Origin of the sequence: Alteromonas sp. 76-1 (genome assembly GCF_900654235.1) — a bacterium.
Taxonomy (GTDB): Bacteria; Pseudomonadota; Gammaproteobacteria; order Enterobacterales; family Alteromonadaceae; genus Alteromonas; species Alteromonas naphthalenivorans.
Window position 1 is genome coordinate 2,882,996 of record NZ_LR136958.1, and the last position, 57,671, is coordinate 2,940,666.

Below are 57,671 nucleotides of genomic sequence, written 5' to 3' on the forward strand. Positions count from 1 at the left end.
TGATTTGTCTTTTTGCATCGCCGATTTACGCTCTTCACGGTCAAAAACCCAGTTTATCAACAAAGCGGGATTTGCTGAGCTCACTGAATGGATAACCACACTTACCACACCTGGGGTATTGGTCATTCCACAGGTTTTAGTCACCCAAAAAAATAATCTAGAACGCAACTTGCTAAGCTTTAAAAAACAATACACCGCGCTTTTAAATGCCCTTGCTACTGCCAGCCATGACATTGTTGTACTGTCGGGCGACGTGCACTTTGGCCGTATATGCTCAGTAGATATTGGTACACAAGGCGTTAAACTTATTGAAGTTGTGGCATCACCAACATCGAACCTTACTGGCGTGAACTCTGTTGCCTCATCTAAACCAAGTTATTGCCCCGAAAAATTTCCCGACCCGAAAGCCAAGCTGGATGTAGATTGGCCAGAAAGTAACGTTAACTATTATGATGAGCCATACCAGCTCACCACAACGAAAGGCAGATGGTTTTCTTCATACTGGCAAGACAGAACGAATGAACACATGATGACAATTGGTTTTAACAAAATAGACGGCAAAGTGAACATGATTGTTCAAGCGTGGTTAATTAGGAAAACGGATGCAGATGGAAAGCCAAAACCCCAATTTAAAGTACCTTTTACGATTGCCTTAAATTGAACAAAAAACGTTATTACTACTGGCTATTGCTTGCTTCAATAGTGTAACTTTTCATTACGCCCCTAATTATCTTTGTAAGGCACCAGCAATGAAGTACGTTGCATTTGCATTAATACTGACGGCACTTTCAGTAAACAGCTACGCTTTTGACCCGAAGCAAGCGCGACAATCACACAAGATTGTAGTGGAATGCAATGATATCGCTTGGTCAGACATTCAAACTCTTGTACAGCCCTATTTATCTGACGATTTAAATGCAGCCCTGGTTATGCAGGGGCAAAATGCCAATTACAAAGTGTCGTTAGCGGCCGAACAAGTTATCGGAGAACCCCTTCCGGATGTTATTATCACTATACTTGAATCTATCATAGCAGCAGATTGTTAACCTTATAGAGCCGTCAAAGAACAAAGAGTAAGTAAACTTCCCCACCCGCTTCTGATTTTATTCTTTCACCTGCGTAATCATTTCTAAACTCTTTCATGCATTGTACCGTAAAAATATAAAGCCCATAGTCGAGCGACTATGGTTGCAACGGAAACTGGCTTTATGCAAAGCCCAAAAGGATATTTACAATGGCTAAAAAACCCGAATTAACAACATCAGCTGGCGCCCCAGTTGCGAGTAACGAAACAACTAAAACGGCAGGACCACGTGGCCCCGCTCTTCTTCAAGATTATCAATTGCTAGAAAAACTAGCTCACCAAAACCGAGAGCGTATTCCAGAGCGCGTTGTTCACGCTAAAGGCTGGGGAGCTCAAGGTACTTTCACGGTTACTCATGATATTACCGACTATTCTTGCGCTGATATTTTTTCACAGGTAGGCAAGCAAACTGAAGTGCTAAGCAGGTGGTCAACCGTAGCAGGCGAATCTGGCGCGGCTGACACCGAGCGCGATGTGCGTGGTTTCAGTCTGAAGTTTTATACCGAACAAGGCAACTGGGATATGGTAGGTAACAATACCCCAGTGTTCTTCGTTCGTGATGGCTACAAATTCCCTGATTTTATTCGCACCCAAAAACGCCACCCTAAAACCAACCTTCGTTCACCAGAAGCCATGTTCGACTTCTGGGCAGGCCAGCCAGAAAGTGTACACCAAGTGACTATTCTGATGTCTGATAGAGGTATACCCGTATCGCCTATGCATATGAATGGTTATGGAAGCCATACTTTCAGCATGTGGAACAAAGACGGCAAACGTCATTGGGTGAAGTTTCACTTCAAGACCCAGCAAGGCATTAAGAACTACACCAATGAAACGTCTGAGAAGATTATTGGTAGTACGCGAGAAAAGTATCAAGAAGAACTGTATAACGCCATAGATGAAGGGAACTTCCCGAAATGGACTATGTACATTCAGGCTATGCCGGAAGAAGATGCTGGTAAGCAAGCTTTTAACCCTTTCGACTTAACAAAAGTATGGCCGCATGATGATTACCCGCTTATTCAAGTAGGCGAGCTGGAAATGAATCAAAACCCTGAAAACTATTTCCAAATGATTGAAAATGCGGCATTCAGCCCATCCAACGTTGTACCTGGCATTGGTTTCAGCCCTGACAAAATGTTGCAGGCACGAATCTTTTCGTATGCTGATGCACACAGATACCGTTTAGGCACGCATTATGAAGCGCTACCCGCTAATGCGCCTAAAAACAGTAAGGTAAACCACTATCATAAAGACGGTGCAATGCGCTTCTTTACCAACGATTTTGGCAATCCTGATGCGTACTACGAGCCAAACCAACACGAAGGTCCTGTGGCAGATTTCTCGGTAAAAGAGCCGCCACTTCGCATTGACGGCGATGCAGACAGATATTATCAAGAAGATGCGGATGTTGATTACGTTCAACCTCGTAAACTTTATGAGATGTTTGATGACGCACAAAAAGAGCGTATGTATAAGAACTACGCGGCGGCCATGGGCCCATGCTCAGATAGCGTGAAAGAGCGCTGGTATGCCGTGTTAGAAAAAGTACATCCAGATTATGCAGCAGGTGTGAAACACGCGGTAGAAACCTTGGATACCGACGTTAACACAGTACCTATTACTGAAAACACGCCGATTGAAGATAACTAAATCTAATTGTGTCTAGCCGGTAACGTTGTGAATTAGCGTTACTTTACATAGCTACACAAAAGCCCCAAACACGATGTGTTTGGGGCTTTTTATTGATAGTCGAAGTAGACTAGTACAAATCTTAAAGATGCGTGGGAATTGAACTACACATTGCTTTATATTTTATGGCTATGACACCCACTTTTATAGCGAGGCTTTAAACGGGCTATTTCTTGTCGGAACGTTCCGCTCTTTTCTTTTTCTTGCGCTCGTTCTTGTCGGTTACAATCTTAATCGCTTCTTCTTGCGTTAAGTTAGGGTGTTTAGTAATTATCTCTTTAACTCTGTCATCAAATTTCGTCATTTATAAATCTCATATTTTGTATGTTCAATATTACAGCGGTTCTAGCTTTCAACGTGAATAGATGTGTAGCGGTTCAACTTCCTGCACCGTTCAAAAATGATGGCAAGATTAGAAATAAGCGCACCCTTTATACTTAGATATATTCAGATGCCTTCGCACAAATAAACTAGAACAACAGCTCATGCGTGATAACCGTATTTTACACCAAACTCGAAAATAAAGATGTGGAAATCGAGTTAAAATTTGAGAGAGGCTTTGTGGACACCCACAGTAATTTTAAGGGTATCTAACTTTATGAGCACCCACTCTGCGAGCTACAAGTAAATTGGAGGTTTTGTGGATACCCACTGCCAGTATTTGACGGGAGGGAAAGCGTGAAGGAGGAAAACGGAAAGGTGATAAGAGGATCAGAGTACTTTGAAATGGTGAATTAACTCTGACCCTTTTTTGTGTTTGTTACACCGGCTGAACGTGTAGAACGCCTACTTCCACTTTCACCACTTCTGCCGTTGCGCCCTTTTTTATGGCCGATGAAGATTTAACTGTCCATACCACGCCAGAAAATCGCGCGGTACCGGGCGCCCCAGGAGCCACGTCACTTTCTAAATCGAACTGTGTTCCGATCCAGTCTGACTTTACCTCTTTAGGAGCGCGATCTTTTTGAAGTAGCTTCAATGGACGCCAAAGCACTAATGTAAGGATTGCATCAATAATCGCGATGGCAATAAACGCATCTAACAATGCCTCATTGAGTATTCCAATATACATAAGGCCAGACACCAGCATCATTGCAATGCCCAACGTCAACAGAAGTATTGTGGTGAAACCCATTAATACTTCGATAATTAGCAATAATAAACCTATGCCAATTAAAAAGTGCGGTAAGTTGGTAAACATATTATCCATGGCTACGCCTTCTTACCTATTGTGTTCGCAATTGTCATTGCTTGCGCCACAACATTACCTATTTCTGTTCCACTATCAGGCAGCAATACAATGGAAGACTCTTTTGCAATTTTCTCTTTTGCCTGAATAGCGCCTTTCGCCAGCTCAAGCTGCACAGCTTTTTGCCCTTCTTGGGTTGCGGCCGCTTTACCCACCGTTTCAATGGCTTCTGCATCTGCTTGAGCAACACGAATAATCGCTTGCGCTTCACCGTCGGCTTTTAGTATTTGCTCTTCTCTATCGGCTTCAGCGGCAAGAACGATGGCTTGCTTATCACCTTCGGCGCGGTTAATCGCTGCTTGACGATCACCTTCAGATTCTAAAATCTGGGCGCGTTTTAATCGTTCCGCCTTCATTTGCTGTTCCATCGCATCTAGCACTGAGTTCGGCGGATTAATATCTTTTAGCTCGTAACGCAATACCTGAACGCCCCATGGCGCAGCGGCTTCGTTAAGCGCAGACACAATATTAGTATTCAATAAGTCTCGCTCTTCGAAGGTTTTGTCTAATTCCATTTTTCCAAGTTCAGAGCGCATGGTGGTTTGCGCCAACTGCGTTACCGCAAACGTATAATCTTCTACACCGTAGGTGGCTTTGTAAGGGTCTACCACTTTGAAATACAACACACCATCAACACTTAGAGTGATGTTGTCTTTAGTGATGGCAGATTGCTCTGGAACGTCGCCCGCCTGCTCTTTTAAAGAGCGGTTTGCAGCAACCTTATCAATAAACGGAACAATAAAGTTAAGACCGGCTTCCAAGGTGGTGTTGTATTTACCAAAGCGCTCAATAATGTACGCACGGTTTTGAGGTACAAATTTTATTGACGATTTAAGGGTAATAACAATAAGCACAAGTAAGATGATTTGATACGAAAAAACGTATCCCAGCAAGGTGTCTAATTCCATTTACGTACTCCTGAACGATTAATACAATGGCTTTAATTAGTGTTTATATCACAATAAGTAAACACTAAAAGCAGTTAAATTGTGAGGGAACGTTTCAATTGACTAGTGAGCGCGGTAATTATTGGACACCCATCGTAATTGGTTCAAAGCAATCATTGGACACCCACCACTAGCGGGTAATCAAATACATACTTACTTACTTAACACTGCTATTTTCTCCTGCGTTTTAGTAGCTTAGCTCCCGCTCAAAAAATAACCATTGCAATACATAGAAGTGTTATGTAAGTTTTACATAACACTTCTATGCAAAGAGACGCTATGGCTTCGATAATTGCAAAAGACTTAGTCGCGGCTTCGGCAACGCCGTTAATACTCTCTATTTTGAAGAATGGTGACAGTTATGGTTACGAAATTATTCAGCAGGTAAAAGAGCATTCAAACGGTTTGCTTGAATGGGCTGATGGAATGCTATATCCCATTTTACATCGCATGGAGAAAAACGACTTCATTGAATCCTATTGGGGTAAGGCCGACACGGGTAGAAAGCGAAAGTATTACACCTTGCAGGATGAAGGCCGCAAAGAATTACTCAAGATGCAAGAACAGTGGCATCAGCTATACACTTTACTTATGTCTTTCAAAGGAGAATAACGCATGTTTGATCTCGATAACGCTGTTGAGAATTGGTGTAATAAGGTTGTCTCTCACAATATCTGGGATGCAGATAAAATTGATGAGTTGAAAGACCACTTATATTGCATTATCGAACAAGATGTAAATTCAGGTACCAATGAACAGCTCGCTTTCGAAAAAGCGACCAGTGAATTGGGCTACCCCGAAGCAGAGATGAAGGCGTCTTCTGGCCGAGCCAAAATTATCCAAAGAATATGCCGAGTATTAAATAAAATTGAAGGCAATTCCTCGTCAGATTCACCATTAGTGCTCGGTCACGCGATAATATGGGCCAGCGTAATGCTTGCTATGGCTTTAGTTGTTGATGATAAAGACACGAATGGAGCTGTACTGATGATTTTAACACTAGGTTGGTTTGCCAGCTTCATGGCTCTTGATGGCACTAAGGCTTCAGCAAAAAAAGAATGGACTTGTTTAAAGCGCTTCGTTGAACGAAAACTGTCTTAAGTATTAAGAGTAATTAGTGTTGGCGTGGAACTGAGATAGTTTTGGAATGTTTAAATAAATAGATATGATTTGGTCTTGTGTACTGCGGGGAGCAGATAAGTTGGTCGGTGTGAGAGGATTTGAACCTCCGACCCCTGACACCCCATTTGTTGTAGCGGACATTGAGCTAACCCTATAAATAAACATTAAATCAATAACTTAAACGCAGAATCAAACTAAAATAACAACTCAAAATTCGTAAAACCTCAAAGAACACCAAACATCGCAAAAACAGCAACTTACAATAAAAAAACACTGTATTTTGTGACACTTATTTCTTGCAATTATGGACATAAAAAAACCGCCGTTTCGGCGGTTTTTAGTATTAAAGCGTAATCGTGGATGGAGGAACTCGTTTAAATTTTTCATGGCCTTCCTTGTAGTGCTGAGTCATCCCTAAGTCTGAGTGCGCTGCCCGATTCATCGTAATTTCTTCGTCCCCAGCCTGCTTGTCATGAAGATAAATTGCAAGAGAGCGAACGCCGTGAAACCCTGGACGCTCTCTTCTATCTTCAATTCCCAAATACAACTGTAACGAATCCCGTAATTTCGAAAACTCTTTGCTCAAATAGCTAGGCTTCAGTTGCCATGGGTGGTTAAAATCACCCGAGTAATTAACTTTGTGGTAACGCTTTTTACGGTGAACAATGTATGAACAGCTTGGCTCCCTACCCTTAACAAAAGCCTCGCCTAAATCTTGCGCAGATTCCTCAATCGTAATCATCATTTCGTTAGTAATCGGAATCTCAACTCTTGAAGCAGTAGTATGTTGGTTCTTCTCCCGAGAAATCCACATCATGCCATGGACTAAAAATTCTTGAGGAGTATCTTCGCTTGGCTCTAAATAGGTTTCTGTTTCAGTGCAATACAACTTAGGACTAGAAAAATAGTGACAGTCTGAATATTTCAGGTTCACAATCTCGTTAACTGCATGACACGTTTGAAGTGAGAGCATTATTGCTGTTTTTAGAAAAGGTTCAGCCTTGTCAGCCATCATCATGAGTGCATACTTTGAGATACGAATTGGCGTTCTTGATTTAGCTTTTTTAGACTTTTTCTTAATTTTTTTGTCGTTCGCATAATTTCGTTCCATATAGCTCAAGTCTGTAAACTCAGCAAACACGGTTCTTAGAAAATGAATTTTTCTGTTGCGGACGTTAAAAGAGGCATCAGCATGATACTCATCTAAATACTTATTAATATCTTCTAGCTTAATCTCTTTCGTGTAGTAATCTGCGAAGAAAGCGACAAAGCGAGCACTATCTCTTTCAAACGTTTCCAGTGTACTTTTAGATTTGCCCTCATTCTCTTCGTCAAGGTTTTGCTTTATCTTGGGCCACACTTTATAAACGCGTACGTTGTAATTATCTACGCGATGCTTCAAAGACACAGTGCTATTTCGATTTTCTTTATTAAAGTCAATAACAGACTGCTTAATATCAGAAAGTTTAAATCCGACCGGAAAGTAAGCATCTTTGCCCCTCGAGTTACGATAAAAGTAACGCGTTTGCCCCCTCAATGGCCGCGAGTAAAGTCCCAATGGCAAATCAGTGTTTTCAATTTTTCGTTTACGTCCCATTTGTACTGAATCCAATTAGTTTGCCCCCTTCAGGATGTTGAAGCACTCTTCTCTGGGGGTTTGATACGTCATTGATTCACGAATATCATCAACGTGGACTCGCCAGATACCGCCCATTTTTGCACCTTTCAGTTCACCGCTTTTAATCCAGTTGATCACGGTTTGAGACGAAACAGGATCGTCAGACAAGTATTCATTGATGTACTTAGCAACGCGAATTTTTCTCATTTAGAACATTACCTCGTTTGTTGAACTGAGCTTATGTTACTAAAAAAAGTAGATTTTCCTATGCCGTTTTCGAGATTTCTGTGAACGAAAAGGCACTAGTGTTACACATAGTGTTGACTTTCCTTAGAAAATAAATTTGAAAAAAAGTAGTAACTCCAAAAAACTATGATGTGGCGAAATTTGCTTTAAAAATGCTTTTAAACCTGAATAAAACATCATCATTTTTATTGTAATATAATGAAAAATATGGCATTTTCAATTTCATTGACTGCATAGTCAGCAACAATGTAATTGTTTCATCCTAAAATTACGCTTAGTTTGAAATACAGCGTCCTTTGTTGTTTTTTTATTCACAAACGAAAAAAACAAAATCTCCTCATGTCCACTTCCCCTGAACTGAGACAGACATAATTAGAGTTTTCTGTAATTATTAATGCAGGAGACGACTATGAAAAAATCACGATATACAGAATCTCAGATCATCGGAGTATTAAAAGAAGTCGATGCGGGAAGTGGACACTCAAACATTGTATTCTTGTTTTTTGTGTACAGAACAACGTCAATTTGCGAAATTTTGCGCGATTCACTATTTGACCTAGGTTTTGTAACAAGGCGACAGGCTAATAGATATGGGATTTAAAGGTTAAACTGGCATTTTGAAGCCAAATGAGGCTTCGTTGCTGATGAGTGCTGATGTGTTATTTTCAGCGGAATGTAGCGTTTTAGACATCGTTTTCATCACTCAACATTACTCTTTATTACTTAACTTTTGGCCCCTATTTGACCCCAACATATCAAGTGAGTCGGAGCGCAAGGATATCAAAACTTTCTACATGTTATGGGACTTTAACAAAATGAGGCCTGGAGTCGGCAAGTCTAGCACTCTAAAAATTTCTCTTGTTTTTCTTTCAAAAAAACTAATCTTTTCACTTCAGCTCGTTTACTTCCGAATTCCAAGTCGCTTACTTCATAATACTCTACAATGCTTTTATGAATCAACTTCAAGAACCGAGCCTCATGTTCAATAGAGAAGAGACTTTTGGGTTTATCGTAGCCTAAGCGCTCGAGCAAAAAAATTCCTAACCTTCTAAATGAGTATGGCTCCCAGCTAGCGAAGGATTTTACCCAATAATCTATGTCCAAGCGTGATAAAGCTTCGACTTTCCAGTCTTCAATTTGTAGCGCTTCGTACCGCCAGCCTTCAGCGACTTCCTCACATAAATGTTCAAAGTGCGCCTCTCTTTTATACTTCTGCCAAGTTGCGTAATACTCATCTCCCAACTCTGATAAACGAGCATTCTTTACTTCAACAATTCTTCCTCGCTCCTCTGATATGGTAAATGACTTACTTTGAAAAAGGTTTTCCACCTCATCTAAATAACTACTTTCACTTACTTCAATGTATTCAAATATAATCAATGTAATGTAAGCTGAACAAGCCTCTAGCCATCTATTAAGATCCGGACTCTTCTCGTTGTAGATGTAATTTTTTAAAACATCGACATTTTGATCTAGAAAATCTTTGGTAAGGATCTCGCCGATCATAGTGCTTTTGTATATGGCTTCATCAACTGGGTCACCTTTCGAGAACAACCTGACCACTTTAAATAGATCGTTTAAATGGAAATCATTCCCACTGAAGATTGAGATGGCCCCCTCAAGAGGCATGGATGAACCACCAATTTTTTGCCTATATTGCTTGTCTAGCTCGTCGTCTTCAGCAAACCCATACGCTGCACTATAAAACGCTTTTATCTCACTTTCTGACTTACCTACCTGAGCGAGAAATATAATTGAAAAAGCGTCGTTTATTAAACCTTCTAAGGTTCTCTTTTCGTTCACCTCATATTGTCGCAAAACAGCAGAATAAATAAACTTGATACGCTTACTCATTCGTATCATTACTCGAAGGTTGTCCACTTCGAGTCGTGTGAGATTACTTTCAAGAAGAAGATGGTGGTGTTTATAGATTTCATCACTAAAAGCAATCTTTATAAGATCGTCAACTGTCGGTTGATAAGCTACAACATCGTTAAAGAATTTTTCTTTAAACTCTTTTTCAGCACTTAACTTTTCAAAATCAGTGGCAAACAGAAACTTTGTACCATTCTGCTCAGCTAAGTTGTAACATAACTCTATAACTTGCTTTGCAAAGGATATTTCAGAGAGGCGCTCGATATCATCAACGACGATTAAACGCTCGCCGATTTGGTTCAGCATTGTTTCTTTAGCAATTCCAGCCACTCCACTGAAAAAAGCCAATAATCCCTTATCAGTTTTATCTAGCGCCTTATCCAGAGCAACCGAAGTTGTTTTTAAACTTTTAGCTAGAAAGTTAGCTCCTTCTCCGTTTACGTTGTTTAAAGCCCCCAAAAGATGGTTTATAAAGTCATCCCTCGTTCTTAAACCTGCAACCGAAACATAAGCTGCATTCTCAACTTTGGGGATAAACTCAGTCTTAATATAGACAGTCTTGCCTATTCCCCACTTCCCGTTCAAGACAACCAATGAAGGAAATGAGTCATCCTCAAATAAATGTAGAATCTTTTCTTTAATATCTAATTTCGATTTCATGACTTCCTTCTCACACGCCTATTAAATTAATAATTCAACCTGACAAATTATATGGATACATTTGGTCAAATTGTGGACTAGTGGTTCCTTCCTGAATTAGATTGGCAAGAAATAGCTTATCCAATCGTATTATAAGCTTTTTCGTTTTACAGCCTTAAGAAATTAGCCAAAACTTATTTGACCTGTTTAACGAAGGCATGTGAAATATTGACTTTAACTTTTTGTTGTGCCTGAAACTTGCACTTAAGATTATCACAAAGCGCAAGCAACTCATGGACTCTGGTGACAATCCTTTTTTGCTCTATAACTTTAGGCAAAGGGAATACTAGTTGTCTTAACAAACCGAGATTGAGAACATTCATTGTCGAACCGTGGCTCTTGTCGAATAACTCTTCTTGTATCAGTCGGCTACCAAGCACAATACGTATATATTCTCTACTAACATCATCGTGCAGGCTTAGTTTAACTAAACGAGGGTTGATAATTCCTTGCTTAGCCTCTTGTGACAAAATGAGAACCTTTCCAATCGTACCAACCAAGCTTATCAGCATATCTCCTGGCTGAACTTTACATGAAATCAGAGATTCAAATTTTTCCTGATTAATATAGTAATCACCTATATTTTCATCACCAGAAATGACCTGTTCTTGACCATAAATTTTGTATCCATCTTCGACGTAAAAACTTTTTTTCAGTGCGGAGCCGAATGGCCCAGCTTTTAAGGCATTTTTCTCATTTTTGGCTATGTGGTCGAACTTTACCCACTTCCACCCATCAGGGAGGTCAAATGGCTTTTCTTCATCGGATATGGGCGGCAACGGCTTTTGTTTTTTGATTTTCTTATCTTTGATTAGCTGCTCTTTTTCTGCATCAATGCGTTCGAGCAGTCTTGATGCGGGTTCGTCGTTGAGGTCTTGTTTTACCAGTTTGCCCATTACTGCGAGTTGCAGGATGGTTTGTTTTAGCTGGTCGATACTATCTTCTGTGGTGAATAGCACATCGAAGTGCTCGCTGATGCGCTGCCAGCTTTCGTTTAGTTCGTCTGCATCTTTTGCATTGGTAAGCGTTTCTAATAGAGATTTTAAGAGTGTTTGATGTGCCTTGATACTGGCTTCGGTTTGTGACTCTAGTTGGTCACAGAGACCCATCAATTCATCAATCTTTTGGGTAATTCTAACTTGCTCTTTAATCGGTGGAACCACAATTAACATTTCACCGAGTTTGCCTAAATAAATTCCTTTTTGAGCAGTACCTTTTGCGTTTTTATCATAATAATCGAGGCACAAGGGTGAAACTAACTGCCAACTCAAAAAATGTGAATCTAGCTGGCTATCTAATACAGCCACACTTCGCTGAAGAACGAATTTGGGAGCGTTTTCTGGGACAACTGCTGAACGACCAATAGAAGCGACAATGTTTAATAAAACATCATTCGGTTTAGCTTGAGTCCTTAAATGCTCTTTCTGAAAATTTTCTTCATTTACGAAACGAGATGGGTTTGCAAAGTCTATCCGTCCAAAATTAACATTTTGACTGCTTAACATAGGATAGCCGGAACCAGAATCTGAGGGAGGATTATGAGAACCATCCGTTAGCTTTTTACAAACCCTCCCTAGGAAAGTCCAAGACCAACCTTCCGGCATCTCAAATGGCTTATTTATAGCTTGTAAGTCGGGTAGAGCCTTTGGTTTTCTTATTTTTTTATCTAGAATTAACCTTTGTTTCTCTTCATCTATACTTGCGAGAAGTATATCAGCAGGCTCATCGTTACAATCTTGAGGAACTAATTTACCTTTAAAAGCTAAATCTAGAATAAGCTCTCTAAGCTTATTAATTCCATATAACTCAAGCTTTTTGGAGCTTCCCCGTCCTGAAGGTGATTTGGTTTTGATTGCCGATGTCCAAATATCCAGGTTTTCAGTAATGATATTTTCTACTGGCATTAGGCTTTACCCTCAGAGCCTGATGACAGAGCTTCCGCTAGAATACCTTTTAGCTGACCGCGCAATGCCTGAATTTCTTGTTGTTGTGTTTCGTATTGTTGAAGTAATTCATCGGGATCGTGATTTTCTACTTCTCCTACATGAGGGTTTTTAATATCTAGGTTGAAGTTGCGTTCGATGACCTCTTCAATTGAAACTTTCCAGGCTTGTTCGGTCTCTACACGGCTGACATAACCATCTTCTTCCGTACCCCACCATTCCTGCTCTGTTTTAAATTCTTCAAACTTCATTGGCTTGGTTTTGGAGTAGTTTTTCACGCCGTCTGGGTAAGGGTGTTCGTAAAACCAAATCTCTTTGGTTGGCTTCCCTTTAGTGAAAAAGAGCAGGTTGGTCTTAATGCCTGTGTAAGGGTTAAATACGCCTTTGGGTAGTCTTACTATGGTGTGCAGATTACATTCTTCTGTGAGCAGCTTTTTGATTTTGGTTTTAATACCTTCACCAAAAAGAGTGCCGTCTGGCAATACTACTGCGGCACGTCCACCATCTTTCAATACCTCGATGATTAGCTGTAAGAACAAGTCTGCGGTTTCTCGCGTTTGCATATCTGAGGGGAAGTTTTTTTCGATACCATCTTCTTCCGTTCCACCAAAAGGTGGGTTGGTGATGATAACATCGAACTCGCTGTCCCAATTTGAAAGTGAGCGATTGAGTGTGTTGTCGTGCCTAATTTGTACAGGTACTTCAATACCGTGAAGCATCATATTTGTAGTCGCTAACAGGTGCGGCAACTGTTTCTTCTCGACGCCGTGGATTTGGTTTTGCAGCGTTTTGTGGTCGGCTACGGTTTTTACGTATTTTGATTTTACGTGGTCAACGGAACAGGCTAGAAACCCGCCAGTGCCACAGGCCGGATCGAATACTTTATCACCTAATTTAGGGTCTACTCTGTCTACAATAAAACGGGTTACTGCACGGGGCGTATAGAATTCACCTGCGTTACCCGCACTTTGTAAGTCGCGTAAAATTTGCTCGTAGATATCACCGAATAAGTGGCGTTCTTTAGAGTCGGTGAAGTCTACTTCATTGAGCTTATTGATAACCTGACGTAGCAACGTGCCGTTCTTCATATAGTTGAAAGCATCGGAAAACGCTTCACGCACGATAAAGCCACGAGGGTTCTTATCAATTGGCGCTGTAAGGTTTTTGAGCGCAGGGAACAAGTCATCATTCACGAACTCCATTAACTCATCGCCCGTAATGCCTTCATCATCAGCTGCCCAGTTGCGCCAGAGATACTGCGATGGAATTGGCTCACGATAATCATCCATTTCAAATTCTAGCTCTTCTTCTTGGGCATCGAATATTTTTAAGAAGAGTAACCATGACATCTGGCCTAAACGCTGAGCATCACCATCAACGCCTGCGTCTTTTCTCATAATGTCCTGGATAGATTTAATAACGGTACTGACTGACATATTTTCTTATTCTCTGATTATTTATCGTTCGGCCTGAGCGCTGTTCAGGCTGATTTGTTTGGTGTGGAGTCGTAGATGGCTTTTTCCAGCTCAGCGATAGCGGCTTCGTATCCTTTTTTACCACCAAAACCTTTTTTGGCAATTTCGATAGGGCGGCCAAACTCTACAACTTTGCCTGTTTTAAGAGCGTCTTTGCTTTCCAACGCTTCTACGCCCTCACTACTGTATTTATTCAACAGTTCATTTAAAACGGCCTGTGCCATTTCGCTGTACTTAGTGAAGTAGTTACGCTTTTTGACATTGTTTGCGCGTTCTTTGCGCGTTAGCGGAGGCTGGTCGAAAACAACGTGGCATATCATATCAAAAGGGTCTAACTCTTTCCCGATTTCTGCTTCCAACACTTCCCAAATAACTCCTTCAGAAGCTAATTCATCGATGATTGCTTGTTTGCGCTCTGCACTGTTCCAACGCTTGATGAAATCATCAAGGGACGCAAAAGATTTAGTCAGGGTTTTCTTGGTGTAGTCTTTAAATGATTCGGTAACGAGTTTGCCGTCTTCATCGTAATATTGAACTCGCTCTCCCACTTTCTTAACCGCTACACCATTAACGTGATACTTAGTAACAGTGGTTTCTTCGCCTTCATCCCAACCTGTTTGAGGTGTATCATCACCTTCTGGAAAATCGAACTCGCCATCATTATCAGGGCTATCTATCGTGCCTTCTGAATATTCCGCTGAGTCTTGCCCTTCTAAGATGTCGTCGAAGTCGGATTCCTCATCATTGATATCACTAGGTTTAGCGCTGATAACTTTTTCAGGAATACCGTCGAAGCGCTCATCAGCAAATAGTTCGGTAGCTTTTTTGAAATCCAGAATGGTAAACCATAGCTTGCCAAATTTATCATCGATGCGCGTACCTCTACCGATGATCTGTTTGAACTTGGTCATACTCTGAATGTTCTGATCAAGAACGACCAGCTTACAGGTTTTCGCATCAACCCCTGTTGTCATAAGCTCGGATGTAGTAGCGATAACAGGATAAGTGCGCTTTGGGTTAATGAAGTTGTCCAACTGAGCTTTTCCGATGGCATCATCACCTGTGATCTTCATCACGTACCTATCGTTTTTGGCATACTGTTCTGGGTTGCAGTTGATCAAGGCTCTTCGCATGCGTTCGGCATGGTCGATGTCGTTACAGAACACAATCGTCTTCGCCAACGGGTCGGTTCGCTTCAGGTAATTGGTAATCGTTTCTGCTACTAGTTGTGTGCGTTCATCGATGACTAAAGTGCGGTCGAAGTCTTTTTGGTTATAGATGCGATCATCAACTTCATTTCCATGCTTATCAACCTGCCCTTTTGTCGGTCGCCAGCCTTGCAAGTCGATATCTAAATCAACGCGAACCACCTTGTAAGGGGCGAGAAAGCCGTCTTCAATTCCTTCCTTTAGTGAGTACATATAAACTGGCTCACCAAAGTAATCGATATTAGACACTTCATCAGTTTCTTTAGGTGTGGCAGTTAAACCAATTTGAGTCGCAGAACCAAAATATTCAAGAATCTCACGCCAGGCACTTTCCTCTGATGCACTACCTCTATGGCACTCATCAATTACGATAAGATCAAAGAAGTCAGGATCGACCTGCTTATAGGCCTTTTGACTTTCATCGGGGCCAGTTAATGCCTGATAAAGCGCTAAGTGAACTTCGTAGGCTGGGTCGACTTTTCTGCCTGTAATTTTAGTCATTGCCTGACCGAAAGGTTGGAAGTCGTTTATACGAGTTTGGTCTACTAGCACATTTCGATCTGCCAGAAATAAAACACGCTTTTTGGCTTTGGCTTTCCACAAGCGCCAAATGATTTGAAAGGCGGTATAGGTTTTACCTGTACCTGTTGCCATTACAAGTAGAATGCGGTCCTGTCCTGCGGAGACAGCTTCAACTGTTTTGTTTATAGCTTGCAACTGATAATAGCGTGGTGATTTTCCCGAGCCATCATCATGGTAATCTTGAGTGATTATAGGTAACTGAGAATCTGTATACCCTTTATAAGCACAGTATTTGGCCCATAGCTGAGCAGGTGTAGGAAAGTCTTCTAACTTGATTTCTGTTTCAAGTTGATGTGGATTGGTTTTGTCGTGAAAAATAAAACCGTCACCATTACTAGCGAAAATAAAAGGTACATCGAGTAACTTGGCGTAATCCAGCCCTTGCTGCATCCCTTTTCCAACTTCATGCTTATTGGCTTTAGCTTCTATAACAGCCAAGGGCATTGAGGGTTTGTGATAAAGAACGATATCAGCGGATTTTACTTTTTTACGGGCAGCAACCATTCCGCGAACGACGACTTTACCATCGCGCAATTTCACTTCTTGCCGGATTTGCGTCATATCATCCCACCCTGCCTGCTTTACAGCAGGCATGATGTACTTAGATATGATATCTGTTTCTGATAGTGCTTTTTTGTTCACTGAACTCATGGTTACCTCGATGCTACTCATACCAAGGACTGGTTCAGACTTATCTAAACTGGGGGAGCACGTGTCCTTTGCGTATGAACTATCAATCCTTTGTTTATTGTTCTTTTATCGAGCCTGGTCGCGGCGTTAGTTCAGTTGTAAAAGTACCAGAATGTTAAGTAGATGTCATTTTAAAAGGCTAAAGACGTCTGCACCGGCGTTGTCAATTCCGAAAGTTAACCGGCAGTTTTTTAGTGCATTGTTTGACGTACTTAGCTCACAACTTATGACCATCGGCGATATTCTGTTTATGATTTTTGTTGAGCAGCTGCTAACCGAGTTCGAACTTGCAGAGAGTTATCCGTTTACCCGAGTAAGAGGCTATATGCTAATTTTACTGTTCTATTTATTATCACTTACCTTTCATTGGCAAAGTGTCTGGTTTAGTAAACAATAGAGTGGCTTTTGAGCACCCACTGGGTGCTCTTTTTCTTATCGATGAAAGAAAAATCCAGCCCTAATGAATCATGTGAGAGTTTAGTCCATATTAGAATTCAATAGGCCTCGGTTTAAAATCTTCTAGTGCTTTTTTTACTCTTTTAACTTTAGTTGACTCTCCCTCTGAAATAAGCTCGCTAGACAGGTCTTTCAGACATTTTTGGATACTTTCAAAATTGCTAACCTTATCCCAACGGGAAATGAAGAATGAACATGGGCTTTCAAATTTTTCTCCTGCACTTCCAAATAGCTCGAATACCCATGCCAAAGTTCGCTCGCCAACCTCGGTGGTCATACTAAAGGCATAAGTTGCTACAACAGGAACAAGCTTATGGAAGATATCATTTTGCTTTTTTAGTGGCGGAGAGAGTGATTCATAATACTTCAAAAAAGAGATACGGCTTTCTAATCCAGAATCCAAGTGGGCAAAATATTCTCTAAACACTTCTCTTTCCATCTTTGAGTAATCGATAACTTGAGGAAAGTCTTCGGGACGTATCAACTCAAAAAGACTTGGACAGCTCTTGAACATAAAACGAAAATGTTCTCTTAAAAAAGCCGAAAAAGGATTATCTACCCCCTCTTTTAACTCCCTAATTTTAGGCATTATTGATGTTTGGGAATCACCGAAAAACTTTTTATAGAAATTCTGAGCGATTTCGAAGTCACTTGGATTCTGCTTTTTCCATATTGAAAAAAGCCCTCCCAAAACGTATTCTTGCGACCTAGGCCTGAGCCTTAGGCTTAGCCAATCCCAACATGATAATTGCTCATCACCAGTTACAAAAAACTGATGTTCATGCTCATTCAGCGATTTTTCCAAACACTTATCAGCATCATGAGTTAAGTAGCAATTCATTTGAGGTAGCCTATCAGGAAAGTCATTAACGACCTTTATTATCTCATGGAGAGTTAAACTCCACTTTTTCCGCTCAGCGTTAAAAAGCTTCTGCGAGGCGTCGGATGAAAACATAGCCTGCACTTCAAACCTCTCAGGTTCATCCAAATCCCCAACCGCTACCTCATAAGCGATTCCATCTCTAACTGAATCACTATATGCTTGTTCAAACTCCTCAAAGTGATTCGAACCTGCATTTTTCCTTCGAAGAACTTTATATGTCTCTAACAGGTCAAAATACTCTCGTTTAAGCGAGCTTAGTTGCTCCTTTAGGCTCAGAATTCTTGGCTCAAAAACAACTTTCTTCTGAAAGGTGGACTTGATAAGTATGTTTTCACGCTGCTTTTCCAAGTCTGCATTTCTCTTATTCAGGAGAAGTAATCTCTTGTTCCTGCGGGTTGGAGAAATATAGCGCTGTAGATTTTCCGGCACGTTGGCTCTGAAAAACTCGCAACAATAGTGGTCTGTTTCCTCTGGAGAGAGCTTTAATGCATCTATCATAGGAATGATATCCCGCATAGGAATTGGACGCTTGCCGCTGAACATATCAGAAATGCGGGACTTCGACTCCCAGACACGGCCTGTTCTTTTTTCTGCCTCTGCGTGCCAATCATTTCGTTTTATTCCAGCTCTTTTCATCAAGAGCTTAAGCATTTCGCCCTGATTTAGCTCTTTACCTGACAAATAATCTAAAACTTTTCTATCTTCTCTAGCTATTGCCACACCCGCTCTCCTTTATCAATCGTTTTACATTATAGCCTGAAATAATACCTCTACTAGACTCAATCTGCCGACTCACACCAAACGAAAAAAGTCGGCAATTTGAGACTTCAAAAAAGCCTAAATGTAAGCTTAAATAATTGAGCAATGAACGTGAAAAGGAGTATATATGTATACACAGCACGCTTTAACAAGGGGGCAGCAAAGGGGAATAAAGCTCGATGTCATAGAGGCTGTGATTGATTACGGCCACGAATTTTATAGGAGAGGAGGACATGTTTATTTGTGCAAAAAGAAAACCGTTGCAGCTATGGAGCGAAACGGATTAAAACCGCAATTCACTGAAAGATGTAAAGGCATTTACGTTGTCGTGGAAGATGGTGTAGTCAAAACGGTTGCTCACAAAACAACCAGCTTTAAATTTTAGCATCCCTGTAATAGACAAAATGAAGAAAACGTTATGACATACAACGGCAGTAATTCACCAAATAAGCGCTACCTTAGCGCGGTCACCTCACGTACCACTGAAGACAATAGCAAGAACTTTCGATGTGATAATAGTCAGGTGTTCAAAGAATATCCTGACCGAGAAAAATTAAGACGCCTAATAAAAGACTTCCAGAGTTTCCAGCACAAGACACCACCTGAAAGGATAGAAATTGCTGGAAAAATTAAATACCTGCTTAATGTAGGCTCTGTCGGCAGCTTTTTATCAGTCACTAGCAACGATAAGTTGATAAAAGATGCCGAGGCAATAGTAGAAGAATTTAATGTTCAAAGGTGGCAACCCAAAACATCAAACTGCGGAAGATGCAATGGCTTTGGTATGCCTCAACACTCACATGTTTTGAATGGTAGGTGCTTCAATTGCGGCACACTTCCAAGGGATATGCAATTTTTAGATAGCGAAGCAGCTAATCACAAAGTCGGTACGACTTTGTAAAAGAGCTTGAGCAACGCTCAACAACGATTGCGCAGATAATAGTTTTGTGAAACAGAACCATTATCGGAGCCGGAGGCAGCATCGCAGATTTAGGCAGATTCCATTTTGCTTAAGCAAAATTGCTTGAAATTACAGAGTAATTGCAGGCAACTGAAACACCAACGGTGTGAACTCTACGAGGGGGCATTCAAAGCAACGCTTTCCCAGAGTAGATCCTGGTGGAATATGGCTAAATCAGCGGTAGCTGACTCCGAGCAACGCTTCTGTCGAATTCGCGCAGCAATGAGTGCGTGAGCAGCGACGAGTCGCGTCCGCTCTCGCTTGCAGAAGGGTTGCTACAACGAAGTTGTGTGTGTTTTTCGATAGAAAAACGCTGGCATTACGCAGTATGCTAGGCCTAGAGAAGCTATGGCAGGATGCAAAGCAAACTGCTCTACCCTGCTTATTCCCCTTCGGCTGTTTCTATGTATTTGTGAATTCAAAAAAGGAGAAGAAATGAATTACATAGAAAGAGCAATTGAAACTTCAATGCGTCACGTCTGTATATCTGCCCCTAGTGATCCGGCGGCACGGGGGTTGACGAGAGAGAATGCTGTTATTGCAATCACTGGAGCTTTCGGTGTATCTAGCAAAACGATTATTCAACGTCACTTGGGTCTCAATCGAGAGGGCGTCAACAAACTCATTAATAGATTGAAGAAAAAAGGGGTCATTTCAGTACACCCGACTTTTGCTAATACTGACCGCAGCTTCATCATCCTCACGTCTTTCGGAATTAGAGAAGCAGAACTTCTTTTAAATCGGGAACTGAATTTACGCTCAGACGTGAGTAGAGTAAACGAACGGAACCTCATTCATGATCTTTCAGTTCAGCTAATTGTTTTAAAGCTTGCAAAAGAGAACAAAATCTCTGGATTCGCAACCGAACGTGACCTCGCATTACAACTCGAACAAAGAGGAAATGATCCGAGACTCGTAGATGCACTTGTGGTCGACGCTAATACGGGCGCTAAAATAGCAATTGAAATGGAAGCATCAAACTCAAAAAATAAAAACAACGGAGACATACGACGTAGAATACTCGTTAAGTATTTTGAGGAGCTGGAATCGAACGATGGACTTTACGAGTTTGTGCATATGTACAGTCATCGACAGCGGTTTCTAACACAGATAGAGAAAGCCCACACCCGAATCTTTGATAGCCGTAGCTCTACTTTTTCTTCCGGCCAACAACGACTGCTGCTCGATAGTATAAAATTCAAATCATCTGAATGTAGTCTGATCTATGAGCTTATGTTTAATAGTAAGCGTCAATTGAGTGATGAGAACGGTGCAGCGACAAATAAGATTAACTACCTTGAACAATTAGCGGAATTAGAAAAACTTGCAAAAAATACTCAGGACAGGGTTATTGACATCAGACTGGAGGGATTTCGTGACGCTGGAAGAGTGTTAGGCATTTTAGAATAAGCCCTTGGAGTGGCCTCTGGGAGCCTTAAAGGCTCCTCTTTTTTTATGGCTTCAAGCTTCAATATGCATCGAGTATCGCAATGATAAACAATACATATTTAACGTACATACCTCTATGTGCGTCGAGTCAGCAGCAGGAAAGCACTGTTGAGGTTTACGGTGCGATCAATAGTGTGCTCGCCGAAGCTCATGAAACTCTAGCGATTATGGGTAAAGAGTTGTCTGACTCAGCTACTATTAAATAGTCACTTATCACGCAAACTTTTCGTATTGGCACGGCAACAACGTTAAATAGTCAATAATATTCTGTGCCAACAGTTACTAGATAGTCGGCATCAAGTTAACTGAAGTAATCGAGCGAAGGCATAACATACTAGGAAACACTGCTGTGTCTCCATAGCTCTCTCAATGAGGCTGTAACGACCTATCTTCGTATTGGCGTCCCTACCCATTTATGTGTTCAAATTCGTTCTGCGAATCAAATAATATTCAAACAGGCAACATTAAATTCAAGCGCTACCTAAAAATCCCCCCACTCCATACTTAGTTAATTAGGAGGACATTAACTAAGAGAAAAAATATGAAAATAAACTATGAGAGCCTTTTTAACCGTTGTTCACGCTTTAGCCGAAAATGGATGGTACTGAGCAATTCATTAATAGCAATTGCTGCACTAAATTCATTTTTTAATACGGCTTTTGTCATATTCGGACATTTCGACTATATCGAGTACCAAGCGCTTACAGATAGATTGTTACTTTTATCGTTTGGCTGCATCGGAGTAGCAGTGCTACTAATATTAGTTTCTTTATATGCTGCGCATAAGCTAAGAAGCGAATGATATTGAGCACCCCATTAGGGGTGCTTTTTTTAAGCAAAATATATCTTGTGGTCAAAAGCGTTGATTAGTTTTGGCTTCATTTGGCAGACAGCTACTAGCGGTAAAGCGGAAAATCGCAATAGGTAAGAAAAACTATCTTCTTAAAACAAACAATCGACGTTCAATTTACAAAAAAGTAGTGTCACTGTGCACGACCTGGGTGATAAACCAAAGATAGTTTTTAAGGTTTATTTTTCAGAACATCAATATCGCAGTTAGGGTAGATCCCTTTTACATTGTAAGCGGTGAAATTGGATTACTGAGGATTAATATAAGTTGTGTTGTTAACAGGGTAAGAACGTTTTCATTTGTTAGAAAAAGCTGCCTGCCTAACCAAACCGCTTTTGCTACAAATGCCAGCGCGATTTTCTTCAGTATTATCGAAACCTACTAAATCCAAGGCGATAGCGCATTCAAGTGTATAACATACAGCACCGAGCCATTAAGTTAGCCTAACGGCGATGATCAGAACCTTCTACTATGAAATTTTTTAAGCGATTAGACATAAACGGACAAATTTGGTTTTAAGCACATTCAAATTATCGTTTTTTGTAAACTTGACGTGCACTACGAAATCACCTGTAACTGACCAGTCAGTAACAAGGGTTAATCGGTGTTGTATTCAAAAAACACGAAAAAGTATCACGAGATGTCTAACGAGTTATTGCTAAACTTGAAGTGGATTTATCATAAACAAAAGATTGATTGCACCTATTCGCTAATGAGATAGGTGCAGCCAAAATTGAATTACTTTCCCCCTGCTATCTACTTTCTTTAATCAATCATATGTGGTTTTCTCCAGTCAAAAAGGTTGACACAAGTGCCTAGTAATTCGCTCATTTACAGTAGTCAGCAAGGGGAGGCTGAAATTTTTGCATTAGGCTCGAAAAATACAGAGTTGTTAGTAATAGACTCTTCGCCAAACGCAGAGTTAATGTAGCAAACAAATTCTTTTCCAATAAAAGTAAATTATGCTTTAACCATACTTACTCTCATTAATATTGAAGCTTGAGTCTAGGCAAATAGCACTTTATTAAAAAATTTGATGTGCTGTAATTATTATTGAGAACAGATAATTGACCCATGGATAAGGTGTGGCGAGCCGCTTACGCGATAAGAATATGATTTATCTTGGAATGTTCGTTTAGCGACAAAATGCAAAGTCCAATGATACAAACCTTTGCCATTGCCCTCAAAAACTAGAGACTAAAGTAACTTCAGCTAATTCCCCACCTCCATAATCTCCCTGAAAAAATATCGTAGTTATAAAGGCTAAATAAGCAATCAATCGACAGTAATTTCTCAAGAGTATTGTGGTAATGGGTCTTGCGAGTCTTTTCGTTATTTTCAATTACAGGCTTTTGGCTATCGTCACTCAACACGATAACACTAATCAGCAGAGACTATTTATACGTCCGCTCATTCTTAAAAGCCGATATGCATTAGGGTGGCAACGTTTAACGTAGAGCAGGCGATTTACGAATCTTCACTAGCAGTCCATTTTAGACAAACAGCAGACCTTCAACAGTCCAATAATGGACTATTAATAGCTTGCTAAAATGTGAACCGAATTGGAACCGAGCAAACTACTTGCAGTTCCTACTTAATTGGCTTGTTATAGGGAGACCATTCCAGTCCTCTAACTTTATTTTTGTACAAGTATTTATTAGCTCTGTTGAAAGGCTTTCCGCAGATTGGGCTATTTGTTGTAACTCTTCAAAAGTAATAGTTACTCCATTTTTTGTATTTGAAATAATAACCTCTTTAAAGTCACCATCAAACAAATCTAGCATTAATGGATTATGAGCAACTATGTTTCGTTTTTCTGCTAGTTTCTTAGCTTTCTTCAACCCTCGAATTAAATCTAATTTGTTCTGCTCAACAAATTCTAATGTACCTAAAAGATCAATTATGACGTCAACACGTTGTGAGAATCTCATCTTACTTATATGAGCATAAGTGGGATCTTTTAGCCAATCTATTAGGCAGTTATGAGTTGTTCTTTCAATCGTGCCAAATGCAATAAATAACCTGCCAATAAGAACAGCCCACTTGTCATTTAGATCAACAATTTTCACCAAATCTATTACTCCCTATAACACTTCAGTAAGGGGCAGCGATGCGAGTGCAAAACGCAGAGCAACTTTAATGCCACAGCCCAAGCTTGCTTGGGCGACTTGACTAACTTTTTATATAACTACTTGCTTGCCCAGTCATCTGGTTTTGCAGTAAAAAATTCTTCTCTTTCCATTGCTTCAATTTCAGCTTGTATGATTGCTTCTTGCTCAAGCGTATTTTCCAAAATTGATTTAGTGCCAACAATTTCGTTTGGGTCATATTTTTTGTAACCCTCAATAAGTAATTCTCTATATTGTTTGCGAAGATCGTCAATAGTTTTTACAACTACAACTTCTACGAATTCATCGTAGATATATGTCGTGATGGTCAAATTTTTTGGTGAAAATTCAATCTTTGTCCCTGCTATTTCTAAAAAATAACTCATAGTCTGACCTTTCGATAGGCATATAACGGCTGATTACTGAGTCTTCATAGTAACACCCGTTTCCCATGAAAAACCATATTCTGTCTTTTCATAGGAATAATATGAAATGTCCGCTTTACGTACTCAGAAGTCCATTGGCAAATTTTTGGCAGGCAATAGCATTTTGGTTCGGCCGCTACCATAATGTACTATAGTCCATATACCTTTCCCTCTGATTCTGCGAATAAAATTAAAAAGTGTGGCAACCGTTTGACTACTTAAGTGTTCGCTGAAAAAATCATAAACTTGAATTTTTTGTCGTATAAATGTGTTTAGAATGAATGCTAGTATAAAAATTGAGATTCAGTATGCCTAAAGACGTACATAGACAGCGAATAGAGAAATATCTAAATGCGCATGGAGTTTCGATCGAAGAATATGCACTGATGTATCTTACGCGTCAGCTGTCGGACAAATCACCGCAGGACGCTAGAGAAAGATTAAAAACTATTATCATTAAAAAGAAAAATACAGGTATTTTGCAAACTGATGATATTAAGGGTGAGTTTGCCCATCCTAAAGCCACGCAGCCAGTCGCTTTAACGCCAGCGCCCCATCTCGACAGGCTCCCCTCATCTGGGAAAAGTGATATTACTGCTGAAGTAAACGATGAACCAAAAAGAGAAGAACGAGACAATAAGATTATTAAATATTATTTATCAGCTCTTCTGTTTTTATGCCTCATTGTGGCTTTTTTTTATGGCGTATCCCATGAAAACCTTTAATTCAACCGTAGTTAAACGACAGTTTTTTTGATTTCAGTGATTAGCTGCTTGAATAGCATTTTGCGACTAGGTTGTAATCCACATCAGACGAGGCGCAGAAAGCAAGTATGCATCGACCAAACTTCTCTAGACACTTAATTAATTCTACTTCCGGTTTACTTACATTTCGGACGAGTTTACTCGCAGAATAACGATGACAGAATCGACAAAAAATACATAGTGGACAGCGAGGTGCTAATCAGTCATCGTAGTTTGCTCTACTGATTATAAATAAAGAGCCTACGACTAAAACTATCAATGGTAGTAAAAACCATAATTCCTGCATAATAAAGTTCCTTGTTAAACCTTTCTTATTATAGATTAAAAAACAAACCGCATTACAAGGTTTGAAGTCAATTGCGGCTCCATTACTTTAGTTCATATCTTGTTTAAAAGAATCGTAATAACGCGTGCAACATTAATTCACGTCCATTTTTTCTACACGATTTATCATCGTAGTATCTTTGCATACCCCGCAGAACTTTGCTTATAAGTAGGATATTAGCCAATGCAAAAATCGGATTCAAAGTTATGAAAAACGACGTAAGGCAAACCCCGCTAATAGTACCTAGCACCAAACAAATGGTCTGGTGAGCTTCTAACTCACTCACAAATAGCTCCGACTTCCATTGAATATTCCTTTAAGTTTGCATCCTTATTTGAAAATTTAATGAATTTTTGACGATTTGCAAATTCTTTACTGCGAGGCTTAGCAGCACGAACCTGTTTGATGGGTGATTTCTAACCTACAAGAATCAGCTTACACTAGGTAATAAAAAAGGGCTGCAAAGCAGCCCTTAAAGTGATTCAACCTGCTCAGTCCACTCATCAATTGCTTCGGCTGAAAAGTAACGATGCTTCGTTACACCGAAAACATTCTCAAACTCTGCATCATCAACGTTATCTGAATTTATAAAATCGACGATTTGAAGCTCGAATAATAAGAACAATAAGCATCGCTCAGATGGCTCGAAATATCTCTTCCTGAACTCTTCTGGAAGCTGATTTGCAAGACCGTCTGATATTACAAAACCATTCGTGACAAATTGCTCGTTCTTATGTTCGTAAACATAATCCAGTGTTTCTGGATTGAAATACCAACATAAACGAAATTTGTCAGGCCAAGCTGTTCTTGTTGCTCTTTTGAACTGATGGATGAACGTGATTTGCAAGTCACGCGTCTGGGTCTTCTTTGTCATAGCTATGTCCTGTTTGGTAAACCTCAGGATTAACTAGGCACAGATGGAGGGGGATTGTTTAGGTTATAAGATAAATTAACCTTCAGTGTATTTTTTTTGGAGCTAACCTATTCAATTTTTTAAATATTAACTTCAATTCTGTTTTTCGATTTTTCTCTTTAATTGAGTCTCTTCTTATAACCCACTTCAACACTAACCAACTAAAATTCTCATAGAATGTTACTTGCCTCTTTTGTGATGAGCTTATAAATTCACGAAAATATAGACCAAAATCAACTACCATTGATTTGTAAGCTTCATATAAATACAATTCGTCATACAAATCATGCCTTATTGCATTTGATGCCTGCTCCCAAGTATTCAATACATATCTTATCGATATAGTATATTTATTATTTCTTTGTTCTGGTTGTGCTAACTCAGCGAAATCAAGCTCATTTCTTTTCGCAATAGCTTCGCCAACCTTTCTAACGTGTTTTATGTATTCGTCATTATCTTGTAGTCTTTTTTGAAACTCCAAAGAATTCGCCTCTCTAGCTGTTTGACGTGAGTATGCTAGATTTAAAAGTGCAGCTGATAGAGCAAGTGTTGCTGAAAGCAAAATTGCTGTCGCAGATATTAGTTTTTCATCTACACGATGAATCAAAAATATCCCTCCTATAGAGATTATCACTACAACTCCTACAAGAATGTAATTTAACTTGGTTCTCTTCTTCAAAACTCACCCACAAAAAAAGAGCCACCAGGCTCTTTTTATAATTTTGATTACATATTTGGTTAGGCAGGTATGCCAAATCCCCAGTCTTCTTCTCTATACATAGGAAACTCCATATTTATAACCACGTATTCCCAAAACTATAGTCTCGATATGTTACAGATGTCAACATTAAAAACAAAAATCTATAAACAAAAGAAAAAACTCTTTAAAATCAGAACTTTAAATAAAAAGAATTACTGGGCAATCGTGTTAAGCTTTTGCTTTGCAAAAGCTTAACACGATTGCCCATGAATCTCAATACTTTCCTATTTATATACTACAAGAGTCACAAATTAAAAGCAACTTAGAAGCACAACCTAACATTAGGGTGAATTCTTATCCCTCAAACGTGGTGTAAAGCAGCAAGAAGAACTTCAGATACTGTATAATGTGGCAATTATGGGACAGTTTTGGGGCGCTCATTTTGCGAGCAATCAATGAGCGGGGTAAGTCATTGAAAAATAAAAGAAGTTGGTCGGTGTGAGAGGATTTGAACCTCCGACCCCTGACACCCCATGACAGTGCGCTACCAAGCTGCGCCACACACCGACCGAAAGAGCCGATAAGTCTACTTATTTTTAGTCACAATGCAACGACAATTGTACAAATCCTTGGTTAAGCGCTTAATTGCTAATCAGTTTGTAAAATAATACTGCAAATTTTGGTGCACAACGCCGTTTTTATAACGTTAAATAACACACACCGGTTACCACTAAGGCAACAATTACGTTAAGCACTATGCCCTCTCGTGCCATGGTTTTTATATCAAACTTCTCGGTGGAATAAGCAATTGCGTTTGGCGCGGTAGCTACTGGCAGCATAAACGCACAACTAGCGCTAATAGCGGCGGGTATCATTAGTAGTTTAGGATCTACACCTACCGCAAAGCCTGCTGCCGCTAATATAGGCATAAGTAGAGTGGCTGTGGCGGTATTCGATGTAATTTCGGTTAAGAAGGTTACAAATAAACAGATACCCAGAATAAGGAAAATTACCGGTAGGGTTGAAAGCCCGGTAAGCCACTCCCCCATTAGCACGCTCAAGCCCGATGATTTAAACGCTTTAGCAATACAAATGCCACCAGCGAACAATAACAACATGCCCCAAGGAATATTATTGGCGGTTTTCCAGTCGAGTAATTTGTCGTGTTGGCCTTTGCGCGTTTCAGTGGCAGGCGTTGTTTCACCGTTATTGGTCATAAACATGGCCACAACACCGGCTACCGCAATGGTGCTATCGCTAATAGTGGTAATACCTAACCACGCACTCCAAAACGGCCTGAATACCCATGCCATGGCGACGGTGCCGAATATCGCCAAAACGCGCTTTTCGGCCACTGTCCATTTGCCTGGTTGAGGTAAAGCAATGTTACCCACTTGCGTTAACCCCCGTGCCAACCACAACGCCATTAGCGGAATAGAGACCAGTACAATGGGCACCCCAGTTTTCATCCACTCAATAAAGCTGTATTCATGCCCTTGAGTTTCTTCATAAACGCTCATAAAAATAATATTGGGCGGCGTGCCAATGGGCGTGCCCACGCCGCCTAGACTTGCGGCATAAGCAATACCTAAAATAAGGGCTACACCAAAGCGTGGATTTTCCATCGCATTAATAATAGCCATCGCCATAGGTAGCATCATTAAAATGGTGGCTGTGTTACTTATCCACATGCTTAAAATAGCGGTGGTCAGCATAAAACTTAATATTAGCTTTAGCGGGCTTCCCGCCCCTGTGACTCGTAGCATATAAATAGCGAACCGTTGATGCAGGTTAGCTTTCTCTAACCCTTTGGATAGCATGAACGCCGCCATTAGCAAGATAATAACGTGGCTACCTAGCGACGAAGCCGCTTCGGCATGGGTCAATACGCCGGCAAGAGGAAATAGTGCAAATGGGATAAGTGAGGTGGCTGGTATGGGCAGTGCTTCCGTTATCCATAATATAGCCACAAACAAGGTTATGCCTGCGGTAAGGGCAATATCAGCACTTAGATCTGAAAAGTATATTCCTGAGCCAAGCGCTAGCGAAGTAAGAAGGGAAATAAGAATAATAAACGAGCTTTTGTCGAACGGCTTATCGGCACTCATTGCGCATCCTTTTTATACTTTACTTCATGTTTTGTTACATGCTTTGCTTTATAGAGTTTAATCGCTGTAGAGCTTATGCGCTGCCTTTATCATCAGAGGATATACGGCTGGCTACTGCGCCGTCTTGCCCTTTGTATTTTGCATCTACGCGGGCATTGTATGGCTTTTCGGCGGGGTTCGATAACACTTCAAAGCTTAACGCACCAATTTTCATTTTTGGGCGAAGGGCTAAAGGCAGTTTTCCGCTGTTGTAGAATTCCAGCACAATATTGCCAGACCAACCAGGATCGATTCTGTGTGCGGTTACATGCACCATCAGGCCTAATCGAGCTAGCGATGAACGCCCATCTAACCAACCTACAATATAATCTGGCAACGTCACCGATTCATGAGTGATTGCTAGTGCAAGCTCGCCTGGGTGCAAGAAAAATGCTTTACCTTCAGGTAATTCAATTTCGTCGCTCATTACATGGTCTAGCGCTTCTTGTACCTGCGCTTTAGGGCCACTTAAATCGATGTAAGGTGCTTGATGATCTTCAAATACGCGAAACTTATTTCCTAGGCGAATATCTACCGTCACCCCACTAATTTCTTCGTAGTCGGGGGTTGGGTCTATTTTTATTTTCCCAGCTTTTAAATGTTCGTATATATCGCGATCGCAAAGGCGCATAAGCGGTAAGTCCTTACTATAAAGTGTGCGGTATTATGCGTATGTAGCTCACACCAATCAACTGGCTATAAGCGACTATTTACATAAATAACAAAATTAGTCACTTAAACGGATAAAACTGATTAATTTCCGTTAAAATTTGTCATTTAAAGCTTACTGTTAACGCCAATGGGGTCGCCTTTAATATGCTTGCTTTGCTGCGTTCTGGGCACAACGGTTAATGCTAATTGCATCGACAACGCTCTAGCGGCTTCGCGGTAGCTTTCACTTAATGGGCTCTCAGGTGCACTTACCAGCAGTGGCGTACCTGCATCCGCGTGTTCGCGTACTGTGATATCGAGTGGTAATTGGCCTAGTAGTGGCAAGCCATGTCGCTCAGCTAAGATTTCGCCGCCATCTTTTGAAAACACATAGTCTTTGGTGCCACAGGCACGGCATTGGTAATAACTCATGTTTTCAACCAGCCCTAATACTGGCACACCCACTTTTTCGAACATGCTAATGCCTTTTTGGGCATCGGCTAGCGCTAAGTCTTGGGGTGTGGTTACTACTACCGCAGCAGTTAGCGGCACTTGCTGCGCCATAGTAAGCTGAATGTCACCAGTACCCGGCGGCATGTCTACAATTAAATAATCGAGTACGGGCCACAAGGTTTCATCAATAAGCTGTTTTAATGCCCTACTCGCCATTGGGCCGCGCCATACTGCTGCGTCTTCTTGTGGCACCAAGTAGCCTATAGAGTTTGCCACCAATCCATGGGCGTTTAACGGCTGCATGTGTTTGTTATCAGTGCTATGCGGATGTGCGTCGGTATTGCCCAACATAATAGGCACCGATGGGCCGTAAATGTCAGCGTCTAAAATACCGACTCTTGCCCCTTCTTGCATAAGTGCAAAGGCCAAATTAATACTGGTGGTCGACTTCCCTACCCCGCCTTTGCCCGAGGCCACGGCAATAATATTTTTAATATTATTAACGGCGGTATTTTTAGTTTCACCCGACGCTATGTGTTGGCTAACGATGAGTTGCTGCTCGGAAAGCTCGCCTTTTAGCGCTTCTAGCACGTGGGCTTTGATTATTGCTTGCTGAGTTTTATAACAAAACGGTAAGTTGATGGTGAATGTGTTGGAAGGAGTTTCGTGATCAGCTTTCGTGTTGTCAGCTTTTTCGCTAACAGCTTTTTTGTCACCAATGGCTTGATCTGAATCTAACTTATCTGCGCACCATTGTGCGGTAATGTCGGCTTCAATACTGAAATAGCTGGCTAAAATAGCCGCAACTCTGTCGATGAGTGGCTTAGCTTTACGGGAAAAGAACATAAATTATCCTGTCTACGGGGTATTTTGTGAATTTCGTAATGCAAAAAATGCGGATTTCCGCTAGTATTTGCAGCCATTTTGAAACGCGAAGAATCTATACGTTATTATGTCTGAAAATCGCCGCATTCTGGTAACCAGTGCGTTGCCCTACGCCAATGGCTCTATTCACTTAGGCCACTTGCTTGAACACATTCAAACCGATATCTGGACACGGTTTCAGCGTCTGCGTGGAAACGAATGTTACAGTGTTTGTGCCGATGATGCACACGGTACACCTGTTATGCTTAAAGCGCAGGAACTGGGTATTACACCAGAAGAAATGGTGGCCAGAACTCGTGCAGAGCATCACCAAGACCTGCTCGATTTTCACGTAGAGTACGACAACTACTATGTAACCCATTCGCCTGAAAACAAGGCGTTGTGTGAAGAAATTTACACTCGTTTAGATAACGCCGGTTACATTAGCAAGCGTACGATTAATCAATTGTACGATCCGCAAAAAGAAATGTTTTTGCCAGACCGCTTTGTTAAGGGTACCTGCCCTAGCTGTGGTGCTGAAGATCAAAACGGCGATAGCTGTGATGTGTGCGGCGCAACCTACAGCCCTACTGAGGTTAAAAACCCTCGCAGTGTAGTATCTGGTGCTACGCCGGTATTGAAAGAATCTGAACATTTCTTTTTCGACTTACCTAAGTTCGAAGACATGCTTAAAGGCTGGATCCGCTCGGGTGCCCTGCAAGAAGAAATGGCCAACAAGCTTCAAGAGTGGTTTACCGAAGGTTTGCAGCAGTGGGATATTAGCCGCGACGCCCCTTATTTTGGGTTTGAAATTCCAGGTGCCCCGAATAAGTTTTTCTATGTATGGGTAGATGCTCCCGTTGGTTACATGGCCAGCTTTAAAAACTTCTGCGACCAAAACAATCTGGAATTCGACGATTTTTGGGGCGCAGACTCAGAAGCCGAGCTTTACCACTTCATCGGTAAAGACATTACTTATTTCCACTGCCTATTTTGGCCTGCCATGCTAGAAGGTGCGGGTTACCGTAAGCCTACTGGTGTAAATATTCACGGTTTTGTTACTGTGAATGGGGCGAAAATGTCTAAGTCTCGCGGCACCTTTATTAAAGGGCGCACTTATCTAGACCACTTAAACCCAGAGTACTTACGTTATTACTTTGCGTCTAAGCTTGGCGATAGCGTGACAGATATCGACTTAAACTTTACCGATTTCGCTCAAAAAGTGAATTCAGACCTAGTAGGTAAAGTGGTAAACATTGCTAGCCGATGTGCCAGCTTTATTACTAAGCGTTTTGACGGCAAATTGTCTGACAACGTGTTAGAGCCAGAGCTTATTGCCGAGTTCCAAAATGCAGCCGACACTATTGCCGATTTATTCGAGCGCCGCCGTTACCATCAAGCGATACGTGAAATCATGACATTGGCCGATAAAGCCAACCAGTTCATTGATACCAACGCCCCTTGGGTAACTATTAAAGACGAAACCAAACAGCAGTTCACTCACGATGTATGTTCGTTGGGTATCAATATGTTCCGCTTGTTGGTCATTTACTTAAAACCTGTGCTTCCAGTATTGGCAGAAAAAGCAGAAGGCTTCTTGAACGATGAGTTTACGTGGTCTTCTCTTGAAACCGTGCTAACTGGCCATGCTATCAACAAGTTTAAGCCAATGATGCAACGTGTAGAAATGGAGAAAGTAGACGCCATGGTTGATGATTCAAAAGAAAACCTAGAGCCAACAAAGCCAACGGTTAGCCCAGACAGCCCGTTAGGTAAAGATCCTATCAGCGAGACAATCTCGTTCGACGACTTCGCTAAAGTAGATTTACGTATTGCACGTATCGCCAACGCTGAGCATGTTGAAAAGGCCGATAAACTTCTACGTTTAGAACTAGATTTAGGCGGCGAAACGAAGCAAGTATTTGCAGGTATTAAGTCTGCATACTCGCCTGAAGCGTTAATCGGGAAGCATACCGTGATGGTGGCTAACCTAGCACCACGTAAGATGCGCTTTGGTATGTCTGAAGGCATGGTTTTAGCTGCCGGCCCTGGTGGTGATGAGCTTTATATCTTAGAGCCACACGAAGGTGCATTGCCAGGTATGCGCGTTAAGTAATATTGGGTTGCTGACTTATTAGGTAAGCGAACCGCTAGAAAATTTAAAAGCCGTGTTGATAGTCTCAACGCGGCTTTTTTTGTTTGCGGGAAAATGATGGGGCTTTCTTCTTTCTCTGTCTAGTTTAAAAGTGGACATCCATGTTTTAACGCCCACTAAAAACATGGACACCCACTAATTAAAATCCCAGCTCTAATGTGGACACCCACTTTTAACTAGCTCTAATGTGGACATTCACTTATTAAAATCCCAGTTCTATTGCGGACACCCACTTTCATCTTGCCCAGCCGAATTGTGGGTGTCCATGGTTAGTTAAACTGTGGGTGTCCAACTTTTAATTCCAGCATTCTGCTGTCATGAGCATGGGTGTCTGGTTTTGAATTTACTGATTAAAATTCCAAATTAACGTGGGTGTCCACGTTTAAGCATGGGTGTCCCCGTTTAAGCACCCAGAAATATCGTGGGTGTCCAAGTTTCGGCTCATGGTTAGCTTAACTGTGGGTGTCCAAGTTTCGGCTAAGACCAAAACGGTGGGTGTCTCAGCTTTTGGTTTTATTGTAGGAAGAGGTTCTGGCGCTGGCGGCACCAACAGGAGAGAACTGGCGTTTTAGTTGAAGTTTTGGGCGAATAGCCGTCATGGGCATTACTCGCTTTCTGGCCAATATTACATAAACGGCACTGCACCACGGGAAGTAAGTGGAAAGGTATTGCTGAATGTTTTTCGCGTAATCCCACCGCTGCTCAAAAAACAAAGTAGAAAACATAATTTGGCGCTGTTCTACAATTTCAAAACCCAACAGCTGCAACCAATCTTTAATGCGATATGAGGTAAAAAAACGAGCGTCATGCAGTTTATTGTCGCGCTTGACCGGTAAGTACTTGGCGATGCCGGCTAAACTCAACGGGTTGAACCCGCTAATAATAACGTAACCACTTTGAGTAATAACTCTGTCTACTTCCCGTAAAATTTCGTGAGGGTCTTGCGCAAAGTCCAATTCATTGGCTAGCAAAAAGCCATCTATGCTGTTTTCAGAAAATGGCAGCTGATGTGACTGTCCTACTATTTTGGGGCTTGCTGAACTATCAACGCTTTCTGTCCGCTCACCACTATTATTCGCACTTTCACTTACTTCATCGTGCTCTAAATCCATCGCACTCAATGGCACTTGGCTAATAATGTTGCGTATAGGGCTTTGCTTCAACGGTATTTGCGTACTTAAACTGCCGAGTTTCACGAAGTGATACCCAAAAATGCGTTGAGTGTAGTCGTCGCACACTTGCGTGATGGCTTGCTTAATTTGCTCTCCTGCTGGAAAGTCGGTCCAGTCTTCAGGATAACGGGGGGCTTGGGAATGAAATGCTGATCTCATAGTTGCTAAGCGTGCCTTAAGGTTGCTCTGTGTACAACAAGTTCTTATAGTATCGCATAATTATACCTACACAAGCAGGTGCACCATGACGACTAACGTTCTTCCTCACGGCATTTCAATTTCTCCAATAGAAGCATTTAGCGACAATTACATCTGGTGTATTCACAATAACGACCAAGCGATCGTTGTCGACCCAGGGGATGCAGAGCCCGTACTCTCATTTTTAAAGAGTGAAAACTTACATTTAGCGGCCGTATTAATTACACATCACCATCATGACCACACGGGTGGCATTGCCAAATTAGTCTCAGCAAACCCAGGCCTTCCCGTTATTGGCCCAAGAGGGGGTCATATTCGTGGCATCACTAAATCCGTTTCGCAAGGCGATACCTTACAGCTTCCTGTATTAGATTTAGAATTCCAAGTAATGGAAGTGCCCGGTCATACCCTCGATCATATTGCGTTTTTTGGCCATAACGTTTTGTTTTGTGGCGATACTTTATTTTCAGCAGGTTGCGGCAGGTTGTTCGAAGGTTCGCCTGAACAAATGTTGCATTCACTGAACAAGTTGAAGCGCTTACCCGACGACACACTGGTTTACTGTACTCACGAGTATACTCAGGCGAACGTACGCTTTGCTTTAGAAGTAGAGCCAGAAAATCAAAACCTTCAAAACTATTCATCTTGGGTAGATAAAAAACGTGAAATGGGTATGCCAACCCTGCCCTCAAATTTGGCTGAACAAAAACAAATTAATCCTTTTTTACGTTCTCATGAACTTTCTGTACAAACTGCTGCCGAAGCTTATTGCGAAAAAAACATGGGCGACGATGTTGCAGTATTTGCTGCAGTTCGGCGCTGGAAAGATGAGTTTTAATGCAAAACTAACGCACTGAAGGTAGAATGTGCGGTTTGCAGATATTCGAGAGGTCCCTTCTACATGCAGTTGAAGTTGTTTGTTTTGTCACCCGTTTTATTAGCGTTAGGGCTAAGTGGGTGCCAAATCACCGAAGAACAAATACAAGAAGACGTGGTGAATGTGCAAAATGTTGAAGGCTCAACTGAACCTTGTAACACATTACACGAAACGCCAGAAGCAATCGAAGACTGTGAAATAGCGCGCGAAGGCGTTATTGATGTAGTTCACCCTAAAGATAATCTGCTGTCGGAAGCAGAAGAGCTTATTGACGATCCGTCAGTAGAAACCGAAGCCATTATTACCAACGTGTGGCAGCGAGTAAGTGACGGGCTTAATTTATATATTCCTGATGATCGCCGCGTTGATGTACAAAAAAACTGGTATCTAAAACACCCAGAATACATGAAGCGAGTAGTTACTCGTGCGAAACCCTTTCTCTACTACATTGTTGATGAAATAGAAAAGCGCGATATGCCTATGGAATTGGTGCTATTGCCAATCGTTGAAAGTGCTTTCGACCCTTTTGCCTACTCTCATGGCCGAGCCGCTGGTATGTGGCAATTTATTCCCGGCACGGGCAAACGCTTCGGTATGGATCAAACCTGGTGGTACGACGGCCGTCGTGACGTTATAGCGTCCACCAAAGGTGCCTTAGATTATCTTACCTATTTATCAAACATGTTCGATGGCGACTGGCTGCATGCCCTTGCGGCGTATAACAGTGGCGAAGGCAGAGTTTCAAAAGCCATTCGCGCGAATAAAAAAGCCGGTAAACCTACCGACTTTTGGTCGTTAAACCTACCTCGTGAAACGCGTGCGTATGTACCGAAATTATTAGCGTTGGCAGAAATTTTAAAACACCGCGACAAATATGCCTTTGCGTGGCCTGAAGTTGAAAACGTCGCCGTTATCGAAGTGGTCGATATAGGTTCACAAGTAGATCTAGCCTTTGCCGCCGACCTTGCAGGTATGACGCTCAAAGAATTACACGCGTTAAACCCTGGCTTTAACCGCTGGGCAACTGCACCTGAAGGGCCTCACCGATTAGTGCTACCTTTGACAAAAGCGGCTGATTTTAGTGATGCCCTTGCTAAGATTGATCGCACCGACCGATTAAACTGGGTTCGCCATACAGTGAAGTCAGGCGATAGCTTAGGAAAACTTGCGAATAAATATCACACCACTGTGCAAGTGATTAAGCAGATTAATGAGCTTGATTCAAATATGATCCGTATTGGCCAACCCATTATGGTACCTGTGGCTTTAAAAGCCTTAGACAATTACGATTTATCGCAAGGTCAGCGTTTAGCTAGCGTTCAAAACAAAAAGCATGGTGCATATAAAACTACCCATACAATTCGTTCGGGTGATACGTTATGGGACATCGCCCGTAAATATGGTGTAACCACGAAAAAGCTAGCGAGTTGGAATAACATGGCGCCTGGCGACATGCTCCACCTTGGTAAAAAGCTAGTGGTTTGGCAAAATTCCAATAGCAATACAAAAACCGCAGACGCCACAACTAAGCGTTTGACCTATACGGTAAGAAATGGTGACTCACTATCGCGTATTGCGAATAAGTTTAATGTCAGCATCAGCAATATTGGCAAATGGAACAACATTAATACGTCGCGTTACTTACAGCCGGGCCAGAAGCTAAAGCTGTTTGTAGACGTCACTAGATTAAATAGCACAGGCTAAATAGCAAAGGATAAGAGCAATGCTAAGGATTAACCGGGACAATTTACGTAACAGTCATGAAACGCCCTGGTTAATCTTAGATTTAGTCATGCTGGGTATTTTATTTTTAAACCTAGCATGGCTAATTTTCGATGCCTTGTACGCTACCGATTTTATCTATTCTCAAATAGATACCTTCTTCCCTGCTTTAATTAACGCTTACGACCCCATTCACCACAACTTCTTGTTGGTTGATTTAGTCTTCATTGGCATTTTTCTCACTGAGTTTTGTTTTAGGTGGATTGTGGCCATCGTACGCAAAGAGCACCTGCGCTGGTATTTTTTCCCTTTTCTGCATTGGTACGATTTAGTTGGGCTAATTCCTCTTGGGGCTACGCGGCTGTTCCGCTTCCTACGCATATTTTCAATTTTGCATCGGCTGCACAAATATCAAATTATTGATTTAAACCGCACCGCCATATTTCGGTTCTTCGCCTTTTATTATGATGTATTTGTTGAAGAGCTCAGCGACAGAATTGTGGTAAAAGTATTGAGCGATGCACAAAAAGACATTGCCGCAGGCTCTCCCTTGGTAGATGAGATTACCGAGCAAGTCCTTGCACCACGCCGCCCTGTTATTACCCAATGGATGGCTGGCGTTATAAATCACCTAGGGCAATCGATAAGCAACGATGAACATGGTGAAGTGATACGTGAACATGTTCGTAAAAGTGTAGGCAAAGCGGTGCGCGGAAACTCTCAGGTGTCTACGCTTAATTACTTACCCATAATTGGTAAAACAATTGAGAACACGCTGGAAGAATCGGTAACCGATATTGTCACCATGTCGCTGGTAAATTTACTGTCTGATATAGATGCTGAGCGCATCGACCACTTCATTTCTGTTGGTATGCACGATTACACCCCTACAGCCGATGCATTAGATAAGGAAGTATTACAGGTGGTGAACGAATGCTTAGAATTGGTTAAAGGACACATTGCACAGCAGCGCTGGAAATCAGAGCTCGCTAAAAAAGAATCTACAATGCCAGTAACAGAGCCTTCAAATGAAACAACAGTAGAGAGGAACTTGTAGGTACACCTTTACGCCAACCAAAACTTAATGATAACTATTATTATTTCGATACTCATATGGTAGACTCCTGACCAATACAAATGGTTGTTAGTCTTACATGTTGAGGAAATAAAGAATGTCGAACGGTCGTAAAGGTTGGTTTTACCCTTCCTTAACCGCATTAGCGATAGCGGTAGCTACATCACCAGTTGCACAAGAACAAGACGATGAAAACCTTGAGCACATTGAAGTTAACCCTATGCAGTCGTACAGAAGTACGGCGACTAAGTCGTCTTTGCGCCCTATCGATTCGCCTGTCAGTATTAGTGTTATCGATCAAGAGCTTTTGCAATTGCGCCAAGCGCAAACTGTGTCAGAGGCCCTTCGTTATAGCTCTGGGGTAACCACTGAAAGTCGCCCAACCATTACGATTTTCGACCAGTTCACTATTCGTGGCTTTGATACCTACCAAACTTTCTACGATGGGCTCCCCCTTTTAAGCAACAACAGCTGGAACCTTTATCCTCAAGTAGACTCGTTCGCTACTGAATCATTAGAAATTCTTAAAGGACCAGCATCGTCGCTTTATGGGCTAGTGCCTCCAGGTGGAATGGTAAATCAGGTCGCCAAATATCCCAAAGACGAAGACGAAACTTTGGTTCGTGCAGCGGTAGGTTCAGATAACTTATTCGAACTTGGTGTAGATACTACCGGCCAACTTACCGATAACGCACGATTTCGTATTGTGGCACTAGGTAGAAAACAAGATGGCTTCCAAGACACAACTGAAAACGAGCGTTATACCATTGCGCCTTCAGTTACCATTGATCTTAGCAAGGCAACGGAGCTTACTTTATCTGCCTATTATCAGGACGACCCTGAAATGGTGCCCTCTACCCCACTTCCCGGCGTTGGTACCCTTTATGAAGCACCTTATGGCATGTTAGATGCAAGTGTTTACGCCGGTGATGAAAACTGGAACAGCTATTCGCGCGAAGTACTTATGCTTGGCTATAAACTAAACCATGAATTTAGTGAAAACTGGTCAGTATTACAAAAGTTTCGTTATACAGATGCCGATGCGTTGCAACAAAACTCGTACCACCCATCTAAACCACCAACGGATGGAATTTTCCTTACCCGTTCAGCGTACCTTACCGATGAAGAAATTGATGGTGTAACCGTTGATACGCAGGTGGCTGGGTTTGTTCAAACCGGTGATGTGGCACATAACCTATTATTCGGTGTGGATTATCAAAACTCCGACTCAACCGTAGCGTATCGCGATACATTAACCACAGATACGCCAGTGCTTGATTTAAGCAATATTGATAACGACCTTTTCGATGTAAGTTCGCTTCCACTAGACTTTTATCAAGAAGATCACGTTATCGACATTGAGCAAATTGGCTTTTATCTTCAAGATGAAATACGTATCGATAATTTCACGTTCTTGCTGAACGGTCGATATGATCAATTTGAAAGCACTGATATGGCAGAGAATGTATATGCGGGTTTTGAGTACGGCAGCACCACAGAAATTGACCAGAATGAGTTTTCAGGGCGTGTAGCCGCTATGTACACGTTTGACTCAGGCTGGCGCATGTATGCGAACTACTCTGAATCTTTCGAACCTGTTTCAGGCACCGACTCACTTACTGACGAGGCCTTTAAGCCTACTACGGCAGACCAAATTGAAGTTGGTGCAAAGTACATCAGCGATGATGGCGCTACCACATTTACGGGTGCGTACTTCGTACTGACTAAACAAAACGTAGTGGTCAATACGTCAGACTTTGCGCAATATACGCAAAATGGTGAAGTTGAATCTAAAGGGATTGAGCTAGAACTTAATACCCGCGTGACCAACTCACTATCGGTTCAAGCAAATGCCACTTTCCTTGATATGGAAGTGACCGAAGATACATTAGACCCAGACGTAGTAGGTAAAACACCGGTATGGGTTGCTGAAGAAAGTGCCTCTGTTTGGGCTAACTACTTTTTCGACGATGCATTAGACGGATTAATGCTAGGTGCAGGTGTACGTTACGTGGGTGAAACCCAAGCAGATAAGTACAACACTGACACGGTGCCTTCATATACCTTGGTTGATGCCGTGCTGTCTTATGACATGCCAGAGTACGATTTAAAACTAACCGGAAGTGTAAGTAACTTGACCGACAAAGAGTACGTAGGTTCGTGCTACGACACCAACAACTGTTGGTATGGCGCACAACGTAGATTTGAAATTGGTATTGAAAAGCGTTTTTAAGCGAATGGTTATTTGACGAAAAGGGCTTAGTTGATGAATTCAGCTAAGCCTTTTTTTGTTATTAGAGACTAGTGCCAAATGGCTATTAATTGGGTACTTTTGCAATTTCTAAAATAACAGTCCAACGTTTGTTAGCACGAAGCTTTGGCATAAAAAAGGCCAGCTATCTAGCTGACCTTTCAAGTATCTCGATGTGTTTTCGACTAGCTTATGCGCCTACCCTCTGCGCCAAGTCGTACCTGCAGGCCCATCTTCTAACACTATATTCTTAGCGTTAAGTGCATCTCTCGCAGCATCCGCTGCAGCCCAATCTTTAGCTGCACGCGCATCGTTACGCTGTTTTATCAACGCTTCTATTTCAGCGGCTTCATCGTCGTTTTCGCTGCCGCCTTTAAGATAAGCATCTGGGTCGCTTTGCAACATGCCCAAAATAGCACCTAAACCTTTAAGCACCGCCGCTAATTTACTCGCTTCTTCGGCATTATCTTTATTACGGTTTATTTCACGCGCCACATCAAACAATACTGAAAATGCTTCAGGTACGTTTAAATCGTCATTCATGGCGGTTTCAAAACGCGCTAAATAACCGCCGTAGCTAAGGTCGGTAGATTCATCTACTGTTACACCGCGAAGCGCAGTGTATAAACGCTCTAATGCCGCTTTTGCTTGGGTAATGTTATCTTGCGAGTAACTTAACTGGCTACGGTAATGTGCCGACATTAAGAAGAAGCGCAAGGTTTCAGCATCGTGCTCTTGCAATACGTCACGAAGGGTAAAAAAGTTACCTAACGACTTAGACATTTTCTCATCGTCTACTTGCACCATACCTGCGTGCATCCATACGTTTACGTACGGTGTATCAAATGCGCAGCATGACTGTGCCACTTCATTTTCATGATGCGGAAAAGTAAGGTCTGAACCGCCGCCATGAATATCAAAATGTGCGCCCAAATGCTTTTTGTTCATGGCAGAACATTCAATATGCCAACCAGGGCGGCCTTCACCCCACGGCGATTGCCATGCAGGCTCACCGGCTTTAGCGGGCTTCCATAATACAAAATCTAGCGGGTCATCTTTGTCCGATTTTACTTCAACACGGGATCCAGATTGAAGCTGATCTAAGTCTTGCTTACTCAACTTGCCATATTCAGGGAATTTGCTTACATCAAATAATACATCGCCATTTGAGGCCTGATATGCAAAACCTTTATCCATCAATATCTTAATTATATCGATGATCTCATCCATATGCCCACTAACGGTCGGCTCTACGTCTGGCTCAAGTAAATTGATAGCCGCAAAGTCTTCATGCATCATGCCTATGGTACGCTTAGTTAACGCTTCAAAAGTTTCACCGTTTTCATTAGCACGGGCAATAATTTTGTCGTCAATATCTGTGATATTACGAACGTATTTCACCTCAAAACCCAAATGACGCAGGTATCGAACAAGTATGTCGAAACTAAGGTAAGTGCGAGCATGCCCCATATGGCTTAGGTCGTACACGGTAATACCACACACATACAAGCCCACCTTCCCTTCTTGAAGCGGCACGAATTTAGCCTTGTCACGGGTACGGGTATTGTAAAGGTGTAGCATAAAGTGAATTCCTAAGTATCAAAATGGCCGCAAAGTTTAGCACTGTATGTGGCCAAATGGTAAGATTTTGCGATGCTTTTTAGCATCGCTACTTCCCCGCATGGCTGGTTATGCGGTAATATTACTGGGTATTTACTTATTTAAAGGCAGGACACGAAGAAATGGTTACTCTCAAAACAAACTTTGGTGACATCACCCTAGAATTATTTGAAGACAAAGCCCCTAAAACTGTAGAAAACTTTCTAGCTTATGTTAAAGAAGGTTTTTACGATGACACTATTTTTCACCGTGTGATTGACGGTTTCATGATTCAAGGTGGTGGTTTCACTGCAGATATGGATCAGAAAGACACCAAAGATACTATTGAAAATGAAGCAAACAACGGCGTTGCTAACGAGATTGGTACTATTGCAATGGCACGTACTAATGATCCGCATTCAGCAACTGCGCAGTTCTTCATCAACGTGGGTAACAACAGCTTCCTTAACCACACAAGCGAATCAGTGAATGGTTGGGGCTACTGTGCATTCGGTAAAGTTACCGACGGTATGGACGTAGTTGAGAAAATCAAAAGCGTTAAAACCGGTTCAAGCGGTTATCATCAAGATGTACCTGTAGAGCCAGTTGTTATTGAAAAAGCGGTTGTAGCTTAGTTCTGTTAAGTGAGCATTTAAAACCTTAAATGCTCACTATCGCTACATCTTAAGCAAAGGCCGTACTCATTCAAAGCGGCCTCTTCTTTTCGAAACACCTTTCAAAGTTGTCCATTTCTATGTCATTTACCTACTTCATTGCTGATTTACACCTAAGTGCAGACCGACCTGACATTACAGCGTGCCTAATGCAATTTTTAGAAAGCGATGCAAAGGAAGCCGATGCCTTATATGTGTTGGGCGATTTATTTGAAGTATGGATTGGCGATGATGACGTTACCCCATTTAATACCGCTATTGCAGAGGCATTTAAGACCTTAAGCCAACATGTGCCTATCTATTTCATGCATGGCAATCGCGATTTTGCCATACGCGAAGGCTGGACAAATAAAGCGGGAATGACACTTATCAACGAACCCACCGTTATTGACCTATACGGGACACCCACACTTATCACCCACGGCGACGAGCTTTGCACTAACGATGTGGCCTATCAAAAATTCAGAAAGAAATCTCGCGGTTGGTGGTGGCCTAGGCTAATGCTAGCCTTGCCTTTATGGTACAGGCGCCGCGTTGCAAGAAATGGTCGAGCGGAAAGTAAAGAGAACCAAAAGCACCTTAAGCCAGACATTATGGATGTGACACCTACAGAAGTGGTTAAGGTTATGGAGCAGCATAAGGTCCAACGCTTAATTCATGGACACACACACCGCCCTAACATCCATTCTCTTACCGCCAATGGCAAACCTGCTACCAGAATCGTGTTAGGTGACTGGTATGATCAAGGCAGCACATTGTGTGTGTCACACTCCGATGTTATGTTACAACATCACACTTTTAAGTAGCAATATCTGATACTTAGCTTCCTGTCATACTAAAAATTTCATAAATTTAACTTTATTATTTGTCTTTTAAACATGCTTTTCTAACACCCTAATTTGTAAAGATAATTTACAAATAGTCTTGCCCTCCTTCTCTTAAATCTTGTACCTATTAGTTGCTTTGTTAAAGCCCGTTCAAAAATCTGTCAAATAAACGTCACTTTCACGATATATCGTTGAAAATAGCGCACTTAAATGATAACGAGAATCAATTTCATTTGGCAATTTGCGTACTAATTAACAATAAAACTGACCATCACAATTTAAATTCAATGTAGGGAACGACGATGAATCGTACTTGGAAAACGAAGCTTAGTGCTCTTGCACTGGTTGCTTCATCTGGTTTGCAAGCAGCTGTTTTACCCGAACACCAAACAGATAACGCATGGTATTCAGATGCGCAAAGCAAACTTACTGAAAAACTAGTGACAAACAACCAGTTCAAAGCCAAAAACGTGATTTTATTTGTAGGCGACGGAATGGGGGTTTCTACGCTTACTTCTGCGCGCATCCACAAAGGGCAGCTTGAAGGCGGTTTGGGCGAAGAAGGTTACTTGGCATTTGAAACCTTCCCTCACACGGCGTTAGTTAAAACCTACAATGTTGATGCACAAACTCCAGATTCAGCAGGTACGATGACAGCGATGATGTCGGGCCTAAAAACGGATGTGGGTGTTATTGGCGTTGACGAAGATATTGAACGCGGTGAATGCGCCACCGTTGCTGGCAATGAAGTTATTACTGCACTTGAACTTGCTGAAATTAAAGGGTTAGCGACTGGTATTATATCGACTGCACGTATTACACACGCTACGCCTGCGGCCACTTACGCTAAGTCAGCTGATCGTAACTGGGAAGATATTTCAGATATGCCAGAAGAGGCTGCTGCGGCTGGCTGTATTGATATTGCCGATCAGTTAGTAAATTTTGAGAGCTTCCTAGAAGGCAGATATACAGGTGTTGATGTAGACGGTATTGAAGTGGTTATGGGCGGTGGCCGTCGTCACTTCTTACCTAAAGACGCGTCTTTTAATAGCGCTGATGCAGTTAGCGAAGTAGAAGGCGATCGTACAGACGACCGAGACCTTACGTCAGAATGGCAGCAGATGTATGAAAATGGTGTTTATATTGTTGACCAAGCAGGCTTCGACACTTTAGACACTGAATCGACTGAACGGGTTTTTGCTTTGTTCAACGAGTCACACATGCAGTACGAAGCAGACCGCGCCAATGACGTAGCGGGCGAGCCATCTATTGCTGAAATGACCGAAGCTGCGGTAAACATCTTAGATAACAACGACGCTGGTTTCTTCTTAATGGTTGAGTCTGGCCGAATTGACCATGCCCACCATGCTGGCAATGCAGCCGGTGCACTTACAGATACTTTGGCGTTTGAAGCCGCTGTTATGGCCGCTTATGAAAACACAGATCCATCTGAAACACTTATCTTAGTAACGGCTGATCACGGCCATGTATTTACTATTGCAGGCTACCCAAAACGCGGTAATCCCATTTTAGGTAAAGTGGTTAATGTTGGAGCAGAAGAACCTGCTACAGCGTCTGACGGCACGCCTTATACCACATTAGGTTACACCAACGGCTTAGGTTTTCGTGACCTTGGAACAGAAACCGATTCTGATGAAGGTTACAACTACGATAATGCGGCAGGTCGTATGGACTTAACCAATGTAGATACCACTACCGCCGGTTATCACCAAGAAGCACTTATTCCACTTGGATCTGAAACACACTCTGGTGAAGATATAGCATTACACGCAACTGGACCAGGAAGTCAATTAGCACAAGGTGTGATAGAACAAAATGTTGTTTTCCACCTAATCAACCAAGCCCTTGGCCTGATAAACGAATAAGTGGAGAAGAACAATGAAACTTTTTAAATTGAGTATTGTTGCATTAGCAGTTGCCGGCCTAACCGCCTGCTCTCTTGAAGGCGATGACGGAAACGATGGCGCAGCAGGTGTTGATGGTTCAAACGGTCTTAATAGCTTAACCGTGCAAACAGCATTAGCGGTAGGCGATACAAACTGCCCGAATAGCGGTGTACAGTTTGATTCTGGTCTAGATACCAATGCAGATGGCACCTTAGGTAGCGACGAGATTACCGATACAAGCTACGTTTGTTCTCCAGGCAGTTCTGAAGTTGCAACCGGTGAGCTACTTACTACTTTAAACAACGACTGGTTTATAGCCGCCAGTGCAGAAGTGGAAAACAACAAGCAAGTGTGGATGGATGCGACCGGCACCTCAGCCAGCATATCTAACGCTAACATTGAAGTAGCTCAAGTAGCTAACGATGAAGAATTACAGGCTATGGTAGCCGACCTTCGCGGTAAAGCGAAAAACGTTATTCTATTCGTCGGTGATGGCATGGGCATTTCAACCATCACAGCCGCACGAATTCTAGATGGCCAATTGAAAGGGCTTGATGGCGAAGAAAACCAGCTTAGCTTTGGTAAATTCCCATTCTCTGGATTGTCTAAAACGTATAACGTTGATGCACAAACCCCAGACTCTGCTGGCACCATGACAGCCATGGTTAGTGGTGTAAAAACCGACGTAGGTGTTATTGGTGTTGATGAAGATATTGAGCGAGGCGAATGCAGCACGGTTGCTGGCAACGAACTCGTAACCGCATTAGAACTTGCAGAAATAGCGGGTAAATCTACCGGTATTATATCTACTGCTCGTATTACTCATGCTACGCCAGCCGCTACCTACGCCAAGTCGGCAGATCGTAACTGGGAAGATGTATCTGATATGCCTGAAGATGCCGTTACTGCTGGCTGCCCTGATATTGCCGATCAGCTAGTAAACTTCGAAACTAACTTAGAAGCTAACTATGAAGGCTTAGACGTTGATGGCTTAGAAGTAGTCATGGGCGGCGGCCGCCGCCACTTTCTTCCCAATGATGCTGCATTTAATAGTATAGATGCTGCAAGCGAAGTTGAAGGTGATAGAACGGATGGTCGTGACCTTACCGCAGAATGGCAAGATATGTATGAGAATGGTGTTTATATCGTTGACCAATCTGGTTTCGACGGCTTAGATACTGAAACGACCGAACGCGTATTTGGTTTGTTTAATGAATCGCACATGCAGTATGAAGCTGATCGCGGCAACGATATTGCTGGTGAGCCTTCGGTGGCAGAAATGACTGAAGCGGCTATCAATATTCTTGATAACAACGATGAAGGCTTCTTCCTTATGGTTGAATCGGGCCGTATTGACCATGCTCACCACGCCGGCAATGCTTATGGTGCATTATACGACACCTTAGCCTTTGCTGACGCTGTTGCTATGGCTGACGAGCTGACTAACGATGAAGATACACTTATTATTGTTACTGCTGACCACGGCCATGTGTTTACCATTGCAGGCTACCCTAAACGTGGTAATCCTATATTAGGTAAAGTGGTAAATGTTGGCGCTGATGAAGCCGCTACCGCGTCTGATGGTACACCCTATACCACATTGGGTTACACAAATGGTCTTGGCTTCAGAAACCTTGGAGACGAAACCAATTCAGATGCGAGTTACGCTACAGCGTACGATACTGGTCGCAAAGACCTTACTGATATCGACACCACGACCCCTGGTTATCACCAAGAAGCGTTAGTTCCAATGGGCTCAGAAACTCACTCAGGAGAAGACGTGAGTATTCATGCTAAGGGCCCTGGCGCTTTCTTAGTAAATGGTACAAACGAACAAAGCGTGATCTTCCATATTATGGACTTCGCGGGTGACATCGTTACCCAAGCAGACGCCGTAGTGGAATAAAAAATTACGTTTACCGTAAGTTCATAAGGGAGCGTTTACGCTCCCTTATTTCGGAGTTTTATATACATGAAGAACCTAGTTTTACCCTCGTTAGCTTTAGCCACGTATGTTATTTCAGCCCTACTAACTATCGCGCCTAGCCACGCAACGTCTGTTACCACGGAATTGGACACCCACTCCAGCAAGGTGGACACCCGCACAACTAGTATTCTGGATGCTAATAATCTGGCGAAGAATAATTTGGACACCCACACAAAATGCGAACTTGAAGCGGGCAACCTGAAAGCTGACTATACCGTCACTACCCGCCGCGGATTCACTCCCGGCAATAGCACGGAAATTTCGCTTTTACGCTATAACAATAAGGTTGCTCATCAGTACCCACAGGTTGGCATTACTGAAACTTGGACGATGGTGCGAAACAAGCTAATCAAGCCTGTTCGTTATTTTGATAAGCACGAACGCGCTATTGAATATCAGCCAGGCGAAAGTATTCACGGCCGAGTAGAAAAAGACTTTTCATTTCGTTATCAGTTAATTAGCAATACATTGCTAAACAAAATGACTTTAGAGCGTTCTGAAGGCAAAGGTTGTATGAGAATTGAGTATTTAACTTATCAAAATAGCAAAGTGGATATGACGCTCGCTTGGCTACCTGAGTTAAAACTAATCCAACAGTTTCGTGTTAATGAAAAGAATACTACCCGAGAGTGGTCATTAGTTTCAGTTGACGACAATGTAAACTTAGAAGCTTTTTTTGAAAGTCGTGATAAATACAAAGCTACCGATTATGCTGACATTGGCGATGATCATACCGATCCATTTTTAACCAATATGGTAAATCAAGGGTTTATAGAAGCAGGCGCTAGCGGATTTTACGACCAAAATGGGAATGCGATAGGTGAAGGTCACCGTCATTAAACTTTAGGTTTATCATATAAAACTGTCCCTAGTTTGGTCGTTTTTCACTGGATATATAAACAGAATGTGATATAAAAAGGTTAATAAAAACATCATCAGGGACGGTGTAAATGTTAGATATTTTGCTGAGCGATGCGAATTTTTGGTTTAGTATCGCGTTAGCCACGGTAGCCATTCTATTTATTATAGAAATTGTGGGGCTTGTTTTTGGCATAAGCATGGTTGGTTTGCTTGACGATATGCCTAACTCAAATATAGATGTAGAAAGTAGTTCTATTCTTAGTTTTGGGAGCTGGCTCAATTTAGATAGAGTCCCGCTACTAATATGGCTGGTGGTGCTTTTAACCATTTTCGGTTTACTTGGGTTTGTGACTAATTTTGCCACCCAATCTATTGCTAATATCACCCTCCCCGTTTGGGTAACGCTCCCTTTTTCCGCGATTGTCGGCACCTTACTCACATCGAAAGTCAGTGTGATAATAGCGGCTGTCATTCCAAAATTTCAAACTTCTGCTATTCAAAACGACGACTTTATAGGTGCGGTAGCACATATAACTATTGGGATTGCATCGAAGGGAAATCCTGCAGAAGCTAAATTCACCGATGATTATGCACAGCCCCACTATGTTTTAGTCGAACCTTTTGAAGACAATGAACTCTTCAAACAAGGTGAGCGCGTTATCCTTGTTAAGAAAACCACCCACAGCTGGTTAGCCACCCGTTATCAATAATAAATAAGAGACTGAGTATGGAAACCCTTCAAACATCAAACTTACCTTCATTGCTATTTATTGCAGGTATTATTGTAGTAGCCCTTATCACTATTGGGCTTATTTTTGCCAAACTGTACACTCGAGCGACCAAAGAAACCGCCTTTGTTAGAACTGGGCTTGGTGGTGAAAAAGTCATCAAAGATGGTGGCGCGATTGTGCTCCCTGTTGTACATGAAATTATTCCTGTCAATATGAACACACTGCGTATAGAAGTGGAAAAAACGCAGAAAGATGCGCTTATAACGAAAGACAGAATGCGCGTTGATGTTAAAGCTGACTTCTACCTACGCGTAGCGCCTAATTCAGCCGGAATTTCTATGGCTGCGCAAACTTTAGGTACGCGTACAACCCGAGCTGAAGAAGTTAAAAAACTGATGGAGTCTAAGTTTGTTGACGTGCTTCGCGCCGTGGCAGCCGAGATGACCATGACCGAAATGCATGAGCAACGTGCCGATTTCGTACAAAAAGTACAACAGAGTGTGGCTAACGATTTGGAAAAGAACGGTTTGGAGCTGGAATCAGTTAGTTTAACCGGCTTCGATCAAACTGACCTTGAATTTTTCAATGAAAACAACGCATTCGATGCTGAAGGTCGTGCTCGTCTTGCTAAAATTATTGAAGAAAAACGCAAAGAAACCAATGATATCCAGCAAGAGAATCGTATCCTTATTGAACAACGTAACTTGGCTGCTGAAAAGCAGTCTTTAGAAGTAAAGCGCGATGAAGAAGAAGCTCGCTTGATGCAGGAGCAAACCCTAGCATTTAAGCGCCAAGAGCAAAAAGCGGAAATCTCAAAGCAGCGTGAAATGAAAGAGCGTGAAGAGCGCGAAGCAGAAATTGCTAAAAATCGCGCTATCGAAGCGGCTGAAATTGAAAAGTCTCGCGAAATAGAAACCCAAGAAATTGCAAAGAGCCAAGCCCTTGAGCAAGCTCGTATTCGTCAACAGCAGGAAGTTGAAGTTGCCGAGCAAGTAAAACAAATTGCAGTTGCTAATAAGTCTGAAGAAGAATCGGCGGCTCGCGCAAAAGCTGCTGAAGCTGAGAAAACCAAAGTAGAAAAAGAAGAAGCGGTTATTACTGCTAAATTGGTGGCCGACGCAGAACGTAAGAAGCAAATTGAAGTCATTGATGCGCAAAAAGAAGCGGAACGTGATGCGGTGAACATTACTGTAGAAGCGGCTGCGAAAAAAGAAGCGGCTGAAAATACTGCTGAAGCCATTTTAACGGAAGCAAAAGCCAGCGCCGATGCGAAAATGCTACAAGCTGAAGCGGACGAGAAAGTGCTTGCCGTAGAAGCCGCAGGTAAACAAGCACTTTATGAAGCAGAAAACACACTTAAAGATGAACAGATCGAACTTCAAAAATCGCTAGCTATGATGGAAGTTTTACCTGAGCTTATCGCCCAAGCAGTTAAGCCTCTTGAGAACATCGAAGGAATTAAAATTCTTCAAGGCTACGGTCAAGGGAACGGTCAATCTGGTAGTGGCCAAACCGTTGCTACAGGTAGCGGCTTAGCAGACCAGGTTACACAAGCAGCTTTAAGTTACCGAGCGAATGCGCCTGTAGTGGACGCCATGCTCCGTGAAGTCGGTTTGGTGAACAGTGAAAGTGGCACACTTGATGACCTACTTACTGGTAAAAGCGAAATATTAACCGGTACAGCTGCTAACGCACCTGTCATAAAAGCCCCCACTCCTCCTGAACCCGATGCATTGGCGGAGTAGTATTTCGTAGCAGATAAACTAACAAAGAAGCCCCTTTTAGGGGCTTCTTTGTTTTATATTGTTAAGCTGTATTCACTTTATTGAACCAAAACTTAGACACCCACCGAATTTCATATTCGATGCCTCGCTTACAGTAGCAACTTAGGCTTGGACAACTTAGGCTTGGACAGCCACACAAACCCGCCACAAGATCAGTATATTAATATTTATTTAAACGGCACTATTGTGAAACTTATAAATCACTGAGTTTAGGCTATGCCTCGCCCTCGAAAATCGCTCATCTGCTTACAAGATACCCCTTACTACCATTGTATTTCGCGGTGCGTGCGCAGAGCGTTCCTGTGTGGTGAAGACCATTACAGCAAAAAGAGCTACGAGCATCGCCGTCAGTGGGTTGAAGCCAGGCTAATCAAACTAGGCAGCATATTCGCTATTAATGTTTGCGCCTATGCGGTGATGAGCAACCACACACACGTCGTTTTGCATGTCGACAGAGATGAAGCCTTATCGTGGACTACTCACGAAGTATTGAAACGATGGCATACGCTTCACAAAGGCACAAACTTAACCCGTCAATATATGCAAGCTAAACAGCGTAGCTTGCTTTCGGACGCTCAAATAGAATCCGTAATAGCAACTGCAAATATATATCGCCAAAGGTTGCACGATATCAGTTGGTTTATGCGGCTTTTAAATGAGTTTATTGCGCGTTTAGCAAACAAAGAAGACGAATGTACCGGACGTTTTTGGGAGGGTCGGTTTAAATCTCAATCATTACTTGATGAAGCTGCCCTGGCAGCCTGTATGGCATATGTTGATTTAAATCCGTTGCGTGTAGGTTTATCGCAAACCCCAGAGCAATCTGATTTCACTAGTATCAAAAAAAGAGTTTCTGCAGCTAAGATTGGAAAGCAACCTCAGTATTTACAACCTTTTTCAGGTAGTGGGAATGCACTTAAGGGGCTCCCTTTTCTTCTCGATGATTACCTTGAGCTCGTCGATAAATTGGGAAAAAAAATCCGTTCAGATCAAAACGGTTATATTTCCAATATTCACTCGCCTATTCTCGTTCGCACTGGTCTACAAAATATTGACTGGGAAGGTATGTGCCGAGGAATTGAAACACAGTTTTCATCGTCAATTAGTCTTTCAATAGCTATAAGGAGGCAAAAAATACTGGAAATAGCTTAACTTACTGCAGCAACCTAAAAGGCCCCCTCCCCTCAGAGCTACTCTTCTAATAGTAACCAAGCGTACGTTCAATTTTATAAAAACGCTAGATTTCAACTAATAGATACAAGCGATATACGTAATGTATCCAACCTCATTTATAAGTCGCTTTCATTAAAGAGAGGTAATGATGTTTTCTAAAAAACTTAAATAGATAAATGCCCTATATTGTTGCAGAAATATGGGTGTCTAGTTATTGAATCTTTACCTAGATGTTCGCTCTTAGATTGAAGCAAAAAGATGCTATGTACAAAATTTAACCACGATGTGAAAAAAATGTTACACTCCGTGAGTCTCTTGGAGTTTGAAGTAGGGGGCATTACTTCACTTCAATATTATCAGGAGATAATGAATGAAAATTATACTTTTAGTCCTTACGCTAATTGGCGTTTGTACAAACCTACAAGCCAAAGATCGTCTTGATGTCTATGAAGATTTTGATATTGGTACCGAGCTTGTTTCGATGACCATGGTTAAAGTCGACCCCAACATGGAAGACATGTATTTAGCTGGACTAAAGCAATCTTGGGCAAAAGCTGTCCAAATTCAAAAAGATATGGGTTACATCAAAGACTGGAAAATATACGCAAGTGAACTCCCCTTAACTGGTGACTTCAATATGCTATTGGTCGTTACCTACGAGAAACTTTCTGATTTGGAGCCCAGTAAGAAAAAATATGAAGCCTTTATGAAAAAGTGGGGGGAAGACAATCAAACTATGTCTGAAGAACTCAGCGCAGGATACCCAAAAATCCGTACCTTGACTGGGGAATATATGTTCCGTGAAATCATTTTGAAATAGTAGCATTAGACACCCACAGTCTTGATTCATTTGTAGTAAACCTAGGGTGGGTGTCTCAGTTTTAGGCTTTGCTCGACACACTGTGGATGTCTAAGGTTCGCTTACAAATTCAAAAGTCTGAACGAGACTAATACCATCAATTAGTACTTTCTACAGACTTTGCCCCCTCTTTTCCATTATCTCCAGATTTAGAGTTTGAAGCGCTGTGGCTATCTTCATATTTATTATTATAAACAGTTTGATTCAACCCGGTGACTTTTGACTTCACCCTCAGGACATCCGTTTTATTTGCGCATGTTTTAAATAAACTAATCACATCGGCTAAATCTGAAGAGTTTCCATTATCAGCACTTCCCAAATTAGAATTAAATGTGGGTGTCCCAGGTTTCTTCTCAGGTTTATTATTTCCCGAACCAGAATTTACTGTGGGTGTCTTAAGTTTGGGGTCATGAGAAAGCGGGCCATCCACTTCTGCGCCGCGTAAATAATAAAGTTGCTCTGAAAGTTTGGCTACCTCACCTTCTAGCCGCTTTTTACCACTTCGCGTATATTCCATGCTGGTTTCTTCAAGCTTAGCTTCCAAATACTTTTTGAGTAATACCCTATTTGGTAGGCTTCCTAGTACTAAACTTATCAATAGGAAACCCGTGTTATAAACCCGCGTTCGCCCTTGCACATCTACTTTGTCGTGTAGTAAGAACATGCCTAATAAAAGCCAGGCAGCGTCTGAATACTCAAGGTCATTACTGTGTACTAAGCCAAGCAGCTTTTTCAAATCAGCAGTGTATTCCATCAAAATATTTTTACTTCTTAAGTGACTAATACCTAACCCTAAGTTTTTAGAAGAAAGATTTAGTTGCTCTATGAAGTCATACATTTGAGCGTCTTCAGCCACAATACTTAACATATTATCGCGGGTATCTTGTCGCGTGAAAAAATTATCTAACTGCGTTTCTTCCGATAACAATATGCCACTGTCTAAAGGACGGGAGCGAGCAAACTCAAACAACGAACGAAAGGTAAAATCACGTGATGCTTCTTCAATAGTAGAGATAAGCGCATCAAGATTACCAATTAAGTTGCTCAATACTTCAGGTGAAAGCTCTAGAGATTTTGGCGGCGGTTTATGACCGTGATAATTCGATAGATGCTCAGGCAATTCAAACAGAATGTCTTCAGACTCAAGTAAAACCGCAGTACACGCGCGTTTAGCCTCGTAAATAGAGCGAGTGACCTTTGAATTAATATCGGAAATCTTCTCAACCGAGCTATTCAAGTGAATAATTTCTTCTCGAATTGAGTCATTCTGTTGAATATTGGTAGCTAAGCCCGCAATTCGAATTGCGACTAAAGCCCCGGCAAAACCCAATGCCCAGCCGCCTAGCGCATCAAATAATCCCGTATTTTCTTGAGTGAGTCGCGAAGGCAGAAGATCTTCAGGTAGCAAGTTCCACTTAAGAGTTAACCAAAAGAAAACTAAACTAATAAACCCGAACAGAATGGTAAATAGCGTCAACTGGCTAACATGTGCCTCATCAAGCCATTCGAAAAAATGCTTAAACAGGCTCTTTGATTTTGAAGGTGATGTGTTAGCCATCAAATGCCCTCCAGCGGAGAATTCTCACTGCTATTCCCTTTTCCCCCAGTATCACTAGAACCTTGATCGTCACTACTACCTTCAGCGCTTTTAAGTTCCTCTAATGCCCGCTGCAATTGACTACGTTTTTCTTCACTTAGCCCGACTAGGTCGGTTTCAAACTGTCGCACCCATTTTTTCGCTTCAATATTTTGTTGGTAGTCAGATATCTTTCCATCAATACGCTTTTGAGCATCTTCAGGCGCATGTAGCAGGTCATCGAACATTTCATCAAAGGTCTCTTCCGTAAACTGGATCATGAATCCAACAATACGTTCGACCTGTGTATGATGTAATACGCCTTTCGCCAAAGGTATATCAATAGATATTTTTAGTTCGCCATCCGACGGGTCAAGCGACATAGAGAGAAACTTATACTCAAACTGATACCATGCAATCACTGAGGCAATAAGTGAATACGGTGTTTTGGCAAAGTCGAACTTGTACATCATCGGCGTTTGGAAACGAACTAAGTCATCGTTCCCGTAATTGATGTTAATTAGCAGTAGGCTCTTTCCATCATGGTCAGAGTACTTATCCAAATTCATGCCTAATTCGATAGATTGCCTTTCGCTGTTATCTCTAAATTTCCATTCCTTTCTTTCAAGGAATTGAATAATCGCTTCTTTCGGTGATACGTCTTCACCTTGGCTTATATCAGTATCTGACGGCGCACTCTCAGTTACCTCATCACTTGATGCTGAACTACCCCCAGCAGTTGACTCAGTGTCGTCAGTATCAGCATCGCTATCATCTGCTGATACTAGTTCAATAGCCTGCTTTACCGCGCCCTTAAGCATTTGTTCTAAACGCCCAACAATACCTTCGAAGTTTTCGGAAAATTGGTCGAAGCTAACCTCGGACACATCACAAAATACACTGAAGCCTTTGCTATCAATAAGCGTGTGAAAAGGACCGTCACTATTTAGGTAATCATCGCCACCATTTTTGGCAAGAACCGCTTGAGCCACATTTTGAAGGCTTTCTTCACTGTGTAAATGCAAGCGTATGCTGGTGTCATCTTCTCGCTCAGAGATATCTAACGTATAAGGTAATGAAGAATTATTATCAGCTTTTATAATCGAGATGGGAGTAGATGATGATAACTTCCAATCATTTTGTTGTTCGACAAAATCAGCGATGAGCGCTGAAATCCCTTTAATTAAATCCATGGCGACACCTTAAAACGTTTTGAGCTACAAAGAATTTGAGTCTTTTCAAAATCACAATATGAAGTATAAATTATTGACTTTCAAGCTGTTTAGTTATTTCATTGTATAATCGCAAGATGATAAACATACCGAACTATCAGGCTTAAGATAGAATAATAACGCATCCAATTCGTAGTCTAGAAAACGGCGTTTTTCGCCGTATTAGTGTGTTGGCAAAGCAAGAAAACCAGCAGCGAACAGATAACCTGTATAGCAGTAATCAAATACAAAGGAAGTTTACTGGTGAAGACCCTATTACTCACGGCAAAATATATTGCCGTTGAATTGCGCGCTAAACACATTGAACTTGCCTATATTCAAGCCGCCGCTGAATGCCTTAACGACTTGAATACCGATAAAGCGAAAGTCGTAAAACAAATATTAAATAAAAACTTATCCCCTAGGCTGCATTTTGATCTTGCACAACAATTCAAAGATGATGTGACGGTAGAAAAACTAAATACAGTAGAAGCTCTGCCTATGGTGCCTTTTACCGATGAAGTCACTAAAACTATCGAAACCATTCTTGATTCGCCTGCTTTTAAGGGTGGTAACCTACTTGATAAGATTTTTGAGATCCCTAAAACTCACGAACCCACAATCGTTAAGCGCCTCAGTAAATTTGAAGCGTTAAAGAATAAGCTCACTCAAGAAGTATTTGGGCAAGATATTGCCATTGAGGCTTTAATCGATAGTTTGGTAAAAAACGATTGGCAGAACACAGCGCAACGTCCAAAAGGTATTTTTCTTTTCTTAGGCCCACCGGCAACCGGAAAAACTTATTTAGCTGAGCGTTTTGCTCACCATATCGACGATGATTACGGCTATAAGTTGTTTGATATGGCTCAGTATACTAACGCAAATGAAGCATTTGGCTTGGTGGGCGGTAAAAAGACGTACGATGATTCAGAGCCAGGTCGTTTAACCCAGTTTGTTAGAAAACATCCAAAGTCGGTTATCGTGCTAGATGAATTCGAAAAAGCTCACAGCCAAGTATTGCTTAGTATACTGCAGCTTTTTTCAACCGGCTTTCTAACCGATGAACATACCGAAGAAGCGATTGATTTTAGAAACACCATTGTTATTTTAACGTCTAATTTAGGCACCCAACTTTATAATAACGAGGCGTTTCTCTCCCAATTTGAAAAGCAACCTAATCAAGGGCAAAAGGCTTTGATAAGCCATCTTGCGAAAGAGACCAAACTCGAGCGTGAACGAGAAGTTAAAGCTATACCAAGTGAGTTACTTTCAAGACTTTCACAAGGTAGCATTCTTTTATTTAACCGCCTTTCGCTCGATAAACTTACCGATATTGCTCGGGTACAAATCAAACAAGATATTGAAGCCTTTTCACAGCAGTATGAGCTCACTTATACCCCACCAAGCGAACAAGTGTGCCAATTACTGTTACTGCACTTTGCTCCATTGTTTGATGTTCGCGATATAAAATCGAGTATTTCCCATTTAATTATCGACCCGCTCACCGACTTTTTCCGCCAAGCTTCTTCAAATAGTGCAAATGAAGGGTTAGCGGCTAACAAACTAAGAACGGATATATCAGTAGCGGTAAAGTTGAGTGATAGCGCACTGCAATTTTTATCTGAAAACGATGATATTAAGCACCCTAGAAGGCTAGCGCTTAAACACCAAACGATTAATTTTGATGTGGGTGTCTTAGCCGTTCTACCTAATGAAGACGGGTCAAATAGCCCTACTGGTGTGGGTGTCCTAGATAACTCCCTAGATAATTCGAAAGTCAGTTCGGGTGAATCTAATGCTCTAAAGCAAACGCAGCGGTTGGTAGTGACTATCGATGCGCCTCAAGTAAACCAGATTGTGTTTACCGAAGATGTAGGAGTAAGCGGTGGTATTA

Annotated in this window: 47 protein-coding genes and 1 tRNA gene (2 of these 48 running past the window's edge); 26 read left to right on the plus strand and 22 right to left on the minus strand. The window is 41.8% G+C overall.

Annotated elements, in window-relative coordinates:
• From ALT761_RS12480 to ALT761_RS12490, 3 genes are all read left to right on the plus strand, one after another.
• Window positions 1–661 carry the 3' end of a hypothetical protein gene (locus ALT761_RS12480; protein WP_232043449.1) on the plus strand. It extends 854 nt beyond the left edge of the window, so 661 of the gene's 1,515 nt are visible here — the last part of the coding sequence; the start codon falls outside the window, past its left edge; it ends in the stop codon at window positions 659–661.
• Window positions 662–749: 88 nt separating this feature from the next.
• Window positions 750–1,046: a hypothetical protein gene (locus ALT761_RS12485; RefSeq protein WP_129739115.1), complete on the plus strand. Its 297-nt coding sequence runs from the start codon at window positions 750–752 to the stop codon at window positions 1,044–1,046.
• Window positions 1,047–1,234: 188 nt separating this feature from the next.
• Window positions 1,235–2,737, plus strand: coding sequence for a catalase (locus tag ALT761_RS12490; RefSeq protein ID WP_129739117.1), 1,503 nt, complete (start codon window positions 1,235–1,237; stop codon window positions 2,735–2,737).
• A 205-nt stretch (window positions 2,738–2,942) separates the two neighbouring features.
• Here the strand turns inward: ALT761_RS12490 and ALT761_RS20645 are convergent, their stop codons facing one another.
• The 3 genes from ALT761_RS20645 to ALT761_RS12500 form a co-directional block, all read right to left on the minus strand.
• Window positions 2,943–3,080: a hypothetical protein gene (locus ALT761_RS20645; RefSeq protein WP_013783578.1), complete on the minus strand. Its 138-nt coding sequence runs from the start codon at window positions 3,078–3,080 to the stop codon at window positions 2,943–2,945.
• A gap of 456 nt (window positions 3,081–3,536) precedes the next feature.
• On the minus strand, window positions 3,537–3,986 hold the full coding sequence (locus ALT761_RS12495) for an NfeD family protein (protein WP_129739119.1): 450 nt from the start codon (window positions 3,984–3,986) through the stop codon (window positions 3,537–3,539).
• Between the two features lie 2 nt (window positions 3,987–3,988).
• A complete protein-coding gene (locus tag ALT761_RS12500; RefSeq protein ID WP_013783575.1) occupies window positions 3,989–4,933 on the minus strand; it encodes a slipin family protein in 945 nt (314 codons plus the stop codon).
• 318 nt (window positions 4,934–5,251) lie between these two features.
• Here ALT761_RS12500 and ALT761_RS12505 point away from each other — a divergent pair, with 318 nt between their 5' ends.
• Both ALT761_RS12505 and ALT761_RS12510 read left to right on the plus strand, forming a co-directional pair.
• Window positions 5,252–5,584 (plus strand): PadR family transcriptional regulator, encoded by a 333-nt coding sequence (locus ALT761_RS12505; RefSeq protein ID WP_013783574.1) that lies wholly within the window; start codon window positions 5,252–5,254, stop codon window positions 5,582–5,584.
• A 3-nt stretch (window positions 5,585–5,587) separates the two neighbouring features.
• Window positions 5,588–6,073, plus strand: a complete 486-nt coding sequence (locus ALT761_RS12510) for a hypothetical protein (RefSeq protein ID WP_129739121.1) — start codon at window positions 5,588–5,590, stop codon at window positions 6,071–6,073.
• A 364-nt stretch (window positions 6,074–6,437) separates the two neighbouring features.
• Here the strand turns inward: ALT761_RS12510 and ALT761_RS12515 are convergent, their stop codons facing one another.
• The 6 genes from ALT761_RS12515 to hsdR form a co-directional block, all read right to left on the minus strand.
• Window positions 6,438–7,706, minus strand: a complete 1,269-nt coding sequence (locus ALT761_RS12515; RefSeq protein WP_129739123.1) for a hypothetical protein — start codon at window positions 7,704–7,706, stop codon at window positions 6,438–6,440.
• On the minus strand, window positions 7,707–7,919 hold the full coding sequence (locus ALT761_RS12520) for a helix-turn-helix domain-containing protein (protein WP_129739125.1): 213 nt from the start codon (window positions 7,917–7,919) through the stop codon (window positions 7,707–7,709).
• 876 nt (window positions 7,920–8,795) lie between these two features.
• The gene (locus tag ALT761_RS12525) at window positions 8,796–10,493 is read right to left on the minus strand and encodes a P-loop NTPase fold protein (protein WP_129739127.1); all 1,698 of its coding nucleotides are present in this window, start codon (window positions 10,491–10,493) and stop codon (window positions 8,796–8,798) included.
• A 173-nt stretch (window positions 10,494–10,666) separates the two neighbouring features.
• Window positions 10,667–12,436 (minus strand): restriction endonuclease subunit S, encoded by a 1,770-nt coding sequence (locus ALT761_RS12530; protein WP_129739129.1) that lies wholly within the window; start codon window positions 12,434–12,436, stop codon window positions 10,667–10,669.
• Window positions 12,436–13,911, minus strand: a complete 1,476-nt coding sequence (locus ALT761_RS12535) for a type I restriction-modification system subunit M (protein WP_129739131.1) — start codon at window positions 13,909–13,911, stop codon at window positions 12,436–12,438. The genes ALT761_RS12530 and ALT761_RS12535 overlap by 1 nt, the downstream gene beginning before the upstream one ends.
• 44 nt (window positions 13,912–13,955) lie before the next feature.
• Complete coding sequence (hsdR, locus tag ALT761_RS12540) at window positions 13,956–16,391, minus strand: EcoAI/FtnUII family type I restriction enzme subunit R (RefSeq protein WP_129739133.1); 2,436 nt, start codon at window positions 16,389–16,391, stop codon at window positions 13,956–13,958.
• A 151-nt stretch (window positions 16,392–16,542) separates the two neighbouring features.
• Here hsdR and ALT761_RS12545 point away from each other — a divergent pair, with 151 nt between their 5' ends.
• A complete protein-coding gene (locus ALT761_RS12545; protein WP_129739135.1) occupies window positions 16,543–16,827 on the plus strand; it encodes a hypothetical protein in 285 nt (94 codons plus the stop codon).
• A gap of 90 nt (window positions 16,828–16,917) precedes the next feature.
• Here ALT761_RS12545 and ALT761_RS12550 read toward each other — a convergent pair whose 3' ends face one another.
• On the minus strand, window positions 16,918–18,489 hold the full coding sequence (locus ALT761_RS12550) for a helix-turn-helix domain-containing protein (RefSeq protein ID WP_129739137.1): 1,572 nt from the start codon (window positions 18,487–18,489) through the stop codon (window positions 16,918–16,920).
• 166 nt (window positions 18,490–18,655) lie between these two features.
• Between ALT761_RS12550 and ALT761_RS12555 the strand changes: the two genes are divergently transcribed.
• The 4 genes from ALT761_RS12555 to ALT761_RS20650 all read left to right on the plus strand — a co-directional run bounded on the left by ALT761_RS12555 (window position 18,656) and on the right by ALT761_RS20650 (window position 21,144).
• A complete protein-coding gene (locus ALT761_RS12555) occupies window positions 18,656–18,913 on the plus strand; it encodes a DUF4258 domain-containing protein (RefSeq protein ID WP_129739139.1) in 258 nt (85 codons plus the stop codon).
• A gap of 33 nt (window positions 18,914–18,946) precedes the next feature.
• On the plus strand, window positions 18,947–19,429 hold the full coding sequence (locus ALT761_RS12560; RefSeq protein WP_129739141.1) for a hypothetical protein: 483 nt from the start codon (window positions 18,947–18,949) through the stop codon (window positions 19,427–19,429).
• Between the two features lie 495 nt (window positions 19,430–19,924).
• Entirely contained in the window at window positions 19,925–20,899 is a 975-nt protein-coding gene (locus ALT761_RS12565) for a hypothetical protein (protein ID WP_129739143.1), read from the plus strand.
• Window positions 20,900–20,979: 80 nt separating this feature from the next.
• The gene (locus tag ALT761_RS20650) at window positions 20,980–21,144 is read left to right on the plus strand and encodes a hypothetical protein (protein WP_172602885.1); all 165 of its coding nucleotides are present in this window, start codon (window positions 20,980–20,982) and stop codon (window positions 21,142–21,144) included.
• Between the two features lie 2,221 nt (window positions 21,145–23,365).
• Here ALT761_RS20650 and ALT761_RS12575 read toward each other — a convergent pair.
• A complete protein-coding gene (locus ALT761_RS12575) occupies window positions 23,366–23,857 on the minus strand; it encodes a hypothetical protein (protein ID WP_129739147.1) in 492 nt (163 codons plus the stop codon).
• A gap of 119 nt (window positions 23,858–23,976) precedes the next feature.
• Complete coding sequence (locus tag ALT761_RS12580; protein WP_129739149.1) at window positions 23,977–24,282, minus strand: hypothetical protein; 306 nt, start codon at window positions 24,280–24,282, stop codon at window positions 23,977–23,979.
• 347 nt (window positions 24,283–24,629) lie between these two features.
• Here ALT761_RS12580 and ALT761_RS12585 point away from each other — a divergent pair, with 347 nt between their 5' ends.
• Entirely contained in the window at window positions 24,630–25,046 is a 417-nt protein-coding gene (locus ALT761_RS12585; RefSeq protein ID WP_129739151.1) for a hypothetical protein, read from the plus strand.
• An 836-nt stretch (window positions 25,047–25,882) separates the two neighbouring features.
• Here the strand turns inward: ALT761_RS12585 and ALT761_RS12590 are convergent.
• From ALT761_RS12590 to apbC, 6 genes are all read right to left on the minus strand, one after another.
• Entirely contained in the window at window positions 25,883–26,284 is a 402-nt protein-coding gene (locus ALT761_RS12590; protein WP_129739153.1) for a hypothetical protein, read from the minus strand.
• Window positions 26,285–26,366: 82 nt separating this feature from the next.
• Window positions 26,367–26,957: a DUF4760 domain-containing protein gene (locus ALT761_RS12595; protein ID WP_172602886.1), complete on the minus strand. Its 591-nt coding sequence runs from the start codon at window positions 26,955–26,957 to the stop codon at window positions 26,367–26,369.
• 556 nt (window positions 26,958–27,513) lie between these two features.
• Window positions 27,514–27,590, minus strand: a tRNA-Pro gene (locus ALT761_RS12600).
• A 131-nt stretch (window positions 27,591–27,721) separates the two neighbouring features.
• On the minus strand, window positions 27,722–29,131 hold the full coding sequence (locus ALT761_RS12605) for an SLC13 family permease (protein ID WP_129739157.1): 1,410 nt from the start codon (window positions 29,129–29,131) through the stop codon (window positions 27,722–27,724).
• 73 nt (window positions 29,132–29,204) lie between these two features.
• Window positions 29,205–29,801 carry a dCTP deaminase gene (dcd, locus tag ALT761_RS12610; RefSeq protein ID WP_013783536.1) on the minus strand — a complete coding sequence of 199 codons (597 nt, stop codon included), beginning with the start codon at window positions 29,799–29,801 and terminating at the stop codon, window positions 29,205–29,207.
• A 146-nt stretch (window positions 29,802–29,947) separates the two neighbouring features.
• Window positions 29,948–31,120: an iron-sulfur cluster carrier protein ApbC gene (apbC, locus tag ALT761_RS12615; RefSeq protein WP_129739159.1), complete on the minus strand. Its 1,173-nt coding sequence runs from the start codon at window positions 31,118–31,120 to the stop codon at window positions 29,948–29,950.
• A gap of 106 nt (window positions 31,121–31,226) precedes the next feature.
• On the opposite strand from apbC, the gene metG reads away from it, so the two are divergent.
• Window positions 31,227–33,254, plus strand: a complete 2,028-nt coding sequence (metG, locus tag ALT761_RS12620; protein WP_129739161.1) for a methionine--tRNA ligase — start codon at window positions 31,227–31,229, stop codon at window positions 33,252–33,254.
• A gap of 539 nt (window positions 33,255–33,793) precedes the next feature.
• Here the strand turns inward: metG and ALT761_RS12625 are convergent.
• Window positions 33,794–34,624, minus strand: a complete 831-nt coding sequence (locus tag ALT761_RS12625) for a class I SAM-dependent methyltransferase (protein WP_129739163.1) — start codon at window positions 34,622–34,624, stop codon at window positions 33,794–33,796.
• An 85-nt stretch (window positions 34,625–34,709) separates the two neighbouring features.
• On the opposite strand from ALT761_RS12625, the gene gloB reads away from it, so the two are divergent.
• The 4 genes from gloB (at window position 34,710) to ALT761_RS12645 (ending at window position 40,570) form a co-directional block, all read left to right on the plus strand.
• Complete coding sequence (gene gloB, locus ALT761_RS12630) at window positions 34,710–35,501, plus strand: hydroxyacylglutathione hydrolase (RefSeq protein WP_129739165.1); 792 nt, start codon at window positions 34,710–34,712, stop codon at window positions 35,499–35,501.
• 63 nt (window positions 35,502–35,564) lie between these two features.
• Window positions 35,565–37,244: a LysM peptidoglycan-binding domain-containing protein gene (locus ALT761_RS12635; RefSeq protein WP_129739167.1), complete on the plus strand. Its 1,680-nt coding sequence runs from the start codon at window positions 35,565–35,567 to the stop codon at window positions 37,242–37,244.
• Window positions 37,245–37,263: 19 nt separating this feature from the next.
• On the plus strand, window positions 37,264–38,319 hold the full coding sequence (locus ALT761_RS12640) for an ion transporter (RefSeq protein WP_129739169.1): 1,056 nt from the start codon (window positions 37,264–37,266) through the stop codon (window positions 38,317–38,319).
• 115 nt (window positions 38,320–38,434) lie between these two features.
• Window positions 38,435–40,570 carry a TonB-dependent siderophore receptor gene (locus tag ALT761_RS12645; RefSeq protein ID WP_129739171.1) on the plus strand — a complete coding sequence of 712 codons (2,136 nt, stop codon included), beginning with the start codon at window positions 38,435–38,437 and terminating at the stop codon, window positions 40,568–40,570.
• A 216-nt stretch (window positions 40,571–40,786) separates the two neighbouring features.
• On the opposite strand, the gene cysS is transcribed toward ALT761_RS12645, so the two are convergent.
• Entirely contained in the window at window positions 40,787–42,169 is a 1,383-nt protein-coding gene (gene cysS / locus ALT761_RS12650; protein ID WP_129739173.1) for a cysteine--tRNA ligase, read from the minus strand.
• A 161-nt stretch (window positions 42,170–42,330) separates the two neighbouring features.
• Between cysS and ALT761_RS12655 the strand changes: the two genes are divergently transcribed.
• From ALT761_RS12655 to ALT761_RS12695, 9 genes are all read left to right on the plus strand, one after another.
• A complete protein-coding gene (locus tag ALT761_RS12655; protein WP_013783527.1) occupies window positions 42,331–42,822 on the plus strand; it encodes a peptidylprolyl isomerase in 492 nt (163 codons plus the stop codon).
• A 119-nt stretch (window positions 42,823–42,941) separates the two neighbouring features.
• Entirely contained in the window at window positions 42,942–43,667 is a 726-nt protein-coding gene (gene lpxH, locus ALT761_RS12660) for a UDP-2,3-diacylglucosamine diphosphatase (protein ID WP_129739175.1), read from the plus strand.
• A 323-nt stretch (window positions 43,668–43,990) separates the two neighbouring features.
• Window positions 43,991–45,574, plus strand: coding sequence for an alkaline phosphatase (locus ALT761_RS12665; protein WP_129739177.1), 1,584 nt, complete (start codon window positions 43,991–43,993; stop codon window positions 45,572–45,574).
• Between the two features lie 13 nt (window positions 45,575–45,587).
• A complete protein-coding gene (locus ALT761_RS12670; RefSeq protein WP_129739179.1) occupies window positions 45,588–47,501 on the plus strand; it encodes an alkaline phosphatase in 1,914 nt (637 codons plus the stop codon).
• Window positions 47,502–47,567: 66 nt separating this feature from the next.
• Window positions 47,568–48,422, plus strand: coding sequence for a hypothetical protein (locus ALT761_RS12675; RefSeq protein WP_129739181.1), 855 nt, complete (start codon window positions 47,568–47,570; stop codon window positions 48,420–48,422).
• 110 nt (window positions 48,423–48,532) lie between these two features.
• Window positions 48,533–49,153, plus strand: a complete 621-nt coding sequence (locus ALT761_RS12680; RefSeq protein WP_129739183.1) for an OB-fold-containig protein — start codon at window positions 48,533–48,535, stop codon at window positions 49,151–49,153.
• Window positions 49,154–49,170: 17 nt separating this feature from the next.
• Window positions 49,171–50,919, plus strand: a complete 1,749-nt coding sequence (locus ALT761_RS12685) for a flotillin family protein (protein WP_129739185.1) — start codon at window positions 49,171–49,173, stop codon at window positions 50,917–50,919.
• A 255-nt stretch (window positions 50,920–51,174) separates the two neighbouring features.
• A complete protein-coding gene (locus tag ALT761_RS12690) occupies window positions 51,175–52,110 on the plus strand; it encodes a transposase (protein WP_129739187.1) in 936 nt (311 codons plus the stop codon).
• A gap of 391 nt (window positions 52,111–52,501) precedes the next feature.
• A complete protein-coding gene (locus tag ALT761_RS12695; protein WP_129739189.1) occupies window positions 52,502–52,951 on the plus strand; it encodes a hypothetical protein in 450 nt (149 codons plus the stop codon).
• Between the two features lie 136 nt (window positions 52,952–53,087).
• Here ALT761_RS12695 and ALT761_RS12700 read toward each other — a convergent pair whose 3' ends face one another.
• Together ALT761_RS12700 and ALT761_RS12705 are read right to left on the minus strand one after the other, a co-directional pair.
• The gene (locus ALT761_RS12700) at window positions 53,088–54,548 is read right to left on the minus strand and encodes a hypothetical protein (RefSeq protein ID WP_129739191.1); all 1,461 of its coding nucleotides are present in this window, start codon (window positions 54,546–54,548) and stop codon (window positions 53,088–53,090) included.
• Complete coding sequence (locus tag ALT761_RS12705; RefSeq protein ID WP_129739193.1) at window positions 54,548–55,759, minus strand: hypothetical protein; 1,212 nt, start codon at window positions 55,757–55,759, stop codon at window positions 54,548–54,550. The genes ALT761_RS12700 and ALT761_RS12705 overlap by 1 nt, the downstream gene beginning before the upstream one ends.
• 282 nt (window positions 55,760–56,041) lie before the next feature.
• On the opposite strand from ALT761_RS12705, the gene ALT761_RS12710 reads away from it, so the two are divergent.
• A protein-coding gene (locus tag ALT761_RS12710; RefSeq protein WP_129739195.1) for an AAA family ATPase crosses the window boundary here: on the plus strand, window positions 56,042–57,671 show its 5' portion. Its footprint extends 1,310 nt past the window's final position; only the first 1,630 of its 2,940 coding nucleotides appear in the window; it begins with the start codon at window positions 56,042–56,044; its stop codon lies off the right edge, out of view.

Coding starts and splice junctions, on each gene's coding strand:
- ALT761_RS12525 (WP_129739127.1), bottom strand. CDS start 10,493: ATGAAATCGAAATTAGATATTAAAGAAAAGATTCTACATTTATTTGAG.
- ALT761_RS12635 (WP_129739167.1), top strand. CDS start 35,565: ATGCAGTTGAAGTTGTTTGTTTTGTCACCCGTTTTATTAGCGTTAGGG.
- ALT761_RS12645 (WP_129739171.1), top strand. CDS start 38,435: ATGTCGAACGGTCGTAAAGGTTGGTTTTACCCTTCCTTAACCGCATTA.
- apbC (WP_129739159.1), bottom strand. CDS start 31,120: ATGTTCTTTTCCCGTAAAGCTAAGCCACTCATCGACAGAGTTGCGGCT.
- ALT761_RS12680 (WP_129739183.1), top strand. CDS start 48,533: ATGTTAGATATTTTGCTGAGCGATGCGAATTTTTGGTTTAGTATCGCG.
- ALT761_RS12530 (WP_129739129.1), bottom strand. CDS start 12,436: ATGCCAGTAGAAAATATCATTACTGAAAACCTGGATATTTGGACATCG.
- ALT761_RS12560 (WP_129739141.1), top strand. CDS start 18,947: ATGACATACAACGGCAGTAATTCACCAAATAAGCGCTACCTTAGCGCG.
- ALT761_RS12585 (WP_129739151.1), top strand. CDS start 24,630: ATGCCTAAAGACGTACATAGACAGCGAATAGAGAAATATCTAAATGCG.
- ALT761_RS12495 (WP_129739119.1), bottom strand. CDS start 3,986: ATGGATAATATGTTTACCAACTTACCGCACTTTTTAATTGGCATAGGT.
- ALT761_RS12700 (WP_129739191.1), bottom strand. CDS start 54,548: ATGGCTAACACATCACCTTCAAAATCAAAGAGCCTGTTTAAGCATTTT.
- ALT761_RS20645 (WP_013783578.1), bottom strand. CDS start 3,080: ATGACGAAATTTGATGACAGAGTTAAAGAGATAATTACTAAACACCCT.
- ALT761_RS12485 (WP_129739115.1), top strand. CDS start 750: ATGAAGTACGTTGCATTTGCATTAATACTGACGGCACTTTCAGTAAAC.
- dcd (WP_013783536.1), bottom strand. CDS start 29,801: ATGCGCCTTTGCGATCGCGATATATACGAACATTTAAAAGCTGGGAAA.
- lpxH (WP_129739175.1), top strand. CDS start 42,942: ATGTCATTTACCTACTTCATTGCTGATTTACACCTAAGTGCAGACCGA.
- ALT761_RS12490 (WP_129739117.1), top strand. CDS start 1,235: ATGGCTAAAAAACCCGAATTAACAACATCAGCTGGCGCCCCAGTTGCG.
- ALT761_RS12675 (WP_129739181.1), top strand. CDS start 47,568: ATGAAGAACCTAGTTTTACCCTCGTTAGCTTTAGCCACGTATGTTATT.
- ALT761_RS12685 (WP_129739185.1), top strand. CDS start 49,171: ATGGAAACCCTTCAAACATCAAACTTACCTTCATTGCTATTTATTGCA.
- ALT761_RS12640 (WP_129739169.1), top strand. CDS start 37,264: ATGCTAAGGATTAACCGGGACAATTTACGTAACAGTCATGAAACGCCC.
- ALT761_RS12535 (WP_129739131.1), bottom strand. CDS start 13,911: ATGTCAGTCAGTACCGTTATTAAATCTATCCAGGACATTATGAGAAAA.
- ALT761_RS12520 (WP_129739125.1), bottom strand. CDS start 7,919: ATGAGAAAAATTCGCGTTGCTAAGTACATCAATGAATACTTGTCTGAC.
- ALT761_RS12590 (WP_129739153.1), bottom strand. CDS start 26,284: ATGACAAAGAAGACCCAGACGCGTGACTTGCAAATCACGTTCATCCAT.
- ALT761_RS12510 (WP_129739121.1), top strand. CDS start 5,588: ATGTTTGATCTCGATAACGCTGTTGAGAATTGGTGTAATAAGGTTGTC.
- ALT761_RS12670 (WP_129739179.1), top strand. CDS start 45,588: ATGAAACTTTTTAAATTGAGTATTGTTGCATTAGCAGTTGCCGGCCTA.
- metG (WP_129739161.1), top strand. CDS start 31,227: ATGTCTGAAAATCGCCGCATTCTGGTAACCAGTGCGTTGCCCTACGCC.
- gloB (WP_129739165.1), top strand. CDS start 34,710: ATGACGACTAACGTTCTTCCTCACGGCATTTCAATTTCTCCAATAGAA.
- hsdR (WP_129739133.1), bottom strand. CDS start 16,391: ATGAGTTCAGTGAACAAAAAAGCACTATCAGAAACAGATATCATATCT.
- ALT761_RS12545 (WP_129739135.1), top strand. CDS start 16,543: ATGTTAAGTAGATGTCATTTTAAAAGGCTAAAGACGTCTGCACCGGCG.
- ALT761_RS12625 (WP_129739163.1), bottom strand. CDS start 34,624: ATGAGATCAGCATTTCATTCCCAAGCCCCCCGTTATCCTGAAGACTGG.
- cysS (WP_129739173.1), bottom strand. CDS start 42,169: ATGCTACACCTTTACAATACCCGTACCCGTGACAAGGCTAAATTCGTG.
- ALT761_RS12605 (WP_129739157.1), bottom strand. CDS start 29,131: ATGAGTGCCGATAAGCCGTTCGACAAAAGCTCGTTTATTATTCTTATT.
- ALT761_RS20650 (WP_172602885.1), top strand. CDS start 20,980: ATGATAAACAATACATATTTAACGTACATACCTCTATGTGCGTCGAGT.
- ALT761_RS12655 (WP_013783527.1), top strand. CDS start 42,331: ATGGTTACTCTCAAAACAAACTTTGGTGACATCACCCTAGAATTATTT.
- ALT761_RS12555 (WP_129739139.1), top strand. CDS start 18,656: ATGTATACACAGCACGCTTTAACAAGGGGGCAGCAAAGGGGAATAAAG.
- ALT761_RS12580 (WP_129739149.1), bottom strand. CDS start 24,282: ATGAGTTATTTTTTAGAAATAGCAGGGACAAAGATTGAATTTTCACCA.
- ALT761_RS12500 (WP_013783575.1), bottom strand. CDS start 4,933: ATGGAATTAGACACCTTGCTGGGATACGTTTTTTCGTATCAAATCATC.
- ALT761_RS12705 (WP_129739193.1), bottom strand. CDS start 55,759: ATGGATTTAATTAAAGGGATTTCAGCGCTCATCGCTGATTTTGTCGAA.
- ALT761_RS12695 (WP_129739189.1), top strand. CDS start 52,502: ATGAAAATTATACTTTTAGTCCTTACGCTAATTGGCGTTTGTACAAAC.
- ALT761_RS12505 (WP_013783574.1), top strand. CDS start 5,252: ATGGCTTCGATAATTGCAAAAGACTTAGTCGCGGCTTCGGCAACGCCG.
- ALT761_RS12565 (WP_129739143.1), top strand. CDS start 19,925: ATGAATTACATAGAAAGAGCAATTGAAACTTCAATGCGTCACGTCTGT.
- ALT761_RS12690 (WP_129739187.1), top strand. CDS start 51,175: ATGCCTCGCCCTCGAAAATCGCTCATCTGCTTACAAGATACCCCTTAC.
- ALT761_RS12665 (WP_129739177.1), top strand. CDS start 43,991: ATGAATCGTACTTGGAAAACGAAGCTTAGTGCTCTTGCACTGGTTGCT.